Origin of the sequence: Hyunsoonleella flava (assembly GCF_004310325.1) — a bacterium.
Taxonomy (GTDB): domain Bacteria; phylum Bacteroidota; class Bacteroidia; order Flavobacteriales; family Flavobacteriaceae; genus Jejuia; species Jejuia flava.
Map to the genome: position 1 here is coordinate 57,672 of NZ_SIRT01000003.1, position 57,490 is coordinate 115,161.

Below are 57,490 nucleotides of genomic sequence, written 5' to 3' on the forward strand. Positions count from 1 at the left end.
ATCAAAGTACAGATTATTGTTTATGGTTCCTGACAACTCATTATCCTTTGCCCTTGATACGCTTTGTCCTTGCACCCAGTTTGTCACAGCAACTTTTAACTCCTCCTCTGTGATACCATCTTTAATAAAACGGTCTATTTCTTCATTAAATCCTTTTTGAACCTTGCTTGCATTTTCAGGTGCATAAATAGCATATACTAAAATTGAAGATTTAGCATCTTTAGGATCTCTATCTGAATTAACGTAACCACCAGCACCGTAGCTCACACCATCTTTTTGCCTTAATCTTGTACTAATTCTAGAGTTTAAAACACCGCCTCCAAATATTGTGCTTGCTACTTGCAATGCCGCATAATCTTCATCAACTTGACTACCTTCAAAAGACATCAAACCAATACTGATAGCATTTTTCTTGTCTGGTGTTTTTATTTTCTCATTAACCGCTTTATTCAATCTGTAAGGATCTGAAATCGGCTCATAAGGTTTATTCACTTTAAAATCAGCAAACTCTGTTTCAAAGTAAGTCTTTAACGCTTCTTCATCAATGTTACCTATAGCAACCAATGTAGCATTATCAGAAATACCGTAAAACTCTTTGTAATAATCTTTTAAGGCATCTACCGTCGCTGCATTTATATTTTCAATATCATCTTCTATGGATGGCGCATACAATGGATGACCTTTTTCATAATGCTGATTTAGACTGCTTAATTTCTTACTTGCTAAAAACTGAGGTTCTGTTTTATTGCGCTCAATATTTGCGAGGTCAGCTGTTTTTAATTTTTCTAATTCTGCTTCATTAAACGCTGGATTTTTTAACATATCCGTCATTAATGCTACAGTCTCCATTAGGTGTTCCTCGGTAGTACTAATGTTTGCACTTATTCTACCATTAGAACCTGAAAAACGGATAGAAGATTTTAGAGCACTTAACTTATCTTCAATCTCTTGCCTAGAATTATTGGTAGTACCTTTATTAAGCATTCTGGCAGTATAGCTTGCTATTCTACCTTTATTCATAAAGTCATTAACATTACCGTTTCTTATAATAAAAGATAAATTCACCGTTTTTCCACGATTATTTTTCTTTATAAAACCATACTCAATAGGTGTTTTTTGAAGTTCCCCAGAATTTAATCGGTTTTGGATATTTTTGTAAGACACATCAAAAGCTTCTCCAGCATCAAGTCCTTCTTTTCCTTTATAGTTGGTAACTAATTCCTCTAAGCCTTCGGTATGCTCAATTTCTACTCTAATTGGTTTTTCAGTTGGCTTAAACAAACCTACGGTTCTATTGGTTGGAATAAGATAACGTTGCACTGCTGCATTTACTTTATCAGCTGTAACAGCTTCCACCCTGTCTCTGTGAATAAAAGATAGTCTCCAATCGCCAGCTCCAATAAATTCGCTCATGAACGTTCCCAAATATGCTGAATTTCTACTTATTTGGTCATACTGCTTTAAAAGGTTTGCCTTGGCACGTTTTACCTCTTCGTCAGTAATTGGGTTATTTTTTAAATCATCTAAAAGATTCAGCATAGTACTTTCTGCCTCAACCAGAGATTTTTCTGAAGGCACATTCACATTAATATACAAGAACGAAGGCTCTTTTGTAAAAGGTGAATATGAATACATACTTGCAGCCTTCTTTTCATCTACTAAAGCTTTGTATAATCTTCCTGATGGATTATCAGTTAAAATCTCTTCTGCAACCGCCATAGCCGCGTAATCCTCATGAGACCCCGCTGGTAAATGATACAATGCCGATACTAATTGCAATTCTCCAACACGACTTAACTCTACCCTACGTTCGCCATCTTGAGCAGGTTCTATGGTTGGCACATCATTTAAAGGTGTGCTTGGATTTTTTAAATCGCCAAACTTATCCTCAATAAGCTCTAGGGTTTTATCTTTTTCAAATTTACCCGTTATCATTAACACCGCATTAGCTGGACGATAATACTTTTTATAAAACGCTTGCAAATTCTCAATTGGAACACGCTCAATATCTGAACGATTACCAATAGTCGGATTTCCATAATTATGCCATAAATAGGCTGTATTGATTACTTTTAATCGCAAAACATTTCCAGTGGAATTCTCTCCACTTTCAAACTCATTTCTCACAACTGAAAATTCAGATTCTAGATCTTCCTTGGCAATGTAAGAATTCAACATTCGGTCTGCTTCCAAATCCAATGCCCATTCTAGGTTGTCATCAGTGGCGTTAAATGTTTCAAAATAATTAGTTCTGTCGTAGTACGTAGTTCCATTAGGTCTCGCGCCGCGTTCGGTAAGTTCCTTAGGAATATCAGGATGGTTTGGCGTACCTTTAAAAACCATATGCTCAAGTAAGTGCGCCATACCTTTCTCACCATAACCTTCATGTTTTGAACCTACTAAATATGTAATGTTAACGGTAATGGTTTGGGCAGAATTATCTGGAAACAATAAGACTTTCAATCCGTTATCCAAAACGTATTCTGTAATACCTTCAACTTCGGCAGTCTTTTTTATTTGTGCATTAAGTTGAAATGACATGGTTGTAATAAGTAATACAATCATTGCATTTCTTAAAGAATAATAGCTTTTCATGATGTTAAATTTTTATTTTCCCAAATTTCCAATTTCAATAAGATAATTTCTCACAATAAAATGTTAAACTTTTAAGACTTCATCGCGCTAAATAAGAGGTAAAAGTTATCCAACCTATGTTAACAAGTTAGGTTTTTATTACTCACAAATAATTGTATTTTTACGCATTAAAAAACCAAATCAATCCATGGGCAAAATCATTGCAATTGCTAATCAAAAAGGAGGCGTGGGTAAAACCACAACTTCTGTGAATCTAGCGGCTTCATTAGGTGTTTTAGAGAAAAAAGTGCTGTTGATAGATGCCGATCCTCAAGCTAATGCTACTTCCGGATTGGGCATTGATGTAGAAAGTGTTGAAGTAGGTACATACCAGCTTTTAGAGCATACAAATTCTGCTAAGGAATCTATAATTGCTACGGAAACGCCAAATTTGGATATTATACCTGCGCATATTGATTTAGTAGCTATTGAAATAGAGTTGGTTGATAAAGATGAGCGTGAGTATATGCTTAAAAAAGCATTGGGTGCTATAAAAGATAATTACGATTATATTTTGATTGATTGTGCGCCATCTTTAGGTTTATTAACTTTAAATGCACTAACAGCTGCAGATTCAGTTTTAATTCCTATTCAATGCGAATATTTTGCTTTGGAAGGCTTAGGTAAATTATTGAATACCATCAAAAGTGTACAAAAAGTGCATAATCCTACGTTAAATTATGAAGGACTATTGCTTACTATGTATGATTCGCGCTTAAGATTATCAAACCAAGTGGTGGAAGAAGTACAAAAACATTTTAATGATATGGTATTTAACACCATAATTCAACGAAATGTACGTTTAAGTGAAGCACCTAGTTACGGTGAAAGCATCATTAATTATGATGCTGGTAGTAAAGGTGCTAGTAATTACTTAAGTTTAGCTGAAGAAATTATTACTAAAAACTCCTAAATTATGGCGAAGGCAACAAAGAAACAGGCTTTAGGTAGAGGCTTATCTGCGCTTCTAAAAGACCCAAGTAATGATATCCAATCTGTTCAAGATAAAGATGCTGATAAGGTTATTGGTAATATTGTTGAATTAGATATCGCATCCATTGAAGTAAATCCGTTTCAGCCTCGTACAAATTTTAGCGAAGAATCTTTACAGGAATTAGCATCGTCTATACGCGAACTGGGAATCATCCAACCTATCACAGTTAGAAAGATAGAGTTTAACAAATATCAATTAGTGTCTGGTGAGCGTCGTTATCGGGCGTCTAAATTAGTAGGTTTACAAACTATTCCTGCTTATATTAGAATCGCTAACGATCAAGAATCGTTGGAAATGGCTCTAGTTGAAAATATTCAACGCCAAGATTTAGACCCGATTGAAATCGCGCTATCCTATCAACGATTAATAGATGAAATAAATCTTACGCAAGAACAAATGAGTGAGCGTGTAGGGAAAAAGCGTTCTACCATTGCAAATTATTTGCGCTTGCTAAAACTAGATCCTATTATTCAAACGGGTATGCGAGATGGGTTCATTTCGATGGGTCACGGTCGCGCATTAATTTCTGTAGAAGACCAAAGCGAGCAACTTGATATTTATGAAAACATCTTATCAGAAAAACTTTCGGTAAGAGAGACTGAAGAATTGATAAGGCAGCATAATAATCCGGACGCCGAAAGTGTTCAATCTTCTTCAAAACTTAGCGATTCAGAAGATATTCCAAAACATGTTAAAAAAGGCATAAAAGAATTTTCGGAATACTTTGGACATAAAATTGACGTTAAAGTCTCTAAAAATGGGAAAGGTAAAATTATTATCCCTTTTCATTCCGAAGAAGATTTCAACCGAATTAAAAAATTAGTGCAGCGTGCCAAATAAACTCTTTTTAGCAGGTTTTATCACTCTGTTTTGTTGCTTTATTTCCTTTTCCCAAGAAAAAGATAAACCAACACAAGATAGCATTCCAGAAGCTGTAGTAATTAAAGACACCATAGTAAAAACCAAACCAATTGACCCTTTAAGACCTGCAAAAGCGGCATTTCTATCTGCGGTTTTACCTGGTTTAGGGCAAGCTTACAACAAAAAATATTGGAAAATCCCCATTGTTTATGGTGCATTGGGTACTGGCATGTATTTCTATTTGACCAACGACAAAGAATACAGAAGGTATCGCGATGCGTATAGACGACGATTGGCTGGTTTCCAAGATGATGAGTTTTATTTCGATTCTCAAGGCAATCAGCTATCATCTCCAAGAGTTACCGATGATGGCTTAATTAGAGCGCAGGAGTTGTTTAGGCGAAATAAAGAGGTTTCGCTTTTGGTGACTATTGGGCTATACGCCTTAAATATTATTGATGCCAACGTTGATGCGCATTTATTACAATATAATGTGGATGAAAATCTTACCTTAGCGCCACATTACGAACTGAACGACATGGATATGAGCAGTACCGTAGGACTGAGTTTAAACTGGAAATTTTAATCCATAATGAACATTAAGTAAGACATATGAATATAGCTTTACTAGGATATGGCAGAATGGGGCAAACCATTGAAAAAATTGCAATTAGCAGAGGGCACAACATTGTTTTAAAAATAGATAAGGACGATACCGATTACGACATCACAAAAGCCGATGTAGCTATTGATTTTAGTATACCATCAGTAGCATTCGGTAATATTTCAAATTGTTTAAAACATGGCGTTCCTGTGGTTTCTGGAACTACAGGATGGTTAGCAGATTACGATAACGCCGTGGCGTTATGCAAAGAGAAAAACGGTGCATTTATATATGCTTCAAATTTTAGTTTAGGTGTCAATATATTTTTTGAGTTGAACAAAAACTTAGCTAAAATGATGAGCAATCTGTCTCAATATAAAGTTACCATGGAGGAAATCCATCACACTAAAAAATTGGATGCACCAAGCGGAACTGCTATTACTTTAGCGGAAGGTGTTATTGAAAACAATGAAAATTATAAAGCTTGGAAATTGGATGATGCAGCTGGAAAAACTATTCCTATTACGGCAAAACGTATTGCTGATGTTCCTGGAACACACACCGTTAATTATGAAAGTGAAGTTGACACTATATCCATAGAACACATTGCCCATAATCGTCAAGGTTTTGCACTTGGTGCCGTTGTAGCAGCGGAATGGCTAGTTGGGAAAACAGGAATTTTCACTATGAACGATGTGTTAAATATTGGTTAACAGCATTAATTATTGTAACAAGAATTACGTTTTTCGCTCTAATGAGCGTTTTAAAAAAGATTAAAAGATGACTCTTACTCAGTGGCTTGTATTTTTATTAATCATTCAAATCATCCATGGATTAGGCACATGGAAACTTTATATTAAAGCTGGACGGCAAGCTTGGGAAGCATTTGTTCCTGTATACAATGGCGTTGTGTTAATGAAAATTATCAATCGCCCTTGGTGGTGGATTATTTTGCTCTTCTTACCTATTGTAAATCTCATTATGCTCATGGTAGTTTGGGTAGAAACCGCCAGAAGCTTTGGTAAAAACACATATCTAGATACCTTTTTAGCTATTGTTACTTTAGGGTTTTACAATTATTATTTGAATTATCTAGCTGATGTAACGTACGTTGAAGACAGAAGCTTGATGCCAAAATCCAGCTCTGGAGAGTGGACAAGCTCTATATTATTCGCAATAGTAGCTGCAACTATAGTACATACCTATTTTATGCAGCCATTCACTATTCCATCTTCATCTTTAGAAAAATCGCTATTGGTTGGAGATTTTCTGTTTGTAAGCAAGTTTCATTACGGTGCCAGAGTACCTATGACTACCGTTGCATTACCAATGGTTCATGATAGCATTCCTAAACGAATTAAAATTAAAGGTGTAAAAATCCCTATTCCCTTTGGAGGTAAGAAATCTTATTTATTTGATGATCATATAGAAAGTGGCTCATGGAAAAACAAATTACAGCTACCATACACTAGAATCCCGGGATTTCAAAAAATTAATCGCAACGATATTGTGGTGTTCAATCAACCAGCGGATACATTGCTGGATATGAATGATTTTACACCAGATAGAAACTATTATAAACCAATAGATAAAAAAACTAACTTAGTAAAGCGATGTGTTGGCCTGCCAGGAGATTCTTTAGAAGTAAGAAATGGTTTTGTCTTCATCAATGGTAAACAGAATGAATTACCTGACAGGGCTAGGCTTCAATTTAGTTACCTGGTTCAGCCAAAAACAAATCAATTTAATCCAAAATACTTAAAGGAACGGTATGATATCACAGATGGTTTTGGGATTATAAATCAGCAAAACACATATTACTTCTCGGCAATTTCGGATGAAGCCGCTGCACAATTCAAAAATCATCCAAATGTTCAAAATATTGTTATAAACAAAAAAGAAAAAGGTGTTAAGGGAGCAGATATTTTTCCTGACCACCCTGACTACAATTGGAATATAGATTTTTTCGGTCCATTATATATCCCTAAAAAAGACGCTACAATCGATATTAATTTAGAGGTTTTACCATTATACAAACGTGTTATTACTGAATATGAAGGCAACACCTTAAAAGTTCAAGGGAATCAAATTCTAATTAATGGCGAAGTAGCTAACACTTATACATTCAAGCAAGATTACTATTGGATGATGGGTGATAACCGCCATAATTCCATAGATGCCAGACGTTGGGGCTTTGTACCATTTGACCATGTGTTTGGAAAAGCTGTTTTTGTGTGGATGAGTTGGGACGGCTTCCCAAATGCAAGATGGGAACGTTTCTTTACCACAGTTCATGGAGAAGGTAAACCAATTTCATACTTAATTCCATTTTTGGTGTTGTTATTGGGTTGGATTGGGTTTAACAAGTGGCGCAAACGTAAAAAAGCGAAGTCATAAAACATAAACTGGAAAATTGAAGTTTAATGGATATACTCATTCATCCCACATATTTTCCAAATATTGCTCACTTTTCGGCTATTGCACAATCTGAACAAACCACTTTTGAACTTGCCGATAGTTTTGTAAAACAAACCTATCGCAACAGATGCTATATTTATGGCGCCAATGGTAAATTATCCTTGACTATCCCCGTAATTTATTCCCAAAAAAACAGACAACTTTACAAGGATGTAAAGATTTTTAATGCCGAAAAATGGCAATTGCAACATTGGAAATCATTAGAATCTGCCTACCGCACCTCTCCCTTTTTTGAATTTTATGAAGACGAACTAAGGCCTTTGTTTTTTGAAGCCGAAACACATTTAATGAACTTTAATTTGAAATGTTTTCAAACCATATGTGATTGCTTACAACTGGAAATAGAAACTACAAGAACTAAATCTTTTGAAAAAACATTAATCGACCAAACCGATTTTAGGTTTTTGGTTGATGCCAAAAATGAACTTGATTTTGGTTTTGAAAATTACACGCAAGTGTTCCACAATAAGCATGGTTTTATACCAAATCTTAGTATTCTAGATTTGTTGTTTAATGAAGGCCCTAATACCTTAAATTATTTAGAGTCTCAAGCCATCGCTATATAATATGATTCAGCCCATAGCACATTACGGTTGTCATCTTCTGTTACCTCTTTTGGTAGCAGTACTCTTTTTTAAAGTAAATTGGAAAATAGCATATCTCATCATGCTTGCTGGATTTTTGATTGATATAGATCATTTACTGGCTAGCCCAATTTTCGATCCCAACAGATGCAGTATAGGCTTCCATCCGTTGCACTCCTCTTTCGCTATTTTGTTTTATATTTTTTTATGCTTCCCAAAGAAATCTCGAATAGTAGGCTTAGGATTGGTAATTCACATTATTGCTGATGTGGTAGATTGCACTTTTATCTAATAAGATTTAACCCTTCAAATCTAAAGTAGTCATAATAGGATAATGGTCTGAATAATGCGCATTATATGCCTTAAACCCGTTTACATCAAAGTCTTCATCAGCTAAGATAAAATCAATTCTAATAGGAAAAAATTTAAAATCATAGGTGCGTCCAAATCCATTACCAGCCTCCTTGAAGGTGTCATTTAAATCGCCTTTAATATTCCTGTAAACATATGAAAAGGCAGTATTATTAAAATCGCCGCAAATAATCATTCTGTAAGGACATTGCTCTTTATGCAATAAGAATAGTTCCGTTTGAAATTGCTGCATCTTAAATGTGTTTCCTACACGCTTAAACAGTCGCTCCGAATTTTCCTTTTTTAGACTTTCTGCTTTTGTATCTATTCGCATAGATTCCAGGTGCACATTATATACGCGAACCGTATCTGATTGTATTTGAACATCGGCATATATGGCATTATTGGATGTTTCAGGAAACTCTACCGAACCAGAATTCACTATTGGAAAATTTGAGAAAATGGCTTGTCCGTATTTGGTCTTTTTTCCAGATAGCTTTTCATATTTATACTTGTAAAAAGACAAATCTACATTTTTATGGGGATGATATTCCTGTAAGCTTAAAATGTCTGGAGCTTCTGTTTTTATCAGGTCAACAATTTTAGTTTCAATACTATCTTTAGGAATCCATTTGTACAAATTAAACAAGCGCACGTTAAAATTCATCACTTTAAAATTCCCTTCGGTGTCCACCTGCTTTGAGGATGAAAACTTGTAAAGCGACCCAAATGAAAAGTAACCAATAGCCAAAACCACAAGGGATAACATAAACTTTTTTTTCAACTTTACCAGCCAATACAAAAAGAACAGGACATTTATTAGAATTAAAAATGCTACACCTAAACTTAAAACGGAAAGTATAGAAAATGTTTTTGGAGGCAAGAAGGGCAAAACATAAGATAGCAGGAGCACTATAGCTAATATTCTATTGATGAACCAAAGTACTTTATCAATAAAACTTGCTTTTTTCATAGTTATTCAACGCTTGATGACCGTTGCTTGGTGACCGAAGTTATTTAAGGTTATTCCTGAAAGCGACCATCATATTCATGAGATAAAACGCCTCATCATAATACTTTTCAAATTGACTTTCATTTATATAACTCCTGTATTTAGCTTTATGTAAACAAGTCACCACCTCAGCCAATGATCTGATGGCATATCCGACAAATTTATTTTGCTCCAAATTCGATTGCCCTATTGAACCTTCTGAAATATTAAGTGCAACTGAATCCATTGCTCGTAAAAGTTGCGAAGATAAATTATATTTCTCCTTAGCTGGAAATCTATCTACAAGAAGATTTACATCTTCACCCATTTCCATTGACTTCTGCCATATTTTTAGTTTTTCAAACTTAAACTTCATATTACAACATAAATTAAAGGCTTCCGTCAACGGTCAACTATCAAATACCATTTACTATTTTCCTGCTCTAAAGAGAAAATCCTTTTCTTCAGCGGTTAGACTATCATAACCACTTTTACTGATTTTATCTAAGATAACATCCACTTTCTTCTGGTTGTTAAACTCTTTAAAATCGGCTTTAGTATATCCACCAACCTTACTTTTATTTTTGTGTACGGTTTTAAGAGGACTTTTCTTTTTAAACTTAAAAAAACTGATGATAGTATCCATGAATTTTTCAAATCCTTTACCAATATCATTCCCTTTGGTAAGTTGTTTTGCATAAACAAAACCCAATAACGCACCTCCCAAATGTGCTAAATAACCACCACCATTATCTCCAAAAAGCCTTAGTGCATCAATAGTAACAAAAAAAGCACCTATATACCATAATTTAATATTGAATGTGAAAATGCGCACTTCCTGTTGCGGCATATAAGTACATAAAAAAATTAATACTGCTATTACTGAAGCTGATGCACCGACCAAAGCATCTCTTGGATTACTCTTTGGTAAAAAATCGTAAAACAATAGATATATAATTGCCCCACTAATACCTCCTAAAAAGTAAATATTCAATGCCATTTTAGACGAAAACAAGTTTAAAAACATCCGCCCAACAAAGTACAACAGCAACATATTGAAAATTATGTGCGACCAACCACTATGCACAAAAGCATAAGTAATAATACTCCATGGCTTTAAGATTAGCTTACTAAATTCAACAGGTAATTGCAACCAAGATATTAAGGGAGAAAACACTAAACTTAAAAGAAAAACAGCAACGTTAATCACGATTATTTTCTCTAATATATTTAATCGTGACAGTTTATCTTTTATGTCTTGATTTAAAGATGTCATTAATACCAACGATTTCGGTTAAACTGTGTTTTTTTCCAGTACCACATGATGATTGCTCCTGTTATAGCTCCACCTACGTGGGCAAAGTGTGCAATGTTTACACCTCCAAAAATAGATTGTCCTGAAAGACCCAGAAAAGTTTCAAGAATAAGTATACCTGGAATAAAATATTTTGCTTTTACAGGTATTGGTAAAAAAATCAACATTAATTCAGCATTGGGGTTCATAATACCGAAAGCTGCTATGATTCCCATTAAACATCCCGATGCCCCTACCATACCAGTATTAAAAATTTGAAAAATATCTTCCAACTGCTCAAATTGAACTCTAGAAACACCTGTTGGAGGAACCCCTGATGACAGTGATTTAATAAGTTCCGATTCAGTATAACCTGAAGTCACTAATTCGTTAAATGTTGGTAAAAACCTAAAATAATATTCCCCTAACTGTAAAGCTAAAGCCCCTAATCCAGCCGAAAAGTAAATGAATAAAAAACGCTTGGAACCTAAAGCTTGCTCCACAGGAGAGCCAAACATCCACAATCCAAACATATTAAGTGCTAAGTGCATTAACCCACCATGCATAAACATGTGTGTTACAATTTGCCACGGCTGAAACGCCGGGTTTTTTGGAAAATACATTGTAAACCAATTAGAAAAAAGGTCATTCCCAATTGCTATTGTCCCCACAAACATTATCACATTAATGATAATTAAATGCTTTACGGTATCTGTAATCCTCATCATAATCTAAATAAACTTTTTATCTAATTCATCTGTACCCACAGTAATAAAAGTAACTCTATTAGTAGGTGAAACATTAGGTTCTTTACAAGCAAATAACTTGTTTACAATATGTTCTTGCTCATCTTTTTGCAGTGATTGCCCTGTCTTGATGGCTAAACTTTTTGCCATGGATTTTGCTAACAAATCGGTAGCACTAAAATTAGCATCAGGCACTTCATTTTGCACATCACTAATCAACTGCTCTAAAATGATAGAAATTTCACTTTCAGGTACTGTTACAGGCACACCTTTAATTTCTATGGATTCATCCGTGACATTTGAAAACACAAAACCTGTATGTTCCAAATCCTGCTGCAAGTGCTTCACTATTTCCATTTCTTGCGATGAAAAATGTAATTCCAATGGAAACAATAATTGCTGACTTACTCCTTCCTTAACCGTTATGTCCTTTAAAAAATCCTCATACAAAATTCGCTGATGTGCCCTGTGCTGATCTATAACCAACATACCAGATTTTATGGCGCTTATAATGTATTTATTATGCAATTGAAAGGTAGAATTTGCAGTGTCAGAAGTTTCGTTTTCTTCAAATAATGCACTGGTTTTTTCTTCACTTTCAAAAGTAAGTTCACTAAAATCGGAAGGCTCACCGTTACTTTTGGACTCTAATCCCACATACAAACTATCCCAATTATCTGGAGTTTGTTTAAATGTGGTAGTTTGTCTGCCATGTTTTGGTTTAGCTTCCTGAAACGGATTAAAATTACTATCCACTTCTATTTTTGGTGGACTGGTTCCAACATTATTTTTATTGTAAGGTGTATCTAAAGTAGCATCACGTTCAAAATCTAGAACCGGCGCAATATTAAACTGGCCCAAACTATGTTTTACCGCCGAACGTAAAATGGCGTATAAGGTATGTTCATCGTCAAACTTAATTTCTGTTTTAGTTGGATGAATGTTAATATCAATAGTTTGTGGATTTACCTTTAGATTTAAAAAGTAACTTGGGTGCGTGCCCGTTTTCAAAAGCCCTTCAAAAGCAGATAAAATGGCATGATTGAGATAGGCACTTTTGATAAATCGATTGTTGACGAAAAAGTATTGCTCTCCCCTTGTTTTCTTAGCAAATTCTGGCTTTCCCACAAATCCTGAAATCTTTAAAACCTCAGTATCCTCTTCAACAGGCACTAACTTCTCATTGGTTTTATTGCCAAAAATGTTTACAATGCGCTGGCGATAATTACTAACTGGTAAATTAAAGGTTTCACTTCCATTATTGAACAATGAGAAACTAATATTAGGATGCGCAAGCGCTACCCTATGAAATTCATCAATAATATGACGTAATTCTACTGTATTGGATTTTAAAAAATTACGACGCGCTGGCATATTAAAAAACAGATTTTTTACTGAAATCGAAGTGCCTTTTGGCGTCACTACAACGTCTTGAGACGTTACTTCGCTTCCTTCAATCACAATACTAGTACCAACATCATCAACTTCCTGTTTTGTTTTCAATTCCACATGGGCAATGGCAGCTATACTCGCCAAAGCCTCTCCTCTAAATCCTTTGGTGTTTAATTGAAATAAATCATCGGCATTTCTAATTTTCGAGGTAGCATGACGCTCAAAACTTAAACGGGCATCGGTAACACTCATGCCTTTGCCATTGTCTATAACTTGAATAAGCGTCTTTCCTGCATCTTTAACAATGAGTTTAATAACATCTGCCCCAGCATCAATAGCGTTTTCCAATAATTCCTTAACCACTGAAGAAGGCCGTTGTACAACTTCTCCAGCGGCTATTTGGTTAGCAACGTGGTCTGGTAAAAGTTGAATGACATCTGACATATAAAATTATGAAAGCCCATAATGGGCATTTAAAAATTAAAAATTGTTTTGCTCTAAATTAACAACACCTTGATGATACAAACTCAGTAAAGCTTCGTTATGATGAAAAGAAAATAGATAAATCGAAATCGATAATGAATAAAAAAATTAGAACAAAAACTAAAACTAAAAATAGGATTGTTTTATTAAATCCAGAATTATCTCTGTTTCTACTCTTTTGTCTGATTTCATGCCATTGTCCCGAAAAGTCATTTTTGTTATAGTTGTCAGCGTAGGCATCGAACTTTGTTGCATACTGCAATTCATCAGTATCTTCTTTTCCTTTGTAATGGCGTGGGGTATAATTAAACCTTTTATTTCTAGGCAATCTCTTAATTAAAGTAAATTTTATAGGTCCCATAATCTTAAGTTTTTAATTAGTTGATTTTCGACTCCAACCAAATCATACAAATCAATAATAATACCAAAGCCAAAATTAAAAAGCGTATCGACATACCTCCTCTAACTTTACTGCCCTTTTCTTTTCGCCATTTTGATACGAATTCCCTTTTTTCTTCTTCTACTTCATCCTCAGCATTATCTTTTGAAAAACGGGGTTTATAATCAAAGGTTTTATGTTTTCGCTGCTTAAACACGTTATGCTCTTATCTCTCAAAAATACTTAAAAAACTACAGAAAAAATGGTGTTTACTGCTAAAAATTGTTAACAAAACCGAAGCAAAATCGTAAAAAACAAAATTTCAAAATCCAAAGACGATACTCTAGAAATCTAGTTTTTTAAGTTATTAAATTAAGGTTAGCTATTTCTACGAAGTTCCGCCATTTTAATAGCAGCAATAGCAGCCTCTGTACCTTTATTTCCATGTTTACCTCCAGAACGCTCAATAGCCTGTTGCATGGTATTATCTGTAAGAACACAAAAAATGACCGGAGTTTCACGCATTACGTTAAGGTCTTTTATACCCTGTGCTACGCCTTCGCAAACAAAATCGAAGTGTTTCGTTTCCCCTTGAATTACACTACCAATGGCGATAACAGCATTAACCATTTGTTCCTGCATTTTTTTGCAGCCATAAATCAACTCGAAACTTCCTGGAACATCCCAACGCACAATATTAGCTGGTAGCACACCATGGTCTATCAACGTGTCGTAAGCTCCCTTGTACAAACCTTCAGTAATACTACTGTTCCATTCTGAAACAACAATCCCAAACCGAAATTTATTCGCGTCTGGGACCGTATTTTTATCGTAATCTGATAAGTTTGTAGTTGCCATATGTTTATGGAATTACTTACTCGCTAAAACCTCTGCTTTTCCAATAAAAACATCTATAGTAGACGCTTCGCTAGAATCTGGGTAATCTTCTTTTATGCGTTTAAAATACTCCAATGCTTTATCCGCTTGACCTAACTTTAAAGATAAAGCTCCTGCTTTGTATAAATACATTGGTGTTGTGTAACCGTTATCTCTAAGCGCGATGGCTTTTTCATAATACCCTAAGGCATCCTCAGGTTGGTTAAGCTGTACAAAAGCATCACCAATATTCCCTTTAGCTAAAGGAGCTAAAACCTCATCATCACTTTCAAATTCGCTTAAATACGCTACCGCGTTTTTATAATCTTTTAATCTTAAATATGCAGTGCCAGCATAATAATTAGCAAGATTTGCAGCCTGCGTACCACTGTATTCATTAATTATGTCCAACATCCCATATTTACCTTCACCACCATTTAGTGCCAAATTGAACAACGAATCTTTTGCAACACCATTTACGGCATCGTTAAAAAACTTTTGTGCCTGAAACATATCGTTCATAGCATTAACTTGCTTGGGTTTAGCAACATATTCTTTGTAAGCTAGTGAGCCTAAAACAGCTGCCGCTACAACACCAACAATAATGAAAATATACTTTTGATTTTTGGCTACAAATGCTTCTGTTTTCGAAGCCGTTTCATCTAGCGTATTAAAAACCTCAGCAGTTGTTGATCCCTCTTCTATATTTTGCTCCTTCTCAGCCTTGGTTTTTGGTTTATATCCTCGTTTCTTATAAGTTGCCATATCTTGAAAATTATCGTCGCGCAAAAATATAATTTTTCTTCATAACTAAAAGGCTATTTATTTGTTATTTTTCAATAATTTGCACTTCTTTTTGCTATATTTTTCGAATTTTAACCCATTTAAGTTGGCATCTGCATGATTTTAAAATCACTTTCATTAGTAAACTATAAAAATTTTGAAAGTCAATCCTTTAATTTCAATGAAAAAATAAACTGTTTCGTTGGGAACAATGGCGTTGGAAAAACAAATATTTTAGATGCCATTTATCATCTGTCCTTCGGAAAAAGTTATTTCAACCCCATTGCACTTCAAAATATAAAGCACGCGGAAGATTTTTTTGTGATTAACGGCGATTATGAAAAGGAAGAAAAGCATGAAAAAGTAAGTGTTAGCTTAAAACGTGGACAAAAAAAAGTGATAAAGCGCAATGGTAAAGCTTATGAAAAGTTTAGCGATCATATTGGCTTTTTGCCTCTTGTAATTATTTCGCCTGCCGATAGAGACTTGATTATTGAGGGCAGTAGTACGCGCCGAAAATTTGTGGATAGTGTTATCTCGCAAAGCGATAAAAGCTATTTAGTACAACTTATTAATTACAATAAGGTTTTAGCGCAACGCAATGCGCTTTTAAAGTATTTTGCTCTAAACCATACGTTTAATGCAGACACTCTAGAAGTTTACAATGAGCAATTAACTAAATATGGTACTGTTATTTTTGAAAAAAGAGATGCGTTTTTAAAGGAATTTATTCCTATTTTTAAAATGCGTTATGAAGCCATAAGCAACGGAAACGAGCAGGTAAATTTGGTATATGAAAGTCATTTATCAAAAGATAATTTAAACATCTTGCTAAACGAAAGCCTTGCAAAAGACAAGGCATTACAATACACAAATGTGGGGATTCATAAAGATGATTTAGTGTTTCATATTGAAGGACATCCTGTTAAAAAATTTGGAAGTCAAGGACAACAAAAATCATTTTTAATTGCACTGAAATTGGCACAATTTGATTTTATTAAAACGCAAAGCGGGGTAAATCCTATTCTGCTATTGGATGATATTTTTGATAAGCTTGATGAACAACGCGTTGCACAAATTATTAAATTAGTGGATGATGAAAATTTCGGACAGTTATTTATAAGTGACACCCATGCTGAAAGAACAGAAGAGGCTGTGAAACAGGTGCATCAAAGTTATGAGATATTTAAGCTGTAGTTAGATTTCAGATTTGAGAAAAGTATTAAATTTGTAAAACACAGCAAAACTTCAGAATCCTAAATAGTTAATAGTAATTATGCCCAAACGCCACAACGAACATATCAGCATAAAAGATGCTTTAAAAGAATTTGTTGAAACCAATAAACTGGAAAAAGGTTTAGACAAAGTAAATGCTGCTGAAGCATGGGCAAAACTTATGGGAAATGGCGTTAATAATTACACTACTGCTGTAAAATTGGAACGTAATACCCTTTATATTCAGTTGAGTTCAAGCGTCCTTAGAGAAGAGTTAAGTTATGGTAAGCAAAAAATAATTGCGATGCTAAATGAAGAATTGGGTAAAGAAGTTATAAAAAAACTGGTATTGCGCTAGTACACCCTAACACTTTTAAAATAGTTTTTCAAACTTATACTACTGTTTACAAGCCTTTTAAACATTATTTACGTGCTTAAACAAAATAAAACGTAAATAATTGATTTACAATTATTTTAAACACTACCTTTGTGGCTTTAATAATTTAATTTTTTTAACATGAGTACAGGAACAGTAAAATTCTTTAATGATTCAAAAGGATATGGATTCATTACTGAAGAAGGTTCAAACAAAGAACATTTTGTTCACATTTCTGGATTAATTGACGAAGTTCGTGAAGGCGATAACGTTGAATTTGACCTTCAGGAAGGGAGAAAAGGTTTAAACGCAGTAAACGTAAAAGTTATTTAATATATATACTTTAAGATTTACAATGAAAAGTCTATTGCTTTTTGAAATAGGCTTTTTTTTGTGGCATTAATTTTGATTACACAATTACATTAATTTAATATTTAACACAATGAGTACAGGAACAGTAAAATTCTTCAACGATTCAAAAGGATTCGGATTTATAACAGAAGAAGGTTCAGAAAAGGAACATTTTGTTCACATTTCTGGTTTAATCGATGAAATTCGCGAAGGTGACAATGTAGAATTCGATTTACAGGAAGGAAGAAAAGGTTTAAACGCAGTAAACGTAAAAGTAATCTAATATATATTATTTCACTTTTTTTCTTACAAGAAAGCCCGAGACTTGGTCTCGGGCTTTTTCATTTTTTAAAATGCTTTGTATCTTAAAATTGCTCTCTCCCAGAAAAATGGAAAGCACCTTCAATGGCAGCGTTGTCATCACTATCACTTCCGTGTACCGCATTTTCGCTAATTGAATCTGCATACATTTTTCTAATTGTACCTTCAGCAGCATCAGCTGGATTTGTAGCTCCAATTAACGTTCTAAAATCTTCAACTGCGTTATCTTTCTCCAAAATTGCCGCCACAATAGGACCACGTGTCATATATTCTACTAACTCAGAAAAAAATGGACGCTCTTTATGTATCGCATAAAACTCTTGAGCGTCTGCTTTTGTCATTTGTGTTAATTTCATCGCCACAATTCTAAATCCTGAAGCTGTAATTTTTTCTAATATTGCACCAATATGCCCTTTTTCAACTGCATCTGGTTTAAGCATTGTAAATGTTCTGTTTGTTGCCATTTCATTTTTTATTTGGCGCAAAAGTAACGTATTTTCAATAAAAAGCAAGTTTAAAAAATTGTATCTTCGTTCCTTATGGATACAAACGACATTACGGCGATTAAACAGCTATTAAGTACGCCAAAAAACATAGTAATAGTGCCTCACAAGAACCCTGATGGAGACGCTATCGGTTCAACTTTAGGGCTATATCATTTTCTAAATAAATACAATCATAATACGCAAGTTATCACACCAAATGATTATCCTGGATTTCTAAAATGGGCTCCTGGAGAAAGCTTTATTCTAAAGTATGATTCTCAATCAGAAGAGTGCAATAAGGTGATCGAAAAAGCTGATATTATCTTTACTTTAGATTTTAACGCATTCCACAGAACTGGTGCAATGGCACCTATGCTTGAAACTTCAAAAGCCCTTAAAATCTTAATAGACCATCACCAAGAACCTGATGATTATGCTACTTTTATGTATAGTGATGTGAATATGAGTTCTACATGCGAGATGATATACCATTTTATTGATATGCTGGGCAGCACAGATAAGATTGATGTTGATATTGCTACTTGCTTGTATTTAGGAATAATGACAGATACAGGATCATTTAGATTTCCATCTACAACAAGTACAACACATCGCATAGTTGCAGAACTTATTGACAAAGGGGCAAAAAACGCCAACATACACAACAATGTTTACGACACCAACAGCTACAACCGCCTACAATTACTAGGGTGTGCTTTAACCAATTTGAAAGTGCTACCTGAATTAAGAACTGCATATATTACACTGTCTCAAGATGAATTACGGAAGTTTGACTATAAAAAAGGAGATACTGAAGGTGTGGTAAATTATGCGCTTTCCTTAAACAACATCATTTTTGCGGCCATCTTCATTGAAGATAAACAGGAAGGCATTATTAAAATCTCACTGCGCTCAAAAGGTGGTTTTTCAGTAAACGAATTCTCTAGAGCACATTTTAACGGTGGCGGACATAACAATGCAGCCGGTGGACGCAGCGAAACACCACTAAAATCAACGGTTGAAAAATTTCTTAGTATATTGCCTCAATATAAAAATGCCCTAAATCATGAATAAATTTTATGCCCTAATACTTTTAGCAATTTTTTGCTTTGGTTGCAAAACCCCAGAAGCTCGTAAACCTGTCTCTGTAAAATCAGGTTCTTTTATTGACGAATCTGTAGAACGTAATAAAAAACTGAATGCCAAGGAACAGGCCTTGATTCAAGATATAATGGCGGCTAACGATAGCAACGAATACATTGCTTCAGAAAACGGATTTTGGTATTACTACAATACAAAAACCATAGAAGAGACTGCATTAACACCTGGTTTTGGTGATATCGTTAACTACTCATATCATCTTAAAAACTTGAAAGGCGATTTGATTTATCCTGCGGATTATTTCAAAAACCTCAACTATACTATGGATAAACAAGAATTGTTCACAGGGCTTCGCGAAGGTTTAAAATTGATGAAACCTGGAGAAACCGTTACATTTCTTTTTCCTTCACAAAAGGCATATGGTTACTATGGGGACGAAAACAAAATTGGCACAAATGTACCTCTAATTGCTGAAGTTACTTTAAACTCTATTACCAAAGTACAAGATAACTAGTATGGTTAAGTTTAATATTGCCTGCAATTTATATATTGCAGTTTTCATTGTAAGTCTATCAAGTTGTAAATCGCAATATCCAGAATTAGAAGATGGTATTTATGCCGAATTCAATACTACAAAAGGCAAAATGGTTGCGAAATTGCATTACGAGAAGGCACCAGTAACTTCCGCAAATTTCATTTCACTTGCCGAAGGTACGAACACATTGGTAACAGATTCACTCAAAGAAAAAAAATTTTATAACGGACTCATTTTCCACAGAGTGAAAGATAAATTCATGATTCAAGGCGGAGACCCTTTGGGTACAGGTCTAGGAGGACCTGGTTACCGTTTTATGGACGAATTTCATCCTGATTTAAAACATAATAAACCTGGGATTCTTGCTATGGCAAACCCTGGACCTAACTCTAATGGCAGTCAGTTTTACATTACCGAAGTACCAAGACCAGATTTAGATAACCGCTATAGTGTTTTTGGTGAATTGGTTATGGGTTTGGATATACAAGATTCCATCTCAAATGTTGCTACTGACGCTAAAGATAAACCGCTAGACAGTGTGGTTATCAACCAACTAAATATTATACGAAAAGGCAAAGCAGCAAAACAGTTTGATGCTCCGGAAGTATTTAAAAATCATTTTGCTGAAAGAGAAAAAAGAGAAAAAGCTGAAAAAGCCCGAAAAGAAAAGATTTTAAAAGAGACTGTTGAAAAACATGCAAAACAAAAAGAAGAAGCGGTAACCTTGGAATCTGGTTTAAAATATTTTATCGCTGAAAAAGGAAATGGCGAACCTCTAAAAGTATTCTCCAAAGCAAAAACACATTATGCATTGTATTTTGAAGATGGCAGATTGCTTGACACAAGTAATTTAACCTTGGCTGAAGCGCTTGGAGCAGTCAATCAAAGAAAAAAAGCAGCGAACAGGTATGTACCCATTACTGCAGATTTGAGTCCAGACTCACCTATGATTGCTGGATTTAAAGAAGGCTTACAAAAACTTAATGTTGGAGATAAGGCTACTTTATTCATACCATACCATTTAGCTTACGGAGAAGCTGGTAACCGTGGCATCCCCCCAAAAACAAATCTTATTTTTGAAGTTGAAATTTTAAGTTTGGCAAAATAGCTAAACAAAATTTTAACAGATAAGTGTTGTTAAACCTTTATATTTACGCAGTAAAACAATTTTCATGCACGTATTAAAGTTCGACTGGAATCCTGTTACAGGAATTGATATAGTTGGTAATTTCAAGCTACATTTTTATAGCCTTATGTGGGTTATCGCTTTTATTTTAGGTTGGTACATAATGAAACGTATTTATACCAAAGAAAAAGTAAAGCTGGAATACCTAGACCCCATGTTTATTTATGTGGTATTATCCACAATGCTTGGTGCGCGTTTAGGGCATGTATTGTTTTATCAACGTGAATTAATTCAACAAGATTTTTTTAGCATATTCCTTCCGTTTAGCTTTAAAGATGGGATAGAATTTACTGGATTTCAAGGATTGGCAAGCCATGGTGCTGCAATTGGCGTAATAATTGGCATGTACCTATATAGAAGAAAATACAACTACAAATCTTTACTTTGGATCTTAGATAGATTGGTGATACCAGTAGCATCAGGTGCTGTTTTCGTTAGAATAGGTAATTTTATAAATTCTGAAATTATTGGAAAAGTATCGGGAGATTTTCCATTGGGTGTTCGTTTTGTTCAAGATCATTACAATAAATACGAAGTTACCAGAAAAACAGGCATTAAAGATGTACAAGAAGCATACAATGCCATTGCCAATAATGAAGAATGGTTAGCAGCCGTTCCTTACAGACATCCAGCACAACTCTACGAATCGTTTTTATATATTTTCGTATTTCTTGCTTTATGGTATTTTTATTCCAAGACTTCTAAAAAAGACCAAACAGGATTTCTTTTTGGATTATTTTTAGTGTGCCTTTGGTCTATCCGCTTTTTTGTGGAACGCTTCAAAGAACCCCAAGGAGATGAATACATCAACTGGTTCAATTTAAACACAGGCCAATGGTTAAGCATACCGTTTATACTAATTGGGTTGTATTTTATGTTTCTTTATAAACCTAAAAAACCAATTTCCTAAAATGAAACAGGGAAGTTTTATTTATCTTCTAATTTTCGCTTTCTTAAGCATCAGCTTTACGTCATGCAAGAAAGAAACTAAGGCTGTAAAACAAACTGAAGTAACTTTTACAAAAGAAGGCGAGCTTTCTATTTTTAAGGCTGAAAATGATTCTTTAAAAGTAACTTTAGATATTGAAATTGCTGAAACTGATTTTGATATACAAACAGGATTGATGTACCGCGATAGCATGAAAAATACACAAGGCATGTTATTTATTTTTGAAGATGAACGCGAGCGCTTTTTTTATATGAAGAATACCAGAATTCCATTAGATATAATTTACATCAATGCGAATAAAGCCATCGTAAGTTTTCAAAAAAATGCCAAACCTTTTGATGAATCTTCACTTCCGTCAGGAGGGCCTGCAAAATATGTACTTGAAGTTAATTCTGGTTTGGTAGATGAATGGCATCTTGAAGTGGCAGATTCTATCGTATTCAACCGCAAATAAAGGAAGTTATCGCCTTTTGCCTCCTGAATACTCCATAGCTTCACCTTTACCAAATCCGTAGCTAAAACCTATGGCTATAAATCTTCCTCGCCTACTCCAACTATAGGCTTCAGAGTTACCTTGCGTAATAAAGTTCTCAAAAAATCGAGATTTAAATACATCCCTGATGCTTAAATTAATTACACCTTTATCTTTTAATATTTTTTTGCGAACACCAATATCTAAAAAGGTATTTGCACTTCTTACACCTTGGACGGTCTTAACTTTAGACCTATGATTTCCTACCGCCTCTAAATCTATTTCTGCAGGAAGCTTAAATTTTGCCATAAGTTTTGAGCTCCATTGGTTGCCATTAAAATCAAAAACGGTTGACTCAAACGTTCCTTTTCTATTAAATTGATTGTAATTAAAATCAAAATTAAAGGTTAACCATTTGGCAGGACTGTACTTTGTATTAAACTCAGCTCCCAAAGTACTGTTTGTCCCAATATTCTCAGGCATACTTATGTTCACATTATTTTCAAATACGGAGATACGCTCAATAACATCTGTTGTATAGCGATGAAATACACCGAAATTTAAAGAGGTTTTCCCTATATCAAAAATACTGGTCAACTCATAAGAATCTGTGAACTCTGGCATAAGCGCTGGGTTACCTTGACGAATATTAAAATTATTTCTAATATTAAAAAACGGGTTTAACTCGCGCATTCCTGGTCTATTTATTCTTGCCGAATAACCTGCCTGTAGCGATACCGCATCTGATATTTTATAAGAGGTATGAACACTTGGAAACAAATTGGTGTAGTTTTGCTTGTTGGATTCATTGGTTGTAACGAGCACTGTGGTTAAATCTGTTTGCTCTAAGCGCAAACCTACTTTTAAACCCCAATTCTCATACTCATATCCCCCAATCAAATAAGCACCCAACACTTTTTGATCAAACTCAAAATTGTTGGTTAAACCTTGGTCAGTCTCAAATACACCATTAACTAAGTTTTGCACTTCAAAATCATTCCCAATATCATTTATCACATACTGTGCGCCAGTTTCCATAGTCCAAACCTCAGAAAATGGTTTTGTATAATCGAGCTTAAATGTATATGTGTTATCAGAGTAATCTGTTCTTGTATTTTGTGTATTATCCCTATCTGTTCCAGAAATGGTGGTATCTTGAAACAATGAGGTAAGATCCTTTCCAAAAGAATTACCTGTGGCACTTAGTAATAAGTCATGATCTTCGTGGTCTTCGAAATCTCGCTTATATACCAATTCGTATTGCCACTTAGGGTTGGTTGCTTCAGTGTTTTCAGAACGATTCCATTCTGAAGTTAAGTTATCATCAGCATCTAGTGCTCTAAAATTAATGTCAGAGGGTTGGTCCTCAATTTCATAAGCGAAATTTCCAGACAAGGTAATTACATTATTAGCGTTGATATAATAATCGGTACCTAAAGTGATATTATAAAACTTTTCAATCCTAAAATCATCACCTACACTAAGAATTGACGTACCGGTATCCAAATCCTCATTAATATTTTCAGATTCTCGAGGATACACCCTTCTTCCTAAACCGAGTTGTGTAAACAGATTAAACTTCTCTGAACGACGATTTAAACTTAGCCCAAAACTATTGTTGTCAGGAATACCAGTGTTTAAGCTAAAGGCTCCGTTAAGCCCCTTACGTTCGTCTTTTTTAATAACGATGTTTATGATGCCAGACGTACCCTCGGCATCATATTTGGCAGATGGATTGGTAATCACCTCTATTCTATCAATCATATCAGCTGTAATACTCCCTAAGGCACCGCCATCATCCGTTAATATTGAAGGTTTTCCATTTATTAAAACCTGAACTCCTGAACTACCTCGTAAACTGATAGCTCCTTCAATATCCACATTAACTGAGGGTACATTGTTCAATACTTCCAAAGCACTTGCTCCTGTACTACTTAAATCCTTTCCTATGTTAAATACGCGCTTGTCTAACTTAAACTGAGATGAAGACACCTCGGCCTCAACTAAAACAGCATCAAGCTGTTCGGTATCTTCTTTTAGAGAAATTATACCTAAATCAATTTTCCGCCTTGATCTATCAAAATTTGTTATGGTTTTTGAGACGAAGCCCATAAAGCTTATCTGCACATGAAATTGGTCGTATGTAGTTTCTATTTTAAATGTCCCATCTTCGGCAGTGATAACACCTGTAATGGTTTCTTGCGTTGTACTATCTACCAAAGCCACGGTTGCATAGGCCAATGACTGTTTAGTGGTTTCTTCAACTACCTTTCCCTTAATTTCAATATTTTGTGCAAAAACAATGTTTCCGAAGAAATAAATAGAAGCTAAAAGAAATGTGAAACATAAACGCATTAAACCCATTTACAAGAATATCCATATCGCCTTAGAACGATAATGTAATTTTTGAGCGAAGTTATAAACTATTAGCTATTGCCTCCTAGTATCTTTTCAAAGTTTTAACAAAAATTTTTGATAACAATCTTAAAGATACATTTGACTAGAAAGTAGTTTGTTTAATCTATCTGGAATAATTAGGAGATTCCTTAGTAATGGTGACATCATGCGGATGACTTTCATTAATGCCACTAGCAGTAATTTTCACAAATTGGCCAGTTTCTTTTAATGTCTCTATATCCTTTGCACCACAATACCCCATACCAGCTCGAAGTCCTCCAATAAATTGGTGAATGCTTTCATATAAATCGCCTTTATATGGCACACGACCAACAATACCCTCAGGTACTAGTTTTTTAATATCATCTTCAACATCTTGAAAGTATCTATCTTTACTACCTTCTTTCATAGCTTCCACAGAACCCATGCCTCGGTAAGATTTAAACTTTCTGCCTTCATAAATAATGGTTTCTCCTGGTGATTCTTTAGTTCCAGCTAGAAGTGACCCTAACATTACCGTATCTGCACCGGCAGCAATAGCTTTTGGAATATCACCTGTGTAACGTATACCACCATCTGCAATTACGGGAACTCCCGTACCTTTTAAAGCAGCAGCAACTTCTAAAACTGCAGAGAATTGTGGGAATCCAACTCCTGCAACCACTCGTGTAGTACAAATAGAACCTGGACCAATACCCACTTTAACTGCGTCAGCACCAGCTTCTACTAAATATTTTGCTGCAGCACCAGTTGCAATATTACCTACTATAACATCTAGCTCTGGGAACTTTTTCTTTATGTCCTTTAATACGGAAACTACACCCTTGGTATGTCCGTGGGCAGTATCTATTACAACAGCATCAACACCTGCATTTACCAAAGCTTCTGCCCTATTAACTGCATCGGCTGTAACGCCAATGGCAGCAGCAACTCGTAAGCGCCCGTATTGGTCCTTGTTAGCATTTGGTTTCTGACTTAGTTTTGTAATATCCCGAAATGTTATTAAACCAGATAGTTTATAATTATCATCAACTATCAATAACTTTTCAATTTTATTCTCTTGTAAAATTAATTCGGCATCTTTTAATGAAGTTCCTACTGAAGCAGTTACAAGGTTTTCGCTTGTCATAACCTCTGTGATGGGCTTTTCATTTTCGTGCTCGAAGCGCAAATCACGATTTGTAACAATGCCCTTAAGTGTTCCATCCTTTGTAACTATAGGTATACCACCAATACTATGTTCAGCCATTGCACGTTTTGCATCTTTCACTTTGGCATCCATGGATAGCGTTACGGGATCGATAATCATACCACTTTCTGCTCTCTTTACTCGGCGCACCTTCATCGCTTGGGCTTCTATCGTCATATTTTTATGAAGTACACCAATACCGCCTTCTTGCGCCATGGCTATTGCCATTTTGCTTTCGGTAACAGTATCCATAGCGGCCGAAACCACAGGTACATTTATAGTAATGTTTCGTGTAAATTTTGATTGAATATTAACTTCGCGAGGTAAAACTTCAGAAAAGGCTGGAACTAAAAGGACGTCGTCGTAGGTAAGACCTTCTCCTAGAATTTTATTTTGGTGTGCAGTCATGATGCAATTACAATTATAATTGCGTGCAAATTTACGCATTTTTTACAGACTTGATGTTAAATACTTAATTAATATAAAAAGCATACAAAAATTTAACATTAGTAAAATATTGTAATTCAAATTGTTATGGAATTTATTTTTATTTATTCTAAATAAGCTTTGGAGAAGTAAAATTCATTGCTATTTTTGCACTCGAAAACTAAACCTTATTTTTAATCAGTCTAAATAAAATGAAAGCCGGAACTACGCTATTAGCCCTACTATTTGTAAGTACATTATTTGCTCAAGAAAAGGAAAAAGACTCTATTCAAAAATTAGATCAAGTTCTTATTAGTACAAAGGTAATTTTCGGAAATAAGTATGAAGCTAAAAACAGAACTGGATCTTCATATTACATTGCTCCAGAAGAATTAGCCAAATTTAACTATACCGACATTAACAGGGTATTAAGAACAGTACCAGGGGTTAATATTTATGAGGAAGATGGTTTTGGACTTAGGCCAAACATCAGTTTACGAGGAACCTCTCCTGAACGCAGTGCAAAAATATCCATAATGGAAGACGGGATACTTATTGCCCCTGCACCTTATAGTGCCCCTGCAGCATATTATTTTCCTTCGGTTGCTAGAATGCAAGCTGTAGAAATTTTAAAAGGAAGTAGCCAAATACAATATGGACCATTTACCACTGGAGGTGCTATTAACTTAGTGAGCACACAAATACCAAATTCATTTCAAGGTGCTATAAGAGCTAGCTTTGGAAGTTTTAATACAGGACAAATTCATGCTAGGATTGGTGACAACAAACGAAACTTTGGTTATTCTCTTGAGTTTTTGAATTTCAATTCTGATGGTTTCAAAGACTTACCTGACGGGAGCAATACTGGGTTTGATAAAAATGATGTGGTAGCAAAATTTAGGTTAAACTCTAATCCTGAGGCATCCATAAAACAAGCTGTCAATTTTAAATTTCAATATTCTGATGAAGTTTCAAATGAAACCTATCTTGGGTTAAGTCAAAACGACTTTAATGCCAATCCGTTCAGTCGATATGCTAGTTCACAAGATGATAAAATGACTAACGACCATATTCAATTTACAGTGAGCCACGAATTGGAGTTTTCAAAAAACTTTAGAATTACAACTGACGCATACTATAATGGTTTCTCAAGAAACTGGTATAAACTAAATGATGTTGTTTTTAATGGTGATAAAATCGCAATTTCTTCAGTAGTGGAAAACCCTGAAGCCTATCCCAATCATTTTTCAATAGTGAACGGTATGTCAAATTCTGATAGTGATGCACTTTTGTTAAAGGCAAACAATAGAAGATATACCTCGCAAGGTGTTCAAACTAAATTTGATATTCATTGGTCAGGAGCAAATGTTTTTCATGATTTGGAGATAGGTTTACGCTATCATTATGATGAAGAAGATCGTTTTCAATGGAAAGATGGTTACAATATAATTAATGGAGAAATGAACGTCACTTCAAACGGTGCTCCTGGGAGTGACGCCAATAGAATAAGTAGTGCCAAAGCATTTGCCGGATCTCTACTTTATAAATTAAAGTATGACAATCTTACTCTTACTCCAGGAATACGATATGAAAACGTCTCATTAAAAAGAGAAGATTTTGGAAAGGAAGATTCAAATAGGACAGGAAGAAACCTATCTGAAAGAGAAAACAATTTAGATATATTTATTCCAGGTATTGGGTTCAGTTTTAAATTCAATCCTTACACTTCTCTATACGGTGGCGTTCACAAAGGATTTTCACCTCCTGGAAATTCGCCGGACCAAAAACCTGAAGAGAGCATCAACTATGAATTAGGTTCTAGATTTAACTTTAAGGGACTGAGAGGTGATGTTGTGGCGTTTTACAATGATTATAGCAATCTACTAGGGAGTGATTTAGCTGCCACAGGCGGCACTGGTTCACTGGATCAATTTAATGCTGGTGAAGTAGCCGTTAGAGGTTTAGAACTATTATTGAATTATGATTTATTGAAGAAAAATTCACGCTTAAATTTGCCACTTACATTTGGCTACACATATACAGATACAGAATTTTTAAACAGTTTTGGTAGTGATGAGGATTTGTGGGGAGAAGTTACCGAAGGAGATGAATTACCATATATTGCCAAACACCAATTTAACACCTCTATCTCCCTAGAACATAAGAAATTTGAACTAAATTTAAATGGACGTTTAAACGGGGCATTTAGAACTACCGCAGGGACAGAAAAAATTACTGATGAAAATGGAGTTACATCTAACTTTATCTTAGACTTTTCAGGAAAATATCATTTCAATAAAAATCTCAGCTTAACAGGAAACATTATAAACCTTTTAGATGAAACTTATGCAGTTTCTCGAGTACCAGCCGGATTGCGTCCTGGGCATCCATTTGGTGCATATGCAGGACTAGAGTTTCAATTTTAAAAATAAATGATAGACAATATATGTTAAGAAAGCTCCATGTTTATGGGCTTTCTTAATGAAAGTGATTGAAAATCTTAGAAGCTTCATTGTATGCACTTTCAAAACTTAGTGCATTAAGGTTGTTATTGCCGTTTGAAGTGAAATAGGATAATAACTTTTCAGTAGGCATATTTCCTGTTAATTCATCTTTTGCCATAGGGCAGCCACCAAAACCTTGAATAGCCCCATCAAATCTATTGCATCCAGCTTTGTATGCTGCATCCACTTTTTCAAACCAAGAGGATGGCGTGGTATGTAAATGGGCTCCAAATTCAATATTAGGATATTTTGGGATTAAATTTGAAAATAAATAATCTATGCTTTCAGGATTAGATGTTCCTACAGTATCACTAAGCGACAATATTTTTACACCCATACTAGCAAGTTTTTCAGTCCACTCTCCCACTATATCCACATTCCAAGGGTCACCATAAGGATTTCCAAATCCCATAGAAATATAGACAACAACTTGCTTATTTGACACGTCGGCGATTTCTAAAATTTCTGAAAGGATATCTACAGATTGCGCTATAGTTTTGTGGGTATTACGCATCTGAAAGTTTTCAGAAATTGAAAATGGGTAACCTAAATAGTCAATCTGCTCATGCTTGCTGGCATCATTTGCCCCTCGTACATTAGCAATAATAGCCAAAAGTTTACTAGTAGTTTTGCTTAAGTCTAATCTTGACAGCACTTCGGCTGTATCAGCCATCTGGGGAATTGCTTTAGGAGATACAAAACTCCCAAAATCTATGGTATCAAATCCAACACGTAATAGGGACTGTATATACTGCACTTTTTGCTCAGTTGGGATAAATTGTTTTATCCCCTGCATTGCATCACGTGGGCACTCAATTATTTTGATGGATTTAGCCATAACATTCGAAAATTTCGAAAGTTAAAAATACTATTATTTTTTTACGCCGTAAGGTTTTGGTTCTAGGAACGACGTAATCTAAATAGTTATTGATCTATCAAAATATTTACTATGAACAAAACTACTTCATTTATTTACCTACTTCTTTTCTTATTCAATTGTTCCCTCTTTAGTCAGAGCACAGCAAATTACACTATTACGGTTTCCACAATATGGAACGCCGGAGACCACACTTCTATTCCTAACGATCCGCATTGGTCTCCATTATCAGGGGCTACACATAAAAACATGAATGATATTTTAACCTTTGGGGCACCAGCGCCGCTTACCGATGGTATCAAGGATATAGCCGAAAGAGGTGTTACCTCAAATTTTCAATCGGAAATCAATGGAAATTCGAATGCCAACCAATATTTACAAGCTGGTTTTTCACCACGCCAAGCAGAAGATAGTGTAGCAGAACTTAGTAGTGTTACCGTAAGCGAAGATTTCCCATACATTACGCTTGTATCTATGGTTGCTCCCAGCCCTGACTGGTTTATTGCAGTAAACAGCGAAAACCTAAGATCTGGGAACCCTTCAGTAAACAATGGTTGGAAAGCTACTTTTACTATTGATATGTTTGCCTATGATGCTGGCACCGATTCTGGAACCGACTATGAATCAGGAAACTCAGTAACAAACCCTAGAGAAAATATAACTATGGTATCGGGCGCTCCTATTAATGGCAATAAAATGGGAACTATTACATTTACTTACAATTCTTCAACTTTGAGTAACAGTAATATTTCAGAGAATATAGAAAACATAAGAGTTTTTCCTAATCCGGCTTCAGATAAAATTACTATTTCCAATATTCAAAATACAAGACTAAAAAACATTGAAATCTTTTCAATTCTCGGTAAATTAAATCATCGATTTTTAGTTGAAAACAATTATAATAAAATTGATTTAAATATATCAAACTTAACTTCAGGTATTTATCTTTTAAAGCTTAATAATGAAGACGGTAACAGTAAAACTCAAAAGCTAATAGTCCGATAATCGCACATTATCGATAAAAATTTTACTGTTAACGTTTTTTTTACAAAATTCTAAAGCTGCGGGGTACATTTGATTTAAACTATGTGCCCCATGAAGTTTTGCCCAAATTTGAGTATTGTAGTACTTGCGATTTTTATGTCGTTCGTGCAATACAATTATGCTCAAAATTCTTCTAACTTTTGTGGCACTGAAATAACAGACGAATCACTATCCTATTTCCAAAGTTTTCAAGATAACATCAAACTATACGAAAAGGAGTTTGCTGCTCTTACTGCCACGGCAAGAAAGTCTGGCGCTAATAAAAATTCTACCCCTACGGTATTAAATTCCATTCCTGTTAAGGCACATATTATCCGTCCGTCCGATGGAAATGGTGGATTAAGTCTGAAAGGACTATATGATGCGATTGGGGATTTAAATGAAATTTATGCAGATGCCTACATGGAATTCTTTCTATGTGAAGAGGTGAATTACATTGACAATGATGATTTTTATTATGAGTTTAGCAGGTCTAAAGAAGCCGATTTAACTGCTGATAATTATACACATGGTGTTATAAACATTTATTTCACTCAATATGTTGAAGTAAAACCAGGTGTTAGCTTATGCGGTTATTCCAATACTTTTGGAGGTTCTGACGTTGTTGTTATGAACAATGGCTGTGGACTTAATGGTACTTCTTTGGCTCATGAAATAGGACATTTCTTTTCTTTGATGCATACCCACGGGCCTGACAATCATGCATTAACTACCGAATTAGTTGATGGCTCCAATTGTGATACCGATGGTGATATGATTTGTGATACTCCCGCTGACCCAGGACTAGGAACTGATTGTGTGAATAACGATTGCGAATACACAGGAAATTTAAAGGATGCCAATGGTGATGTTTATACGCCAGATACAAAAAACATAATGTCTTATTCTCGATCTAGTTGTAAGTCGTACTTTTCAGAACAGCAATTGGCAAGAATTTATGCATTTTACAAATCTGCCAGACAATATTTGTCCTGTCCATCCGCCAATGTGAATTTTACAGCAGATAACTACCAAGAATGTGGTGATGAACTCACAGTACAATTTACGGATTTAAGTATTGGCGCTACATCATGGCAGTGGGACGTAGATGGTGATAATGTAGTAGACTACACAGAACAGCATCCAACACACACCTACTCCGAAGGTATTTACGATGTAACATTAACGGTTTCAGTAGGAAATTTAGTTTATAAAAATGGAGATGAAAATGAGAGTGCCCCAACAGGCCTTATAAGCAAAACATTTTCACAAGTTATCAAAGTAGGAACTCATGAAGACAGTTCTATGAATATAGGTTTTGATACATTTGATTTTGCTAGTTCTAACGGTTGGTCTGCCATTGATGTTTCTGGAAATGGTTTTAATTGGTTGGTTAATTCAGGGGAAACTATATCGAGCGATACTGGCCCTATGCTTGACAAAACGAGTGGTAAAACTTCTGGAAAGTACATTTATGTAGAAGCTTCTGGATCAAAAGAAGGTGATGTTGCTGAGTTCATATCCCCCTGTATAAGTGTAAACGAAAAAAATGCGCTTTTAGAGTTTTACTATCATATGTTTGGAGATAATATTGGAGAACTTCATATCGATATCGAAACTCCAAATGGCTATTTTGATGATGTTATTGCTCCTTTAATTGGTGAACAACAAACCAATCAAACCGAGGATTTTATCGCGCAATCAATTAACTTATCTAGGTTTTACGGGCAAACTATAAACATACATTTTCGAGCTGTTCGCGGTGATGGATGGGCAGGTGATATTGCCATTGATGGCATTAGCATAAAAGGAAATGCCGTTACGCAAAAAGGTAATGATACTCCTGCTTTAAAATTGTTCCCTAATCCTGTAACAGATAATATTTTAAATATTGTATCCACTTCAAAGAAGAAAAACGCAGAGGATTACTTTACAGTATCTAATCTCGTAGGACAAGTATTTTTAAAAGGCAGCTTGCAAGATAGTCGACAAATTAATGTTTCACAGTTACCCAAAGGTTCTTATCTAGTAACCGTAGTTAACGGTAAAAATATTGAAGTAAAACAGTTTATAAAGTAATTATTGTGCTTTCAGAATCGCAGTATTTATGCCCTTTATTAAACTTGGTCCTTCATAAATAAAGCCTGTGTAAATCTGTACCAAATCTGCTCCAGCATCTAATTTCTCTAATGCGTCTTCAGCAGAATGAATACCCCCAACACCAATAATTGGAAATGCCTTATTACTCTTTTCTGAAAGGTATTTGATAACTCTAGTACTTTTTTCCTTAATAGGCTGACCACTAAGCCCACCATTACCAATGTCATCAAGTTGTGCTTTTGAAGCCTTTAAGCCAGTCCTATCTGTAGATGTATTGCTGGCGATAACACCGTCAAGATTTGTATCCTTCACAAGTTCAACTATTTCATCTAATTGCCGATCATTTAAATCGGGAGCAATCTTTAACAAAATTGGTTTTTGAGTTTCAAAAGCACTGTTCTCTTTTTTAACAGCTTTTATTAATTCTTCAAGATAATCCTTATCATTTAATTTTGCATGACTTCCCACGTTTGGGCAACTCACGTTCAGTACAAAATAATTTACATAAGGATGCAGTGCCTTAAAGCATTCTAAATAATCTCTGGTATAATCTTCAGGTTTTGTTGCTGTATTCTTACCTATATTGCCCCCAATAATCAATTTTCCCTTATTCTTCTTTAACTGCGCTATAGCAGCATCCAAACCTTCATTATTGAATCCCATTCTATTGATAATCCCTTTATCATCTTTTAAACGAAACAACCGCTTTTTCGGATTTCCGGGTTGCCCTTTTGGAGTTACGGTACCAATTTCAATAAAACCAAATCCGAAATTGGCAAGCTCATTGTACAAAACTGCATTTTTATCAAATCCTGCAGCAAGACCTACTGGATTTTTAAATTTTAATCCGAAAACTTCACGCTCCAAACGTTTGTCTTCAATAGTATAAAGGCTTCTAAACAACGATGGAAACCCAGGAATTTTTGAAGAAAATTTAATTAAACTAAACGTAAAATGATGAATCTTTTCAGGATCGAATGCAAAAAATAACGGTCGGAGAAGCGTTTTGTACATCTATAATATTTATGCAAAAATAGGTTGAAATACTGTAAATAAAAAATTGATATTATGTTGCTTTCTTTCCCTACAAATTTCAATAAAAATTGTAAATTGTTATGGAGATTATCTCTCTAAATAAGACTAAAAACTTAAACCATAGTTCTACATGATTTCAAAAGAAGATATCATAAAACGTTTTGTAAGTTATGTTACCATTGACACGGAGTCCGATCCCAATTCGGACACAACACCTAGCACAAAAAAACAATGGGACCTAGCCAATAAACTTGCCGAAGAATTAAAGCGCATAGGCATGCAAGATGTTTCTATTGATGACAATGCATATATTATGGCTACACTACCCAGCAATGTAGATCATGAAGTACCTACCATAGGTTTTATTGCTCATTTCGACACCTCTCCAGATTTTACTGGAGCCAATGTTAAACCTCAAATTGTAGAGAATTACCATGGTGGCGATCTTGTTTTAAACAAGGAAGAAAATATAATATTATCTCTTGATTATTTTGAAGATTTAAAACAATATATAGGTCAAACGTTGATTACAACAGATGGCACAACCCTTTTAGGAGCTGATGATAAAGCAGGCATTTGTGAAATTATTTCAGCGATGGAATATTTAATCCAGCACCCTGAAATTAAACATGGTACGATACGAGTAGGTTTCACCCCCGATGAGGAAATTGGTCGTGGCGCTCATAAATTTGATATTAAAAAGTTTGGTGCAGACTGGGCTTATACGATGGATGGTAGCCAAATTGGAGAACTGGAATACGAAAACTTTAATGCTGCCAGTGCTGTTGTAAAGGTAAAGGGTAAAATAGTACACCCAGGCTATGCGAAGGGGAAAATGATAAACTCCATGTACATTGCTACGGAATTCATCAACTCTTTACCACGTATAGAAACCCCAGAGCACACCGAGGAATACCAAGGTTTTTTCCATTTGCATGATATTGTGGGCGAGGTTGAAGAAACTACATTGCAATACATTATTCGCGACCATGATAAAGGCCATTTTGAAGCCCGAAAAGAAGTAATGCATAAATTGACCAATGAGCTAAACTCCCAATATGGAAGAGAAGTTATAACTACTGAAATAAAAGATCAATATTACAACATGCGGGAGAAGATTGAACCTGTAATGCATATTGTAGATATTGCCGAAGAAGCAATGAAACTCTTAGATATTGAACCTTTGATAAAAGCCATTCGCGGTGGAACGGACGGGTCGCAGTTAAGTTATATGGGATTACCCTGTCCTAATATTTTTGCTGGTGGCCACAACTTTCATGGGCGTTATGAATATGTCCCTGTAGAAAGTATGATTAAAGCCACCGAAGTGATTTGTAAGATTGCAGAATTGACAGCTGAAAAAGCTAAGGGTGATTTGATTTCATAAATACTTCAAAACATCAAATGAAAAAAGTACACTCTGTAGAAGAATATATAGAAGAAAACACGCATTATAGTGAAGCATTAGAATTGTTACGTTCCATCATCCTATCCACAGAACTGGAAGAAACTATAAAATGGAGCTTCCCAGTGTATACCCTTAAAAACAAAAATGTGGTAAGTATAGGCGCTTTTAAAAACCATTTTGGGATTTGGTTTTTTAACGGTGTCTTTCTAAAAGATAAACTACAAATTTTACAAAACTCACAAGACGGCAAAACTAAAGCGATGCGACAAATGCGCTTTGAATCTATTGATGATATTGACAAAAACGTAGTTTTAGCTTATGTAAACGAAGCTATAGAAAACCAAAAACTAGGGAAGGAAATAAGACCAGATAGAAGTAAAAAAGAAGTTGTTATCCCAAAAGAGCTTAATGATGCACTTAAAGGCAATTCAGACTTAAGATCAGCCTTCACTAGTCTATCAAATTACAAGCAGCGCGAGTATTGTGAGCACATTTCAACAGCAAAACGTGAAGCAACCAAACAAGCGCGTTTAGAAAAAATTATGCCGATGATTTTAAATGGTATAGGACTGCATGATAAATATAAAAACTGCTAAAAATCAAAAAAGCTTCCCGCAATAGGAAGCTTTTTCAAAGTCAGTTTTTAGTCTTTATTTTTTGGAGCCTGCTGGAGCATTCAATTTATTACTCATCTCCATAGAAATTGCAGAACGGTCAAACTTTAACTTGCCGGCTAAAGTTTCAATGACGCACGAGTTATCTTTATCGTTTAGTTCGGCTATTTTACCATGCAAACCACTTTTGGTTATCACTCTATCACCTTTTTTTAATTCTGCTGCAAATTTCTTTTCCTTTTTTGCACGTTTCATTTGAGGTGCTATCATAAAGAAATAGATAACCACAAACATTAATACAAATGGCAACAAACTGCCGAATCCTCCTTCTCCCATTGATTATGTAATTTAGCTTTGCGCTGGTTTAGCTTTGTTTGGATCTGGCTTTACAAATGCCGTAATTTTAACACTTTCTCTACCACTTTCCGTATTAGCAGTAATGTTAATGGTTTTTGACACTTTATTGGTACCACTACCATTAAATTTCACAGTAAATTGCCCTTCTCCCCCTGGAGCTAAAGGTTCTCTACTCCAATCTTTTGGCACTGTACAACCGCAAGTACTTTTAATATCAGTAATTACTAAAGGCGCTTCTCCTGTATTTTTGTATTTAAAAACAGTTTCCACCTGAGTTTTAGCTTCAATCTCGCCGAAATCATGCTCTTTTTTGTCAAACTCTAAAACTGGAAATTTTGATGCTACAGCATCTCTTTCAGCAGCTTTTGCCACATTGGCTTCACTTATTTTTTTTGTAGCGTCCTCTTTGCAGCTTGTAAAAGCTACTAAGCATAATACACTTAATCCTAATATTACTTTTTTCATAATTCTTGTTTTTATGATTTGGTGCGTCAAAAATAGGAATAATTTAACTGTTTAAAAACTTTTATGAGCTTCTTAACAGGGTTTAGTCTACATTAAACCACGCCCTACCTTATTTAATTTATCGGTTTTTTTGTATTCTTTTACCAGTTTGTCCAAAATACCATTAATAAAAATACTACTTTTGGGGGTCGAATATTCCTTTGCTATTTCCAGGTACTCGTTTATGGTTACCTTTACTGGTATTGATGGAAAATGTTGCAATTCACATATACCCATTTGCAATAAAACATAGTCTAAACTTGCAATTCTATCAGCATCCCAATTTTTTGTTTTTTGCGCTATTTCTTCGTTAATACCCTTAGTATTCAAAATAGTTTTTGTAAACAAATCTATCGCAAATTGTTTGTCCTCTGTGTCTTTATAAAGTTTTGGGGTAAAGTGTCCTTTAGAACTTGTCAATTTTAATTTTCTAAGTAGTTTTAAAATGGTGGTATTTACAGTTGGCAAATCATCTAACCACGTTAAATTCTTATCCTCAATATAATCGTACAGCTTATCATTTGGTGCAACAACCTCCTTAAAAATATCAATAAAAACATCTTTATCTTCCTTAAAATCAGATGTTCTGGTTTGCATATAATCGTTATATACATCACTTTTAGTAATGGCTTTAAAAATGATATCTATATACTCGTTATCCAATTCCCAATTGATGGATGAATTGTCTTTTATCTGTTCCATAAACGCTTCATTTTGTGCTATCAGCTGAAACACTTGATTGTTCACAAACTTCCTGTTGGGATTTTTATCTTCTGAAGTAGCTAGATGCTTTTTCTGTTTGTTCTCAATATCTTGTACAGCTCTTTTTTGAACCTCTAACAACAAAGACATCATTAGTAGATACAAACTGTACATATTCTCTATGCTAAACAACAGGAATTTTTCATCCTTTTTTAAATCATCACTTTCGCTGCCCCTAAAGGCATAAATGGTTTGCATCACCTTTACACGAATATGTCTTCTGTTTAGCATCATTACAAAGAACTTAAGTTAAAACGTATAGTAAGTTTTTTACCTTTTATGCTGGCAAAAATAAGACTATTTTAATAAAACAAGCTTTCATTTATGGTTTTGTTCTGGTAAATTCTTTTATTGATTATTTAACAGTTCTTAAAACCCGCACCAAGGCAATTGTATTTATAATGGCGTATATTTGCTACTTATTTTTTTAATTTAAGTGAAAGAACTCAAGCACCTAAACAAGTATTTTTTAAAGTACAAAACCCACTTGCTAGTTGGGGTTGTAATTACTATTGTTGCTCGAATATTTTTGCTCTTTACACCACGTTATATCCGGCGTATTTTCGAAATTATTGAAAATAAAGCAGGATTGAGCGATACTGAAATAAAAGGCGAATTATTAGAAGCGATACTGTATATAATAGGTGCTGCAATAATTGCAGGGTTATTTACTTTCTTGATGCGCCAAACTATTATCAATGTTTCCAGATACATTGAGTACGACCTTAAAAATGAGGTGTACGCGCAATACCAAAAACTCTCACTTAACTTTTATAAAAAAAACAGAACAGGTGATTTAATGAACCGAATAAGTGAAGATGTAGGTAGGGTTCGTATGTATGCTGGTCCAGCAATAATGTACAGTATCAATACTATTACCTTATTCGTCATTGCTTTGATTTATATGTATAATCAAGCACCAACGCTTACGTTGTACACAGTTATACCATTGCCAATTCTATCTGTAATTATCTATAAATTAAGTAAAGAAATACATAAGCGCAGTACCATTGTACAAGAATATCTGTCAAAGCTTTCAACGTTTACACAAGAATCTTTTAGTGGTATATCAGTAATTAAAGCTTATGGTATTGAGCCAAAAACCTCGGCAGATTTTGATGCACTTTCAACTACTAGTAAAGAGAAGCAACTACATCTTGTAAAAGTACAAGCTTTATTTTTCCCTATGATGATATTGCTAATTGGCACCAGTAACCTTTTAGTAATTTACATAGGTGGCATGCAATACATTAACGGCGAGATTGAAAGTCTAGGTACTATTGCGGAATTTATTATTTACGTAAATATGCTCACATGGCCAGTAGCAACTGTAGGTTGGGTGACATCCATTGTACAGCAAGCTGAGGCATCACAAAAGCGTATCAATGAATTTTTAAAAATTGAACCCGAAATTAGAAATGAGGTTGAGCACCCCACAAACATCACTGGAGATATTACTTTTAAAAATGTATCTTTCACTTACGATGATACGAATATTCAAGCCTTAAAAGGTGTTTCGTTTGAAATAAAAGCTGGAGAAACCTTAGCTATTTTGGGGAAAACAGGTTCAGGAAAATCTACAATATTAGATTTGGTAGGTAGGCTATATGATATCGATAAGGGACAAATTCTTTTAAATGATATTGAAATCAGCAAACATAATTTGTCTAGTTTGAGAGAAAACATAGGTTATGTACCACAAGATGCCTTCTTATTTTCAGACTCTATTAAGAACAATATCAAATTTGGGAAAGAAGATGCTACTGATGAAGACGTCATTACTGCAGCAAAAAACGCCTACGTCCATAAAAACATAGTTAAGTTTAGTAAAGGTTATGACACTGTTTTGGGAGAACGTGGTATTACGCTATCAGGAGGTCAAAAGCAAAGAGTTTCCATAGCTAGAGCCATTATTAAATCTCCACAAATTTTATTGTTTGACGATTGCTTATCTGCTGTTGATACAGAAACTGAGGAAAAAATATTGAAAAACCTTTTTAGAATTTCGAAAGGCAAAACCACAATCATAGTAAGCCATCGTGTGTCTTCTGCTAAAAATGCAGATAAAATTATTGTTTTAGATGATGGAAAAATTATTCAAGAGGGCACACATGAAACTCTTATAAACGTTGAAGGCTACTATAAAGATTTGTACTTAAAGCAACTTAGCGAGTCTTCTGAAAACAAAATAAGCTAACTTTCAATTTAAAATAAACCGTTGGATTTAATTCAATAAAAATCAGCATTTTAAAAAGAATATTTAAAAAATGTTGGTAAGTTTCGGTTTTTTTTAGATTTTTGAAGTAATCAATATTTAACAAAGTATAATGAACAATAACGGTATGATGGAGAAAGAGGAAATTTTTTCTAAAGTATTAAGAGCAGGAAGACGCACCTATTTTTTTGATGTTAGAGCTACAAAAGCTGAAGATTATTACTTAACAATTACTGAGAGTAAAAAATTTACGAATGATGACGGGTCGTACCATTACAAAAAGCACAAAATCTATATTTATAAGGAAGATTTCTCTGAGTTCAAGGAAATTCTAGCTGAAATGACTGATTTCATTATTAGAGAAAAAGGAAATGAAGTGATTAGTGAGCGTCATCAAAAAGACTTCAAAAAAGACTATGAAAAACCGACTGTTGAAAGTAGCGCAACAGAAGAAACAAAATCTACCGACAATTTTACTGATATAGATTTTGACGATATTTAAGCTTTAACAAAGATTTATCATAATGAAACCGCCATTACTCATGGCGGTTTTTTTATATTTATACGTCAAAAAATCTCTTATGAAGAAGCTATTACTAGTTTGTTTTGTGATGTTTGCGTTGACTCTAACATCCCAAAACACGCCCGACTTATCGTATTACTTACCACAAAACGTTGCCTATAACAAAAATATACCAACACCTGAAAGCGTTGTTGGTCACCAAGTAGGAGAATGGCATATTACGCACGACAAATTGGTGCAATATATGTATGCTTTAGCAGATGCTTCAGATAGAATCACTATAGAGAATAGAGGTAAAACTTTTGAAGCCAGACCACTATTACTACTTACTATAAGTTCGCCTAAAAATCTCGCAAACATTGAAACTATTAGAACAAAACACATTGAAGCGACTAATAGCGATACATCGGTTGATAATAGCAAAAACCCAATCGTGGTGTACCAAGGCTACTCCATACATGGAAATGAACCTAGTGGCTCCAATGCGGCTTTATTAGTGGCATACTATTTGGCTGCTGCAGAAGGAAACGAGATAGATAATCTACTGGATAATACGGTGATTCTTTTTGATCCTTCATATAATCCGGACGGATTACAACGTTTTGCATATTGGGTGAATACTAACAAGAGCATTAATCTTAATCCAGACCCAAACGACAGAGAGTATAGTGAGGTTTGGCCGGGAGGAAGAACCAACCACTATTGGTTTGACATGAACAGAGATTGGCTACCTGTACAATTACCAGAGTCTAGAGTTAGAATTAAAACCTTCCACAAGTGGCTGCCTAATATTTTAACCGACCATCATGAAATGGGTACGTATTCTACTTTCTTTTTTCAACCTGGTATCCCTTCAAGAACACACCCCTTAACCCCAAAACTGAATCAAGAATTAACTGCTAAAATTGGTAATTATCATGCAAAAGCCCTAGATAAAATAGGCTCCTTATACTTTACTGAAGAGAGCTATGATGATTTCTACTATGGTAAAGGCTCTACGTTTCCTGACATCAATGGCAGTATTGGTATTTTATTTGAGCAAGCCAGTTCCAGAGGTCATATTCAAGAAAGCGACAACGGAATTTTAACCTTTCCATTTACAATACGAAACCAGTTTACCACAAGTTTATCCACTTTAGAGGCTGCCGTTGAAATGCGAGAAGACATCTTAACATATCAACAAAACTTCTATAAAAATGCCAGAAGCGAGAGTGCCAAAGACAAAGGAAAAGCCATTGTGTTTGGAGATGAAAAAGATGCTGCTAAAACGTTTCATTTGGCTGAAATTCTTAATCGTCACAACATAAGAATTCATGAGATAGACAATGACTTTAAAGCCAATGGAAAAACCTTTAAAAGAGGGTACAGCTTTATTGTTCCCAAAAACCAAAAGAACAGCAGGTTGATTAATGCCATGTTTGAAAAACGAACGTCGTTTCGAGATAGCTTGTTCTATGACATTTCAGCATGGACGTTCCCGTTAGCTTTTAATTTAGACTACGCCAATAATGTTGCTACCTCAAACCTTGGAAATGAAGTTAAAGACTTAAAATTGAAGGACGGTGCGGTAACATCTAAAAGTAATTATGCATACCTGATGGAATGGCATGAGTACTATTCACCAAAGTTCCTTAATGAAGTTTTATCAAAAGGAACCAGGGTAAAAGTAGCTTTAAAACAATTTAGCATAAATGGCATAGACTACGATTACGGCACTATTTTGATACCTGTTCAAAATCAAAAATTAAAGGCTGATGAACTGCATAGTTTTCTCCAAAAAGTAGCAAAAGAAAGTCATGTAACTGTTAATTCAGTTAGCACAGGATTAACACAAGGTATAGATTTAGGCAGCCGAAATTTTAAAACTCTCGAAAAACCAGAAATTGCCCTTATTGTAGGTTCTGGAATTTCATCTTATGACGCTGGAGAAATTTGGCATTTGCTTGACACACGTTATGATGTAACCGTAACCAAACTAGATACAAAAAGTATTAGAAGAGCTAATTTAGATAGATACAATACGATTATCATTCCTAATTTAAGCAGATTGGGCGATGCTGAAACAAAAAAATTAAAGGAATGGACTAAAAATGGAGGTACCATTATCGGGTATAGAAATACCGTGAAATGGCTTGAAAAACAAGAGTTTATAAAAGCCAAATTTGAAAAAATTGATATCCCAGCCAAAACTATAACTTTTGAAGATGTAAGTAGTTTTAAGGGTGCACAGCGTATTGGTGGCGCCATTTTTGAAACAAAAATAGACCGTTCGCATCCCATAAATTTTGGTTACAAAAATGACAGACTTCCCATGTTTAGGAATACAACAATTTTTATGAAAGCAGATTCCCTTAGTTATAACAATCCAATTCAGTATGCTAAATCACCGCTTTTAAGTGGTTATATATCAAAACCTAATTTAGATGTATTGTCAGGAAGTGTTCCCTTAAAAATACAAAAATCTGGTAATGGGAAAGTTGTGGCATTTACTGATAATACCAACTTTAGAGCGTTTTGGTATGGTACAAATAAGCTTTTAATGAACGCTATATTTTTTAGGGATGAGCTTTAAGAAACAGTGCTACCGTTTTTTACCTTAGTTTCTGGGTTCAACAAAATAACGTCTTTACCGTTAACAGCGCCCAAAACCAAACACTCGCTCATAAATTTGGCGATTTGTTTGTTTGGGAAATTCACAACTGCAACAATTTGCCTGTTAAGTAAATCGTCTTTGGTGTACAGGGTTGTTATTTGTGCAGAAGACTTCTTGATACCCAAATCTCCAAAATCAATAGTTAATTGATATGCTGGATTTCTGGCTTCAGGAAAATCATTTACTTCAATAATAGTTCCTACTCTTAAATCAACTTTGGTAAAATCTTCAAAAGATATTGTATCGCTCATTTTTCAAAAATATAAATAATTCCGACATTTGAAGAAACAAAACGTTATGGCAAGAACTCCATCAAATATGCTTCCGTTAGGAACTAAAGCTCCAGATTTCTCACTTTTAGATACTGTTTCTAATTCCGTTTTAAGTTTAAACGCACTTAAGGGCGAAAGAGGCATGGTTATTCTATTTATTTGCAACCACTGCCCTTTTGTAATACATGTGAATTCAGAATTGGTCGCTATTGCAAATGAATACAAATCTAAAGGCATTAATGTTATTGCGATTTCTAGTAATGATGTCGAAAATTACCCTCAGGATAGTCCTGAGAAAATGAAAGTTCATGCACAAACAGAAGGTTATCCATTTCCCTATTTATACGATGAAACGCAGGATGTTGCTAAAGCTTACGATGCAGCATGCACGCCTGATTTTTATGTATTTGATGATAATTTAGAGTTAGTATATCGCGGACAATTGGATGATTCCAGACCTGGAAATGATATTCCTCTCACAGGAAAAGATTTAAGGCATGCCTTAGATTGTTTAATTGAAAACAAAGAAAACACGGCAAATCAAAAACCAAGTATCGGTTGTAATATTAAATGGAAAGTTTAAGTTGGTAGATACCTACATCGTGCCACTTGCCAAATTTTAAGCCTACTTCTTTTAAAAGTGCTACTTCTTTAAATCCAAACTTCTCATGAAGTTTAACGCTAGCATCATTTGGGATCGTTAAAACACCCAATACTGTATGTGCGTCTGTAAACTTCAATTTGTCTAGTAGCTCCTTATAAAGTTTTGTCCCTATCTGCTGTCCATGTGCATCGTGTTTTACATATACCGTAGATTCAACCGTAAAATTGTATGCTGGTTTCGGTCTAAACCTACTGGCGTATGCAAATCCTAAAATCTCATTGCCCTCTTCAAAAACCAAAAATGGATATTCAGAATCTATACGATTCACTTTTGCCTGAAATGTGTCAAATGTTAAAGGTTCAATATCAAAAGTAGAGACCGTATTGGTTACATAATAATTGTATATATCCAACAATGCTTTGATATCCTCTTTAGTAAAACGTCTTATCATTTTAAAGCCACCCTTTTTGCTTCATTACGTTTTCAATATGTGCATAATGATGGTTGCTATGCCACGCGTAATTGCCAATGTTATAATCTAGTGGCACTTCGCTATTGGTTTCGGGATGTCTAAAGCTTTTTTTCAAATCGTCTTTTGACAAACCTTTTAACAGATACACCAATTTATAGTGAATAGCTTTTAAATGCTCAAGAGACATCTGTATTGGCGCTGTTCTGCTATCGAACAATTCTGCCCAATCTGCCTCATTATAAGCTTTTATCAAAGGTTTATCCTCAGTAAGTGCCCATTTGAATCGTGTGTAACTATGATGATGACTGTCAGAAACATGATGCACTGTTTGCCTTATAGTCCAACCGTCTGGTCTGTATGGCGTATCAAGTTGTTCCTTATTTAAATGCTTTACCAAAGCCTCAAACCGAATAGGGAAGGTTTCTAAAATAGCAATCCATTCATTAATATGAGCTTGGGTAATTAGTTCAGGACATTGAAATTGCCCTATTGGATATTTTAGTTTTTCAAGTTTTTCAGCGTCCACAATAATAGATTTATATATGTGGTTCTAAAATAAGTATTAATTATGATTATGCGACCTCGTCAAGCTCTTTTTTAACCCAATTAATTGCCTCGTATAAAGACATAAAATGCTTTATTTTATTGTTGAAGAATAAATTCTCTACCATCAAATTCATCTTGTTCATCGGGTTATTGGAAACCACACAATAGGCTTTCATACTATAGTCGCTTTTGAAGAACTTTAACCAGTCAACCGCCTTTACCGAGTACGAATTTATACGGTTGGAAATGTAAACCACATCCTTTCCATCTGTACCTAGATAATATGCCACATCTTGCACAAAATGTCTTGCGTGTTCCATCCAGCTTACAACAACACCTTGTTTTATTTCTGCAACAACAAAACCTTTAAATATGAAAACATCTCCAAAAGGATAATTGAGTTCTTTGAGAACTTCGGAGTAAAAATGAGTTTGTTTTACGCTTTCCACGGTGCAAAATTACATAGACAAAATAAGTTGCTTAAAAAAACTCGATAAATCTATTAATTTAACGTCAGACTGCTATTATTCGCAAAAAAGGCGCTCATTTAAAGCGCCCTTTTGATAATTTATAAATAATCCGTTGGCTTTTTTACAAAAGCTTTGATTTTGAAGATAACAAGCAATGCACAAACTTGTATAAAAGCTGTGCCTCGCTTATTTCACATTCATCAATTCTACATCAAAAATTAAATTTGCATCTGGAGGAATTACGCCACCAGCGCCGCGACTTCCGTAGGCTAAATGACTTGGAATTACCAAACGTGCTTTATCACCAACATTCAGTAAGCCAATACCTTCATCCCAACCCGGAATTACTTGACCAACACCTAATGGAAAATCTATTGGTTGGTTTCTCTTATATGAAGAATCGAAAACCGTACCGTCCATTAACTGGCCCTTATAATGTACAGAAACTGTTTTACCCTTTTCTGCCTTTACACCATCACCTTTTTGAATAATTTGGTAGCGCAAACCACTATCTGTTTTTTCAAATCCCGCAGCCACTTTTTCTAGCTCTGCTTCTTGTTTTGCTTTTTCTTCGGCTAATCTTTTTTCTCTTGAGCCTTCAAAAGTTCTAAACGCTTCAATCGCATTAAATGCCTCTGCGTCTGCCCCTTCCCTTATAATTTCTACGCTCTCAATTTCGTCACCCTGTGCAATAGCATCCACAACCTCTTGCCCATGTTCTACTTTACCAAAAACTGTATGATTATTATCCAACCATGGTGTTTCTACATGAGTAATAAAAAACTGACTCCCGTTAGTACCAGGGCCAGCATTTGCCATAGATAAAACACCTGGACCGTCATGTTTTAAATCTGGGTGAAATTCATCATCAAACTGATAACCAGGGTTTCCAGCACCTGTTCCGTTTGGACAGCCACCTTGAATCATAAAATCAGGAATTACCCTATGAAATTTTAAGCCATCATAATATGGTGTACCTTGAGGTTTTACCGAATTTTCTAGATTACCCTCTGCCAAAGCCACGAAGTTACCCACGGTTCCTGGCGTCTTTTTATATTCTAAAGCTACTAATATTTCGCCTTTTGAAGTATTGAATTTTGCGTATAATCCGTCTTGCATTGTTCTGTTTTTTAATGAGGTGCAAATATAGGACGAATTTTAAACTTAAACCGAAGGATTTTGCGTTTTTGTAATGTGTATCATAGTAAAAACAAGAGTGTTTATATGAGCGATGACACTTTACTTTAAACTGCAAGAAAATTTAACTAACTTCGTTTGTTATGAGATATAAGTCACTAAAAAGACGTATCTACACTAAATTTCGATGCATTATCGAAAATATTAATATGAATTGTCAATGGGCGAAATATTTGGAGAAATATTTGCGAGATGGATTCTTGCTGGAATTTGGTTGGTATTAAATGCGATTTATGATTGGATTAAAGCATTGATTTTCGGAATTCCCAAAAAAGAGGTTGAACGGAAACGACTTGAGAAAAAATGGCTTTATAAAAAAGTTAGTCTTAAAGAAAAACTTAAAAACGGAATAGAAATTGGGACGATTGGAACTGTTATGGAGATTATTGATAGAAAAACTGCATTTGTAGAGTTTTATGATCAAAATGGAAAATTCATTGAAATTGATGGTGAATTAGCATTTAAAGTGGGGTTGAAAAATATTAAACTGAAAAGATAGCGTATTACAACAATTTATAATCGCAATTACTACCTGTTCGAATCCGCTCGGAATTGCTAACCTCTGTGACAAACCTAAAATTAATTTATATTAAATCACTACTGAAGGTTATACTAGACCATTGTATGGTATTTAAGAAAACGAAAACAGATTATGATTAAAGGACTTTATGAAACTCACCTCTATGTTGAAAACTTAGAGAAATCAATTGAATTTTACTCTAAAGTTCTTGGTTTAAAACAGTGTCGATTTGAATCAGAAAGGAGAGCTGCCTTTTTCTGGATTGGAAGTGACAAACAAGCAATGCTTGGCTTATGGGAAAAACCTAAAAAAGAAATTGATTTAAGGCATTTTGCTTTTGAATGTGATCCCGAATGGGTAATAAATGAATCTATTGATTTTTTAAAATCTCATAACTTAAATTATTGGAATTTTCTGCAAGACGACAATGAAGAACCAATGGTTTTTTGTTGGGTGCCAGCAGTCTCAATATATTTTAGCGATCCAGATGGACATTATCTCGAATTCATAGGGATTTTACCAGGAAAGACCAAAGGAGATAACGAAAAACGAGTTATAACCTATGAACAATGGCTCGAAATAAAGGATGAATAAAGATGCCATACCATAAAGAACTGAGGTAAAAACCAAGTTTTTCTAGGTTAATTTATCTGTAACTGACTGTTATAAGAGACCGATAAACAAACCTTTCCAAAAAGAAAATGTATTTCAACTTAAAAATAAAGCTAACAAACGAGCGCGTGTTAGGGATTGAATACTTTGGCTCCACTCAACACAGGCTCTATGTTTGCCCTCTTTCCCGATAGCTACTGGGAAAGGAACATGTCTACCAGTAGGCGGGTACCCAAACTAAAAAACTACCTAATTAAACTAAAGTGTCCTTTGAAAATCCTAGTAGCACCTGTATCGTCTACTAAATTTACCACGTACCAATAATCGTTTGAAGCAAGCAACTGCCCATTAAACGTACCGTTCCAACCTTCGGCTGAAGGCTTTAATTGTTTGATAAGCTTACCATACCTATCATAAATAAAAACAGTGGTATTTTGCAAATACGCATTGCTTAGGCCTTTAACATTCCAAGTGTCGTTGGCACCATCTCCATTGGGCGTAAAAAACTTTGGAAATCCCATAACGAACACCTGAAGGCTAATCACCCCACAACCGTTTTTATCTCTCACATCTACAGTATGCTCACCCGCAAATACATTTTGAAATAAAGGACTATCTTGAAATGGTCCAAACTCATTATCCAAAGCAAACTCATAGTCTCCAATACCAATATTGGAGTCGTCAATGGTGATGGTATTGTTGTTTGATAAATCTTTAACAGTAATATCTGTTTCTGTAATTGTAGAAATTCCCGATGCTTTCACTTGAAACGACACAGGAAATGACTCACAGCCTTCTACTGATGTTGCCACTACGGTATAGATATCTTCGGTCGCTACTGTGGCAGTTTCAGAAGTACTGACGATATTGTTGTTTGAATCTCGCCATTCATATGAATAAACCCCGTTAGGATTAAAGGTATTTAAAATAACAGATCCTCCATTTAAACAAAAGGTTTCTGATTGGTCCACCTCAAATTCTGGACGCGGAAAAACTGTCAACACTAAATTTGGCCCTATACCAAAACAATCACCATTATCTTCACTTTCAACCCTAACATACAAAGTTTCGGAAAACGGAGTACCATTGGTGTAATTTGTTGGATTCAGAATTTCATTTTCTTCTAATTGAGCATCAGACAAACTCTTAAAATAGTGTACTGTTAAATTTTGACCTGTTGGAAATTGGTTTATGAAATCTGCAGAAACTGTGGTTAAATCGAACACATAAAAACCATCAGGAATATCGTCATCGTCGCATGTATCTAACTCTCTAATAAAATTTGGTGAAAGCGCTGTTGTGGAAACATCAAGGGTTATCATCGTAACATCATAACAGCCAGTTGCGTTATTCTCCACACGACCATAAATGGTATTTGAGGTTTGATTATTATAGGGTAACGGATTTAACGGGTTATTGGCCATATTAGCATCATTTAGAGACGCATGGTACGTAATATTGAAATTAGCAGGAGATTCGGTAGTGATGATATCATCCAATTCATTTAAATTAAAATTTGTAAACCCATCAGGGTTACCATCCTCATCACAATTTTGAAACGTTACTGCGGGTTGAACACTTGGCAGCGGATTTACCCGCACATTAAATGACACATCGGTGTAGCAGTTGACATTTAAATTATTCTCTATTCTAACATATATGGTTTGTTCATTTGTTACAGTATTTTCGAAAGATTCAGGAGCTGTAACAATAGGTGTAAGTCTTGACGCATCAGTAAAGTACTGAAAGCTAAATTCAGAAGCATTGCTTCCATTCAATAATGTTGGTTCATATGTGGTTAAATCAAATAGAGCCAGTCCGTTATTGTCATCTCCATCTAGGTCAGAATCGCAGGTTTCCATCACATCTATTTCTGAGGGCTGTAATGGTACTACTGTTTCATAAACAAACACCAAAACCTGTAATCTATCTGCACTTTCACATCCTGAAATTGTCTGAGATGCATAATATGTAGTATTATTTTGCGCCACCGCAGATGAACTTATTTGAGTACCTCCTGTTGGAGTTTCGTACCATTTTATGTCAGTTCCTATTACATCCAAACCAGCTAGAGTTGTGCTTTCAATATCACAAAACTCCTGAACACCATTTCCTGTGGGCGCCATTGTTTGCTGTACCGTTACAGTAACTGGTGTTCGTGCTGCTGTTGTACAACCATTTGCAGTGGCTTCTACATAATAAGTGGTGGTATTTGTAAGCATAGGAGTATTAAACAAACTACCACTTGTGATAGCAGTTCCACCAGTGGGTACGGAATACCAATTGACAATACCTATGGAAGCATTGGCACCTAAAGTTCCTGTTTCCCCAAAACAAATAGTAGTTTCGTTTACACTCACTATATCTGGAATAGGATTCACTTGCGCAATTACCGCTGTCCTTTCTCCTATGTAGCAACCATTAACTGATGCCATAGCGTAATAGCTAGAAGTTGTATTTATTACAGGAGTAGTAAATATTGATCCAGTAAAAACTGGTGTTGTAGCTATTGGGCTATCAAACCAAGCTACATCGCCATCTGAAGCTGTTGCTTCCAAAGTAAAGCTTCCAGAGCCACATATAGCAGGTGGTGTGACAACATTTGTGATTTCAGGAATATTTATTCTTGTACTGGCAGAAATATCGACAATCGGATCTCCAGGTGTGCCACCATATTCTACTATGTAGCCTTGAGGATGGTATGGACTGGATGGATTTGCATCTCCAGTATTTGGCAAATCGTTCCATGACCCTAGATTACCAACATTTGGACTGGTTACATGTGCATAATTCTCTTCTCTAGGCACATTGGAGCAACAATCATTGGGTTCGTTTGCATTCCAGTTGGCATAATTAGGTGTAGCACCATTAACACCGCCATTCCAAAATATGGTTCCAGCTTCAGGTCCAGTCATCCATCTCCAAACCCCTTCTGTTTGCTCGTCACTTCCACCTATCCAACCGGCACCTGCAGCTTGTTCTCCAGACAGTTGTGCCTCCTCAGGTGTAGTGATAGTAGCTAAATAGCCTTTTAAGCCAAAGTAAGTTCTTGCATCAGCGGCAGCACGGGCGGCAGTCCAAGTAATCCCTAAATCAGGAACATATTCATAGTAGTGGTCTGTAGATGGCAAATAATTTGCGCTTCCAATGGTGAATGAAAACAGCTTGTCACCTCCTTCTGTATTTGTTGTACCTTCAAAGACAACATTATTAACTGCAGCTATTAGATCTGTATAATTCATTGGTAAATTGGAAACACCAGCTAATGAAAGTTTTCCTTGGTTAGCGTCCCAACCCCAGAGAATATTTGGGTGGCTCCCTGTTAATATGAGCCGATCTTCTCCTAAAGTGTATCCTTCAGAAATTTGAATGAAAAACGCATCAATTTGTGTATCATCAGGATCAATAATATCAAAACTTGTAGTGATGTTTATTTGAGTACCTGGGCAATAACTTTGATCGCCAGTTGCCATTAGATTAGGCGGCACATTTTGACACGTTGCCCTAAATACACAGAACACAATGATGAACGCTAAAAAACCTTTACAATGAAAATTCAATACAATTTTTTTTATAAAGTTAACTATTATCAATGATTTTACAGAAAGATCTAGATATGATACCAAAATAGCTGATGAGCTTTTATAATGAACACTAATTTAAAGTACTGAATTACAACTTCTAAATGAAAATTTATTTATTCTTCTCCTCGATCCATTTACTCAAATACTTTGTGCTTTGTAAGGTGTGATGCACTAGCATTTGTCCAATGAAATTATTTTGACGCTTTTTTTCAAGATTGTCTAAAGTCTCACTTAATACATCCAGGAAAGTATTCTTGTGATGGTTTTTATTGAAATATGTATTGAAAATTTGAGGAATCACCTTGTGTTTTTCGCTCCATAGTTGATTATCCTGATAGAGCTTAACTGCTTTTTCAGCAATATCTTCAGGAGTATCACCAATAGATCCGCAAGCCATTATTTGAGCAACCATTCCTTCTGCCCCAACTTTAGTTGTAACTATCGGTGTACCATTTTTCATAGCATCAATAAATTTACCTTTTAGTCCAGCTCCAAATCTGATAGGTGCCAGACATACCTTAGCGTTTTGCATCACTTCATTTACATCCTGAGCAAATCCCTTTATTAAAAATCCTTGCTTCTCATTCTGCAACTGAGTTACTTTTTCAGTACCATACGCTCCGTAAACGTGCAACTCAGCTTTTGGTAATTGGTTTCTAATTAAAGGCCAGACAGCTTCCTTTAAATACAAGACAACATCATAATTTGGAGGATGCAAAAAATTCCCGATAGTAATAAAATGTTCTCGCTCTTCAAATCTTGGGAGTTCAGAAAAATGGTGTTCTAAAATTTCATCTTCCAGAAAAGGTAAATACAGCAATAATGATTCATCAACTTTAAAATCATTTTTTAGTATTTCCATTTCAGACTTAGAAATAATTAAACTTAAATCACAGCGGTAAATACTTGCAATTTCACGTTTTGCAACATCATTGAACAAATACTTTTTATCAAATGCCCGCTTGTCCTTTAAAGCTTGCTGTCTCCCTTTGCGCAAAAAATGTAAATCCTCGGTATCTAAAATTCTAATGGCATTGGGGCATTGTTCTGCAACCCGCCATCCAAATTGTTCTTCCATCATAAACCTATCGAACATAACGATTTGAGGATGCAATGTTTTTACGAAATCATCAAAACTTGGGTCATTCAACGCAATAGTTTTTGAGGTAACGCCAATAGTATCTAAATCAAAAGCATTTTGAGTTTTAGCACAGGGACTAGCAAATGTTATATTGTAGTTTTCAGAAAGAAATACATCAATTAACTGCAACATTCGGCTTCCAGCCGCAGAACTATTGGGCTCTGGCCATACGTAGCCTATAATCAATAATTTTTTCTCCATAAATACACACGAAACTCAAATATCAAACTTCAAATAAATTTCATAATACTAAAGTTTGTTCTATTGGATTTTGGAATCTTATTCAGGCTTTGGTTGTAATCCGTACATAACACGTACTTGTTTTGCCCAATCTATTACGGTTTTAACCTGCGCTTCGGTTAATTTCGCATCGCCATGCGTCCAAGTATAAGAATTTAATGGCATCTCTCCTTCTTCAACTTCCTCAATCAATTCCTCAAATTTATGGTCTTTTCGTTTAACGGAATTACCTTCCCACTTAGATACATTAAAATGTTTTTTTCCGTCTTTAACATGTCCAGCCAACCAATAATTTACTGGAGTAATACTATTATACCATGGATAACGGGTAGCATCGCTATGGCAATCATAACAAGCATTTCTTAAAATGAGTTTTACATCTTCTGGTGGGTTTGTTTCAGCTTCAAAAGCAGATACGGAGGCGATATCGCCATCATTTTTTTCTGGTCCGAAAAATTGAGCAATTATAAAGACCATGAGAAGCACTAAACCTATTTTTTTTACTATTTTCATACAGGTAAAATTTAGATTTTAAAAATAAGAAAACCTTTTGACTACGGCTGAACTTTATAAAGAATTAAATTATGTAAATCACTCTCGTGAGAAACGTCTCTATTATGCGAATTTAGTGATTGAACATCCTGAACTGGTTCCGAAACTTCTAGATATTCTTTTTATGGTAGATGACAAAACGTCTACCAGAGCAGCATGGGTTTTGGAGTTTATGTGCAGTAACAAACTAGAAGCTATTATTCCGTATTTGGATACATTTACTTCCAATATAAAAAAAGTACACTTAGATTCAGCTGTACGACCTGTTGCAAAAATTTGCGAACTGCTGGCAAAAGCATATGCATCAAAAGAAGATAATGTAATAAAACACCACTTAACAGAAGTTCATAAAGAACACATCATCGAAACCTGTTTCGACTATATGATTAATGATGAAAAAGTAGCCCCAAAAGCCTATTCCATGAATACCTTATTTTTATTTGGAAAGGGTTACGATTGGGTATATCCAGAATTAGTTCTAATCTTAGAGCGCGATTTCCATTCTCAAAGTGCAGCCTTTAAAGCGCGTGCAAGACATATTTTGAAAAAGATAAAGAAATCATCCAAAGAAAAACCATCTAAAAAATAATACATCTTATATCACAAATCGTAAATCAAAACGTATCTTTGTGGCTTTCCAAAAAATCGAACAAAAATGTCTTTATCATCACTAAACGCCATTTCTCCAATTGATGGTCGTTACAGAAACAAAATTGACGCATTAGGTGCATATTTTTCAGAAGAAGCTTTAATTAAATATCGTGTTTTAGTTGAAATAGAATATTTCATCGCCCTTTGCGAAATTCCTTTACCTCAGTTAGAAAAGGTAAATCACAGCATTTTTGAAGATTTAAGAGCCATTTACAAAGATTTCTCTTCTGAAAATGCAGAGGCTATAAAAAAGATAGAGAGCATAACCAATCACGACGTTAAAGCTGTTGAGTATTTTATAAAAGAAAAGTTTGATGCTTTAGGGCTTTCAGAATATAAAGAGTTTATCCATTTTGGATTAACATCGCAGGACATTAACAATACGGCAATTCCATTAAGTATTAAAGAAGCCATGAATGATGTTTATGTTCCAGAATATTTTAATGTTTTAAATAGATTAAAGGAACTAGTAAAAGATTGGGCTAAAGTTTCAATGCTAGCACGAACCCATGGACAACCTGCCTCTCCTACCCGTTTAGGCAAGGAAATTGAGGTATTTGTTGTGCGTCTTGAAGAACAATTTAATTTACTAAATGATGTTCCAAGTGCCGCTAAATTTGGAGGCGCAACAGGTAATTTTAATGCACACCACGTAGCCTATCCCAATATTGACTGGAAGGCCTTTGGAAATACATTTGTTCAAGAAAAGTTAGGATTGCAGCACTCTTTCCCAACTACACAGATTGAACATTACGATCATATGGCTGCCTTGTTCGACACTTTAAAACGCATCAATACTATTTTAATTGATTTGGATAGGGATGTTTGGACCTATGTATCCATGGACTACTTTAAGCAAAAAATTAAAAAAGGAGAAGTTGGTAGTTCTGCTATGCCACATAAAGTAAACCCTATAGATTTTGAGAATTCTGAAGGAAACTTAGGTATTGCCAATGCTATTTTTGAGCACCTCTCAGCTAAATTACCAATATCAAGATTACAGCGCGACTTAACGGATAGTACGGTTTTAAGAAACGTTGGTGTCCCTTTTGGCCATACGATCATAGGTTTTAAATCCACCTTAAAAGGCTTAAACAAATTATTACTGAATGAAAGTAAGTTTGCTGAAGATTTAGAAAACAATTGGGCAGTGGTAGCTGAAGCTATTCAAACCATCCTAAGAAGAGAAGGGTACCCAAACCCATATGAGGCTTTAAAAGGACTTACCAGAACCAATGAAAAAATAAATCAAACTTCAATTTCAAATTTTATCGATACCTTAGAGGTTTCTGATGAAATTAAAACAGAATTAAAACAAATTACTCCAGGTAATTATACCGGAATTTAATTGATAATTATGTTAAGCGACAAACAATCATTAGTGCTTACCGGTTTAATGGCAGTTGGTATCTTTGTGTTCGGTGTGCTGGATATTCTGGATAATTTTTTAGTGCTTACCATTTTAACGCTGGTGTTTTTTGCAATACTTATAAATTTGCTTTATTCCAATTATCGGCACAAACAAGACTAGCTCATTTCTATAGTCTATAAAAGAATAAATAAAAAAGGGTTCCAATTTCGGAAACCTTTTTTCTATTAACATTATAATCTATTACTAAATTATCTACTTAAAAAAATCGAGCATTTCTTGCATTTGTGTCTCATCAAGATTTGATGTTTTTAATGCTTCACTAAGGGTTACCATTTTTTCAGGACTCATGTCACTACCTAAAATTCTCACTACTGCAAAACCCATATCTTCTGCACTTCCAAAAAGCACCACTTCATCCGCTTCATCATCATCACCAATATATTTTACCAAAATCTTTCTGCCTTTGTCACTAAATTCCATTAAGTCCTGATATTTGTCCTGCTTTAAAATGGATTTCACCTTACCTAGCTCTGTTGCATATACATCCTTGTTAGTATCGTTTATATTAAAACCTAAGAAATTCAACCTGCGTACTGAATTAAAAGCTTCATTCTGCTCTTCAGTGAAATTAGTTTTATCTAATTTTACCATAGATACCGGTAAATCCTGAGATATAAAATTTGGCTGTTCTTGATGATCTACAAAGTATCGTTGTAAGCTTGGTTCACTATTACAGCTTACCAAAACAACACTTAATAAAGCTGTTATAAAAAAGGTTTTAACTGTTCGTTTCATTTGTTTGATGATTAACTAAGCCTTTTAATGCTTAAATATTAATAAGTTACACAAATTTTCTTCATTCTAAATTTAAAAGATAGAATGAAGAAAATATATGTTCATTTTATGATTGAAATTTGATGATATCTTATTTATCTTTCTCTAAATGCTGCCCTCCAGGGATATTCATTTTTTGAGTTAACTTAGAGATTTCATTCAAATCGATATCTCCTGTCATAGATACTACTACAGTTTCTATTTTACGCTCTTTTCCATTAATCTCAACTTTCTCATCCATTTTTTTATCAATACCTGTTACAAATATTAACAACTCTTCTACGTGGTCTGCATCCTTTCCTTCTTTTACGTAAAACATCACTTCGGTACCATCGTCCTTCACTTCCATAAGCTCTTCTAACTTACTAGAACGAGATTTTACCCATTTTGTGATATCTGCTGAAATTGCTGAATTGTCAGTAACTATAGTTTTAAAACTGGTAATGCTTTTTACCATATCCATATAAGCTTGCGCCTCAGGATCATCAACATCAATATTTATTTTTGCCAACATCTGGAACATCTTTGGTTTAATGTTCACAAAGGTTACATTAGGGTCGTCACTGTACTTCTCAAAAACATTTTTTTGAGCCATTCCTGTTAACGGCAACAACATAATTGCCATAATTACTACTATTAATCGTGTTTTCATCTTATTTGTGTTAAGTGTATTTAAAGTTTTCATTTTTGTTTTTTTACTGATCTTTCTTAAAAATTATACTTGTTGAATTTTCAATTTCATTCAAATAATTTAAGGTTGATGCGCCTTTGTTTACCTCGTCTAGGTAGCCCACAGTAGCCGTACCTTTGTTAAAATGATTTGAAATCATTGCTAGCTGTTTTGATACTTCGTTAAACGCTAGTTCTGGGTCTTCAATCGTACCTAAATCATCAGGCTGATTAAAATAAACCCCCAACATTATAACCGCCACTGCTGCAACCGATAACCACCTGTAATTAAATCTCTTTTTAGTTTTTAATGGAAGGGTTTTAGTAAACTGTTCTTGTTGGTTTCCCAAAAAATACATAAACATGGGTTTATAGTGCTCTAAGTGTGGCGCAACGTTGTCTCCAGAAAAATAGTTTTTTAACACTTGCTCTTCCTTAAGGCTCGTTTCCCCGTTCTCGTACTTTTCAAGTAATTTTTCTATACTATTTAATACCATAATTATGTGTATTAGTTAATCGTTCTCTTATTGTTTTTCTCGCTCTCGATAAGGCTACTCTCACTGCAGTATTGTTCATATCCAACATTTTTGCTATCTCATCAAAATCGTATTCTTCTATATCTCTTAGCTGTATTATCATGCGTTGTTGTTCGGGCAACTCCTCAATTATACGCTCTACCCAACTTACGCTATCATTCAGTTCCACTTGTTTTTGCAGTGGTGTGTT

60 protein-coding genes (2 of these 60 only partly in view) are annotated in these 57,490 nt (G+C 34.8%); 30 read left to right on the forward strand and 30 right to left on the reverse strand.

The features are described 5' to 3' along the window. Positions 1-2,595: the 5' portion of a M16 family metallopeptidase gene (locus EYD45_RS05415; RefSeq protein ID WP_130963363.1), read on the reverse strand. Its footprint begins 171 nt before the window's first position; the window shows 2,595 of its 2,766 coding nt (coding positions 1-2,595); it begins with the start codon at positions 2,593-2,595; its stop codon lies off the left edge, out of view. A gap of 187 nt (positions 2,596-2,782) precedes the next feature. Between EYD45_RS05415 and EYD45_RS05420 the strand changes: the two genes are divergently transcribed. The 7 genes from EYD45_RS05420 to EYD45_RS05450 all read left to right on the forward strand — a co-directional run bounded on the left by EYD45_RS05420 (position 2,783) and on the right by EYD45_RS05450 (position 8,447). Next, positions 2,783-3,547, forward strand: coding sequence for a ParA family protein (locus EYD45_RS05420; protein ID WP_130963365.1), 765 nt, complete (start codon positions 2,783-2,785; stop codon positions 3,545-3,547). 3 nt (positions 3,548-3,550) lie between these two features. Then, positions 3,551-4,468 carry a ParB/RepB/Spo0J family partition protein gene (locus EYD45_RS05425; RefSeq protein ID WP_130963366.1) on the forward strand — a complete coding sequence of 306 codons (918 nt, stop codon included), beginning with the start codon at positions 3,551-3,553 and terminating at the stop codon, positions 4,466-4,468. After that, positions 4,458-5,075: a DUF5683 domain-containing protein gene (locus EYD45_RS05430; protein ID WP_130963368.1), complete on the forward strand. Its 618-nt coding sequence runs from the start codon at positions 4,458-4,460 to the stop codon at positions 5,073-5,075. Before EYD45_RS05425 ends, EYD45_RS05430 begins: the two co-directional genes overlap by 11 nt. Before the next feature lie 26 nt (positions 5,076-5,101). Further along, positions 5,102-5,806, forward strand: a complete 705-nt coding sequence (gene dapB / locus EYD45_RS05435) for a 4-hydroxy-tetrahydrodipicolinate reductase (protein ID WP_130963370.1) — start codon at positions 5,102-5,104, stop codon at positions 5,804-5,806. A gap of 67 nt (positions 5,807-5,873) precedes the next feature. After that, the gene (gene lepB / locus EYD45_RS05440) at positions 5,874-7,490 is read left to right on the forward strand and encodes a signal peptidase I (protein ID WP_130963371.1); all 1,617 of its coding nucleotides are present in this window, start codon (positions 5,874-5,876) and stop codon (positions 7,488-7,490) included. Between the two features lie 26 nt (positions 7,491-7,516). Continuing rightward, positions 7,517-8,137, forward strand: coding sequence for a WbqC family protein (locus tag EYD45_RS05445; RefSeq protein ID WP_130963373.1), 621 nt, complete (start codon positions 7,517-7,519; stop codon positions 8,135-8,137). A gap of 1 nt (position 8,138) precedes the next feature. Continuing rightward, the gene (locus EYD45_RS05450) at positions 8,139-8,447 is read left to right on the forward strand and encodes a DUF6122 family protein (RefSeq protein WP_130963374.1); all 309 of its coding nucleotides are present in this window, start codon (positions 8,139-8,141) and stop codon (positions 8,445-8,447) included. Between the two features lie 6 nt (positions 8,448-8,453). On the opposite strand, the gene EYD45_RS05455 is transcribed toward EYD45_RS05450, so the two are convergent. The 9 genes from EYD45_RS05455 to EYD45_RS05495 form a co-directional block, all read right to left on the reverse strand. After that, entirely contained in the window at positions 8,454-9,479 is a 1,026-nt protein-coding gene (locus EYD45_RS05455) for an endonuclease/exonuclease/phosphatase family protein (protein ID WP_130963376.1), read from the reverse strand. 40 nt (positions 9,480-9,519) lie between these two features. Further along, positions 9,520-9,873 carry a four helix bundle protein gene (locus EYD45_RS05460; RefSeq protein ID WP_130963377.1) on the reverse strand — a complete coding sequence of 118 codons (354 nt, stop codon included), beginning with the start codon at positions 9,871-9,873 and terminating at the stop codon, positions 9,520-9,522. Between the two features lie 54 nt (positions 9,874-9,927). Further along, a complete protein-coding gene (locus EYD45_RS05465; RefSeq protein ID WP_130963379.1) occupies positions 9,928-10,773 on the reverse strand; it encodes a rhomboid family protein in 846 nt (281 codons plus the stop codon). Next, a complete protein-coding gene (locus EYD45_RS05470; protein ID WP_130963381.1) occupies positions 10,773-11,519 on the reverse strand; it encodes a rhomboid family intramembrane serine protease in 747 nt (248 codons plus the stop codon). Before EYD45_RS05470 ends, EYD45_RS05465 begins: the two co-directional genes overlap by 1 nt. 3 nt (positions 11,520-11,522) lie before the next feature. Next, the gene (gene mutL / locus EYD45_RS05475) at positions 11,523-13,373 is read right to left on the reverse strand and encodes a DNA mismatch repair endonuclease MutL (RefSeq protein ID WP_130963383.1); all 1,851 of its coding nucleotides are present in this window, start codon (positions 13,371-13,373) and stop codon (positions 11,523-11,525) included. A gap of 97 nt (positions 13,374-13,470) precedes the next feature. Then, complete coding sequence (locus tag EYD45_RS05480; RefSeq protein ID WP_130963384.1) at positions 13,471-13,773, reverse strand: hypothetical protein; 303 nt, start codon at positions 13,771-13,773, stop codon at positions 13,471-13,473. A gap of 16 nt (positions 13,774-13,789) precedes the next feature. After that, entirely contained in the window at positions 13,790-14,008 is a 219-nt protein-coding gene (locus EYD45_RS05485; RefSeq protein WP_130963386.1) for a hypothetical protein, read from the reverse strand. A gap of 161 nt (positions 14,009-14,169) precedes the next feature. After that, the gene (gene ribH, locus EYD45_RS05490) at positions 14,170-14,649 is read right to left on the reverse strand and encodes a 6,7-dimethyl-8-ribityllumazine synthase (RefSeq protein WP_130963387.1); all 480 of its coding nucleotides are present in this window, start codon (positions 14,647-14,649) and stop codon (positions 14,170-14,172) included. A 12-nt stretch (positions 14,650-14,661) separates the two neighbouring features. Continuing rightward, entirely contained in the window at positions 14,662-15,432 is a 771-nt protein-coding gene (locus EYD45_RS05495; protein WP_130963727.1) for a tetratricopeptide repeat protein, read from the reverse strand. 135 nt (positions 15,433-15,567) lie between these two features. Between EYD45_RS05495 and recF the strand changes: the two genes are divergently transcribed. The 4 genes from recF to EYD45_RS05515 all read left to right on the forward strand — a co-directional run bounded on the left by recF (position 15,568) and on the right by EYD45_RS05515 (position 17,675). Next, a complete protein-coding gene (recF, locus tag EYD45_RS05500; RefSeq protein WP_130963389.1) occupies positions 15,568-16,647 on the forward strand; it encodes a DNA replication/repair protein RecF in 1,080 nt (359 codons plus the stop codon). A gap of 79 nt (positions 16,648-16,726) precedes the next feature. Then, positions 16,727-17,023, forward strand: a complete 297-nt coding sequence (locus EYD45_RS05505) for a DUF721 domain-containing protein (protein ID WP_130963391.1) — start codon at positions 16,727-16,729, stop codon at positions 17,021-17,023. Positions 17,024-17,182: 159 nt separating this feature from the next. Then, a complete protein-coding gene (locus EYD45_RS05510) occupies positions 17,183-17,374 on the forward strand; it encodes a cold-shock protein (protein ID WP_130963393.1) in 192 nt (63 codons plus the stop codon). Positions 17,375-17,483: 109 nt separating this feature from the next. Next, positions 17,484-17,675 (forward strand): cold-shock protein, encoded by a 192-nt coding sequence (locus EYD45_RS05515; protein WP_130963395.1) that lies wholly within the window; start codon positions 17,484-17,486, stop codon positions 17,673-17,675. An 82-nt stretch (positions 17,676-17,757) separates the two neighbouring features. Here EYD45_RS05515 and EYD45_RS05520 read toward each other — a convergent pair whose 3' ends face one another. Continuing rightward, on the reverse strand, positions 17,758-18,177 hold the full coding sequence (locus tag EYD45_RS05520) for a nucleoside-diphosphate kinase (protein ID WP_130963397.1): 420 nt from the start codon (positions 18,175-18,177) through the stop codon (positions 17,758-17,760). Positions 18,178-18,252: 75 nt separating this feature from the next. Between EYD45_RS05520 and EYD45_RS05525 the strand changes: the two genes are divergently transcribed. The 5 genes from EYD45_RS05525 to EYD45_RS05545 all read left to right on the forward strand — a co-directional run bounded on the left by EYD45_RS05525 (position 18,253) and on the right by EYD45_RS05545 (position 22,423). Next, the gene (locus EYD45_RS05525) at positions 18,253-19,272 is read left to right on the forward strand and encodes a DHH family phosphoesterase (protein ID WP_130963399.1); all 1,020 of its coding nucleotides are present in this window, start codon (positions 18,253-18,255) and stop codon (positions 19,270-19,272) included. Beyond that, positions 19,265-19,813 carry a gliding motility-associated peptidyl-prolyl isomerase GldI gene (gene gldI, locus EYD45_RS05530; RefSeq protein WP_130963401.1) on the forward strand — a complete coding sequence of 183 codons (549 nt, stop codon included), beginning with the start codon at positions 19,265-19,267 and terminating at the stop codon, positions 19,811-19,813. The genes EYD45_RS05525 and gldI overlap by 8 nt, the downstream gene beginning before the upstream one ends. A gap of 1 nt (position 19,814) precedes the next feature. After that, positions 19,815-20,942 (forward strand): peptidylprolyl isomerase, encoded by a 1,128-nt coding sequence (locus EYD45_RS05535; RefSeq protein ID WP_130963403.1) that lies wholly within the window; start codon positions 19,815-19,817, stop codon positions 20,940-20,942. Positions 20,943-21,006: 64 nt separating this feature from the next. Beyond that, a complete protein-coding gene (lgt, locus tag EYD45_RS05540) occupies positions 21,007-21,930 on the forward strand; it encodes a prolipoprotein diacylglyceryl transferase (protein ID WP_130963405.1) in 924 nt (307 codons plus the stop codon). Position 21,931: 1 nt separating this feature from the next. Further along, on the forward strand, positions 21,932-22,423 hold the full coding sequence (locus EYD45_RS05545) for a DUF192 domain-containing protein (protein WP_130963407.1): 492 nt from the start codon (positions 21,932-21,934) through the stop codon (positions 22,421-22,423). Between the two features lie 6 nt (positions 22,424-22,429). Here the strand turns inward: EYD45_RS05545 and EYD45_RS05550 are convergent, their stop codons facing one another. Then, a complete protein-coding gene (locus EYD45_RS05550) occupies positions 22,430-24,796 on the reverse strand; it encodes a TonB-dependent receptor domain-containing protein (RefSeq protein ID WP_233702535.1) in 2,367 nt (788 codons plus the stop codon). A gap of 166 nt (positions 24,797-24,962) precedes the next feature. Further along, the gene (gene guaB, locus EYD45_RS05555) at positions 24,963-26,435 is read right to left on the reverse strand and encodes an IMP dehydrogenase (protein ID WP_130963411.1); all 1,473 of its coding nucleotides are present in this window, start codon (positions 26,433-26,435) and stop codon (positions 24,963-24,965) included. Positions 26,436-26,665: 230 nt separating this feature from the next. Between guaB and EYD45_RS05560 the strand changes: the two genes are divergently transcribed. After that, positions 26,666-28,879, forward strand: a complete 2,214-nt coding sequence (locus tag EYD45_RS05560) for a TonB-dependent receptor family protein (RefSeq protein ID WP_130963413.1) — start codon at positions 26,666-26,668, stop codon at positions 28,877-28,879. A 52-nt stretch (positions 28,880-28,931) separates the two neighbouring features. On the opposite strand, the gene EYD45_RS05565 is transcribed toward EYD45_RS05560, so the two are convergent. Beyond that, on the reverse strand, positions 28,932-29,795 hold the full coding sequence (locus EYD45_RS05565) for a hydroxymethylglutaryl-CoA lyase (protein ID WP_130963415.1): 864 nt from the start codon (positions 29,793-29,795) through the stop codon (positions 28,932-28,934). Between the two features lie 111 nt (positions 29,796-29,906). Here EYD45_RS05565 and EYD45_RS05570 point away from each other — a divergent pair, with 111 nt between their 5' ends. Together EYD45_RS05570 and EYD45_RS05575 are read left to right on the forward strand one after the other, a co-directional pair. Next, complete coding sequence (locus tag EYD45_RS05570) at positions 29,907-30,839, forward strand: T9SS type A sorting domain-containing protein (RefSeq protein WP_130963417.1); 933 nt, start codon at positions 29,907-29,909, stop codon at positions 30,837-30,839. A gap of 90 nt (positions 30,840-30,929) precedes the next feature. Then, a complete protein-coding gene (locus EYD45_RS05575; protein WP_165453891.1) occupies positions 30,930-32,936 on the forward strand; it encodes a T9SS type A sorting domain-containing protein in 2,007 nt (668 codons plus the stop codon). On the opposite strand, the gene EYD45_RS05580 is transcribed toward EYD45_RS05575, so the two are convergent. After that, entirely contained in the window at positions 32,937-33,971 is a 1,035-nt protein-coding gene (locus EYD45_RS05580) for a quinone-dependent dihydroorotate dehydrogenase (protein ID WP_130963421.1), read from the reverse strand. A gap of 151 nt (positions 33,972-34,122) precedes the next feature. On the opposite strand from EYD45_RS05580, the gene pepT reads away from it, so the two are divergent. Then, the gene (gene pepT, locus EYD45_RS05585; protein WP_130963422.1) at positions 34,123-35,379 is read left to right on the forward strand and encodes a peptidase T; all 1,257 of its coding nucleotides are present in this window, start codon (positions 34,123-34,125) and stop codon (positions 35,377-35,379) included. A 17-nt stretch (positions 35,380-35,396) separates the two neighbouring features. Next, positions 35,397-35,996 (forward strand): YdeI/OmpD-associated family protein, encoded by a 600-nt coding sequence (locus tag EYD45_RS05590; protein ID WP_130963424.1) that lies wholly within the window; start codon positions 35,397-35,399, stop codon positions 35,994-35,996. A 54-nt stretch (positions 35,997-36,050) separates the two neighbouring features. Here EYD45_RS05590 and yajC read toward each other — a convergent pair whose 3' ends face one another. From yajC to nusB, 3 genes are all read right to left on the reverse strand, one after another. Continuing rightward, positions 36,051-36,350 (reverse strand): preprotein translocase subunit YajC, encoded by a 300-nt coding sequence (gene yajC / locus EYD45_RS05595; RefSeq protein WP_130963426.1) that lies wholly within the window; start codon positions 36,348-36,350, stop codon positions 36,051-36,053. A gap of 12 nt (positions 36,351-36,362) precedes the next feature. Next, the gene (locus tag EYD45_RS05600; protein WP_130963428.1) at positions 36,363-36,836 is read right to left on the reverse strand and encodes a DUF1573 domain-containing protein; all 474 of its coding nucleotides are present in this window, start codon (positions 36,834-36,836) and stop codon (positions 36,363-36,365) included. Between the two features lie 87 nt (positions 36,837-36,923). After that, complete coding sequence (nusB, locus tag EYD45_RS05605) at positions 36,924-37,871, reverse strand: transcription antitermination factor NusB (protein WP_233702537.1); 948 nt, start codon at positions 37,869-37,871, stop codon at positions 36,924-36,926. Between the two features lie 202 nt (positions 37,872-38,073). On the opposite strand from nusB, the gene EYD45_RS05610 reads away from it, so the two are divergent. The 3 genes from EYD45_RS05610 to EYD45_RS05620 all read left to right on the forward strand — a co-directional run bounded on the left by EYD45_RS05610 (position 38,074) and on the right by EYD45_RS05620 (position 42,947). Continuing rightward, positions 38,074-39,834 (forward strand): ABC transporter ATP-binding protein, encoded by a 1,761-nt coding sequence (locus EYD45_RS05610; protein ID WP_130963430.1) that lies wholly within the window; start codon positions 38,074-38,076, stop codon positions 39,832-39,834. A 130-nt stretch (positions 39,835-39,964) separates the two neighbouring features. After that, positions 39,965-40,354 carry a PUR family DNA/RNA-binding protein gene (locus EYD45_RS05615; protein ID WP_130963431.1) on the forward strand — a complete coding sequence of 130 codons (390 nt, stop codon included), beginning with the start codon at positions 39,965-39,967 and terminating at the stop codon, positions 40,352-40,354. A gap of 79 nt (positions 40,355-40,433) precedes the next feature. Beyond that, complete coding sequence (locus tag EYD45_RS05620; protein WP_130963433.1) at positions 40,434-42,947, forward strand: M14 family metallopeptidase; 2,514 nt, start codon at positions 40,434-40,436, stop codon at positions 42,945-42,947. Here the strand turns inward: EYD45_RS05620 and EYD45_RS05625 are convergent. Then, the gene (locus EYD45_RS05625; protein ID WP_130963435.1) at positions 42,944-43,279 is read right to left on the reverse strand and encodes a tRNA-binding protein; all 336 of its coding nucleotides are present in this window, start codon (positions 43,277-43,279) and stop codon (positions 42,944-42,946) included. The genes EYD45_RS05620 and EYD45_RS05625 overlap by 4 nt on opposite strands. A gap of 46 nt (positions 43,280-43,325) precedes the next feature. Between EYD45_RS05625 and EYD45_RS05630 the strand changes: the two genes are divergently transcribed. Then, on the forward strand, positions 43,326-43,883 hold the full coding sequence (locus tag EYD45_RS05630; RefSeq protein ID WP_130963729.1) for a thioredoxin family protein: 558 nt from the start codon (positions 43,326-43,328) through the stop codon (positions 43,881-43,883). On the opposite strand, the gene EYD45_RS05635 is transcribed toward EYD45_RS05630, so the two are convergent. The 4 genes from EYD45_RS05635 to EYD45_RS05650 all read right to left on the reverse strand — a co-directional run bounded on the left by EYD45_RS05635 (position 43,867) and on the right by EYD45_RS05650 (position 46,511). Continuing rightward, entirely contained in the window at positions 43,867-44,355 is a 489-nt protein-coding gene (locus tag EYD45_RS05635) for a GNAT family N-acetyltransferase (RefSeq protein WP_130963437.1), read from the reverse strand. The genes EYD45_RS05630 and EYD45_RS05635 overlap by 17 nt on opposite strands. Position 44,356: 1 nt before the next feature. Further along, positions 44,357-44,902: a YfiT family bacillithiol transferase gene (locus EYD45_RS05640; RefSeq protein ID WP_130963439.1), complete on the reverse strand. Its 546-nt coding sequence runs from the start codon at positions 44,900-44,902 to the stop codon at positions 44,357-44,359. Positions 44,903-44,948: 46 nt separating this feature from the next. Continuing rightward, positions 44,949-45,371, reverse strand: coding sequence for a hypothetical protein (locus EYD45_RS05645; protein WP_130963441.1), 423 nt, complete (start codon positions 45,369-45,371; stop codon positions 44,949-44,951). Between the two features lie 207 nt (positions 45,372-45,578). Next, complete coding sequence (locus EYD45_RS05650) at positions 45,579-46,511, reverse strand: peptidylprolyl isomerase (RefSeq protein WP_130963443.1); 933 nt, start codon at positions 46,509-46,511, stop codon at positions 45,579-45,581. Positions 46,512-46,749: 238 nt separating this feature from the next. On the opposite strand from EYD45_RS05650, the gene EYD45_RS05655 reads away from it, so the two are divergent. Both EYD45_RS05655 and EYD45_RS05660 read left to right on the forward strand, forming a co-directional pair. Further along, a complete protein-coding gene (locus tag EYD45_RS05655) occupies positions 46,750-47,088 on the forward strand; it encodes a hypothetical protein (protein WP_130963445.1) in 339 nt (112 codons plus the stop codon). A gap of 153 nt (positions 47,089-47,241) precedes the next feature. After that, on the forward strand, positions 47,242-47,703 hold the full coding sequence (locus EYD45_RS05660; RefSeq protein ID WP_130963446.1) for a VOC family protein: 462 nt from the start codon (positions 47,242-47,244) through the stop codon (positions 47,701-47,703). A gap of 263 nt (positions 47,704-47,966) precedes the next feature. On the opposite strand, the gene EYD45_RS05665 is transcribed toward EYD45_RS05660, so the two are convergent. From EYD45_RS05665 to EYD45_RS05675, 3 genes are all read right to left on the reverse strand, one after another. After that, the gene (locus tag EYD45_RS05665) at positions 47,967-51,194 is read right to left on the reverse strand and encodes an Ig-like domain-containing protein (RefSeq protein WP_130963448.1); all 3,228 of its coding nucleotides are present in this window, start codon (positions 51,192-51,194) and stop codon (positions 47,967-47,969) included. Between the two features lie 220 nt (positions 51,195-51,414). After that, positions 51,415-52,647 (reverse strand): glycosyltransferase, encoded by a 1,233-nt coding sequence (locus EYD45_RS05670; RefSeq protein ID WP_130963449.1) that lies wholly within the window; start codon positions 52,645-52,647, stop codon positions 51,415-51,417. Between the two features lie 78 nt (positions 52,648-52,725). Beyond that, positions 52,726-53,199, reverse strand: coding sequence for a heme-binding domain-containing protein (locus EYD45_RS05675; RefSeq protein ID WP_130963451.1), 474 nt, complete (start codon positions 53,197-53,199; stop codon positions 52,726-52,728). A 37-nt stretch (positions 53,200-53,236) separates the two neighbouring features. Here EYD45_RS05675 and EYD45_RS05680 point away from each other — a divergent pair, with 37 nt between their 5' ends. The 3 genes from EYD45_RS05680 (at position 53,237) to EYD45_RS16720 (ending at position 55,420) form a co-directional block, all read left to right on the forward strand. Then, positions 53,237-53,827, forward strand: coding sequence for an adenylosuccinate lyase (locus EYD45_RS05680; RefSeq protein WP_130963453.1), 591 nt, complete (start codon positions 53,237-53,239; stop codon positions 53,825-53,827). A 66-nt stretch (positions 53,828-53,893) separates the two neighbouring features. Next, positions 53,894-55,237 carry an adenylosuccinate lyase gene (gene purB, locus EYD45_RS05685; protein WP_130963454.1) on the forward strand — a complete coding sequence of 448 codons (1,344 nt, stop codon included), beginning with the start codon at positions 53,894-53,896 and terminating at the stop codon, positions 55,235-55,237. 9 nt (positions 55,238-55,246) lie between these two features. Continuing rightward, on the forward strand, positions 55,247-55,420 hold the full coding sequence (locus EYD45_RS16720; protein ID WP_165453892.1) for a hypothetical protein: 174 nt from the start codon (positions 55,247-55,249) through the stop codon (positions 55,418-55,420). Positions 55,421-55,513: 93 nt separating this feature from the next. Here the strand turns inward: EYD45_RS16720 and EYD45_RS05690 are convergent, their stop codons facing one another. From EYD45_RS05690 to EYD45_RS05705, 4 genes are all read right to left on the reverse strand, one after another. Then, complete coding sequence (locus EYD45_RS05690) at positions 55,514-56,056, reverse strand: DUF4252 domain-containing protein (RefSeq protein WP_130963456.1); 543 nt, start codon at positions 56,054-56,056, stop codon at positions 55,514-55,516. A 130-nt stretch (positions 56,057-56,186) separates the two neighbouring features. Continuing rightward, a complete protein-coding gene (locus tag EYD45_RS05695) occupies positions 56,187-56,780 on the reverse strand; it encodes a DUF4252 domain-containing protein (RefSeq protein WP_233702539.1) in 594 nt (197 codons plus the stop codon). A gap of 10 nt (positions 56,781-56,790) precedes the next feature. Further along, on the reverse strand, positions 56,791-57,261 hold the full coding sequence (locus EYD45_RS05700; protein ID WP_130963458.1) for a hypothetical protein: 471 nt from the start codon (positions 57,259-57,261) through the stop codon (positions 56,791-56,793). Then, positions 57,248-57,490, reverse strand: partial view of an RNA polymerase sigma factor gene (locus tag EYD45_RS05705; RefSeq protein ID WP_130963460.1) — the final stretch only. The gene runs 267 nt beyond the window's last position; only the last 243 of its 510 coding nucleotides appear in the window; its start codon lies beyond the right edge, outside the window; its stop codon occupies positions 57,248-57,250. The genes EYD45_RS05700 and EYD45_RS05705 overlap by 14 nt, the downstream gene beginning before the upstream one ends.

What these genes read in the sequence shown, in the direction of transcription:
- EYD45_RS05535 (WP_130963403.1), top strand. Translation starts at nt 19,815, where the DNA reads ATGGTTAAGTTTAATATTGCCTGCAATTTATATATTGCAGTTTTCATT.
- EYD45_RS05445 (WP_130963373.1), top strand. Translation starts at nt 7,517, where the DNA reads ATGGATATACTCATTCATCCCACATATTTTCCAAATATTGCTCACTTT.
- lgt (WP_130963405.1), top strand. Translation starts at nt 21,007, where the DNA reads ATGCACGTATTAAAGTTCGACTGGAATCCTGTTACAGGAATTGATATA.
- EYD45_RS05425 (WP_130963366.1), top strand. Translation starts at nt 3,551, where the DNA reads ATGGCGAAGGCAACAAAGAAACAGGCTTTAGGTAGAGGCTTATCTGCG.
- EYD45_RS05650 (WP_130963443.1), bottom strand. Translation starts at nt 46,511, where the DNA reads ATGCAAGACGGATTATACGCAAAATTCAATACTTCAAAAGGCGAAATA.
- EYD45_RS05600 (WP_130963428.1), bottom strand. Translation starts at nt 36,836, where the DNA reads ATGAAAAAAGTAATATTAGGATTAAGTGTATTATGCTTAGTAGCTTTT.
- EYD45_RS05675 (WP_130963451.1), bottom strand. Translation starts at nt 53,199, where the DNA reads ATGAAAATAGTAAAAAAAATAGGTTTAGTGCTTCTCATGGTCTTTATA.
- EYD45_RS05520 (WP_130963397.1), bottom strand. Translation starts at nt 18,177, where the DNA reads ATGGCAACAAACAGAACATTTACAATGCTTAAACCAGATGCAGTTGAA.
- EYD45_RS05620 (WP_130963433.1), top strand. Translation starts at nt 40,434, where the DNA reads ATGAAGAAGCTATTACTAGTTTGTTTTGTGATGTTTGCGTTGACTCTA.
- EYD45_RS05575 (WP_165453891.1), top strand. Translation starts at nt 30,930, where the DNA reads ATGAAGTTTTGCCCAAATTTGAGTATTGTAGTACTTGCGATTTTTATG.
- EYD45_RS05615 (WP_130963431.1), top strand. Translation starts at nt 39,965, where the DNA reads ATGAACAATAACGGTATGATGGAGAAAGAGGAAATTTTTTCTAAAGTA.
- mutL (WP_130963383.1), bottom strand. Translation starts at nt 13,373, where the DNA reads ATGTCAGATGTCATTCAACTTTTACCAGACCACGTTGCTAACCAAATA.
- guaB (WP_130963411.1), bottom strand. Translation starts at nt 26,435, where the DNA reads ATGACTGCACACCAAAATAAAATTCTAGGAGAAGGTCTTACCTACGAC.
- EYD45_RS05450 (WP_130963374.1), top strand. Translation starts at nt 8,139, where the DNA reads ATGATTCAGCCCATAGCACATTACGGTTGTCATCTTCTGTTACCTCTT.
- recF (WP_130963389.1), top strand. Translation starts at nt 15,568, where the DNA reads ATGATTTTAAAATCACTTTCATTAGTAAACTATAAAAATTTTGAAAGT.
- EYD45_RS05455 (WP_130963376.1), bottom strand. Translation starts at nt 9,479, where the DNA reads ATGAAAAAAGCAAGTTTTATTGATAAAGTACTTTGGTTCATCAATAGA.
- gldI (WP_130963401.1), top strand. Translation starts at nt 19,265, where the DNA reads ATGAATAAATTTTATGCCCTAATACTTTTAGCAATTTTTTGCTTTGGT.
- EYD45_RS05690 (WP_130963456.1), bottom strand. Translation starts at nt 56,056, where the DNA reads ATGAAACGAACAGTTAAAACCTTTTTTATAACAGCTTTATTAAGTGTT.
- pepT (WP_130963422.1), top strand. Translation starts at nt 34,123, where the DNA reads ATGATTTCAAAAGAAGATATCATAAAACGTTTTGTAAGTTATGTTACC.
- EYD45_RS16720 (WP_165453892.1), top strand. Translation starts at nt 55,247, where the DNA reads ATGTTAAGCGACAAACAATCATTAGTGCTTACCGGTTTAATGGCAGTT.
- purB (WP_130963454.1), top strand. Translation starts at nt 53,894, where the DNA reads ATGTCTTTATCATCACTAAACGCCATTTCTCCAATTGATGGTCGTTAC.
- lepB (WP_130963371.1), top strand. Translation starts at nt 5,874, where the DNA reads ATGACTCTTACTCAGTGGCTTGTATTTTTATTAATCATTCAAATCATC.
- EYD45_RS05570 (WP_130963417.1), top strand. Translation starts at nt 29,907, where the DNA reads ATGAACAAAACTACTTCATTTATTTACCTACTTCTTTTCTTATTCAAT.
- EYD45_RS05590 (WP_130963424.1), top strand. Translation starts at nt 35,397, where the DNA reads ATGAAAAAAGTACACTCTGTAGAAGAATATATAGAAGAAAACACGCAT.
- EYD45_RS05420 (WP_130963365.1), top strand. Translation starts at nt 2,783, where the DNA reads ATGGGCAAAATCATTGCAATTGCTAATCAAAAAGGAGGCGTGGGTAAA.
- EYD45_RS05480 (WP_130963384.1), bottom strand. Translation starts at nt 13,773, where the DNA reads ATGGGACCTATAAAATTTACTTTAATTAAGAGATTGCCTAGAAATAAA.
- nusB (WP_233702537.1), bottom strand. Translation starts at nt 37,871, where the DNA reads ATGATGCTAAACAGAAGACATATTCGTGTAAAGGTGATGCAAACCATT.
- EYD45_RS05470 (WP_130963381.1), bottom strand. Translation starts at nt 11,519, where the DNA reads ATGATGAGGATTACAGATACCGTAAAGCATTTAATTATCATTAATGTG.
- EYD45_RS05465 (WP_130963379.1), bottom strand. Translation starts at nt 10,773, where the DNA reads ATGACATCTTTAAATCAAGACATAAAAGATAAACTGTCACGATTAAAT.
- EYD45_RS05635 (WP_130963437.1), bottom strand. Translation starts at nt 44,355, where the DNA reads ATGATAAGACGTTTTACTAAAGAGGATATCAAAGCATTGTTGGATATA.
- EYD45_RS05495 (WP_130963727.1), bottom strand. Translation starts at nt 15,432, where the DNA reads ATGGCAACTTATAAGAAACGAGGATATAAACCAAAAACCAAGGCTGAG.
- EYD45_RS05655 (WP_130963445.1), top strand. Translation starts at nt 46,750, where the DNA reads ATGGGCGAAATATTTGGAGAAATATTTGCGAGATGGATTCTTGCTGGA.
- EYD45_RS05550 (WP_233702535.1), bottom strand. Translation starts at nt 24,796, where the DNA reads ATGCGTTTATGTTTCACATTTCTTTTAGCTTCTATTTATTTCTTCGGA.
- yajC (WP_130963426.1), bottom strand. Translation starts at nt 36,350, where the DNA reads ATGGGAGAAGGAGGATTCGGCAGTTTGTTGCCATTTGTATTAATGTTT.
- EYD45_RS05545 (WP_130963407.1), top strand. Translation starts at nt 21,932, where the DNA reads ATGAAACAGGGAAGTTTTATTTATCTTCTAATTTTCGCTTTCTTAAGC.
- EYD45_RS05515 (WP_130963395.1), top strand. Translation starts at nt 17,484, where the DNA reads ATGAGTACAGGAACAGTAAAATTCTTCAACGATTCAAAAGGATTCGGA.
- dapB (WP_130963370.1), top strand. Translation starts at nt 5,102, where the DNA reads ATGAATATAGCTTTACTAGGATATGGCAGAATGGGGCAAACCATTGAA.
- EYD45_RS05580 (WP_130963421.1), bottom strand. Translation starts at nt 33,971, where the DNA reads ATGTACAAAACGCTTCTCCGACCGTTATTTTTTGCATTCGATCCTGAA.
- EYD45_RS05565 (WP_130963415.1), bottom strand. Translation starts at nt 29,795, where the DNA reads ATGGCTAAATCCATCAAAATAATTGAGTGCCCACGTGATGCAATGCAG.
- EYD45_RS05625 (WP_130963435.1), bottom strand. Translation starts at nt 43,279, where the DNA reads ATGAGCGATACAATATCTTTTGAAGATTTTACCAAAGTTGATTTAAGA.
- EYD45_RS05460 (WP_130963377.1), bottom strand. Translation starts at nt 9,873, where the DNA reads ATGAAGTTTAAGTTTGAAAAACTAAAAATATGGCAGAAGTCAATGGAA.
- EYD45_RS05665 (WP_130963448.1), bottom strand. Translation starts at nt 51,194, where the DNA reads ATGGCAACTGGCGATCAAAGTTATTGCCCAGGTACTCAAATAAACATC.
- EYD45_RS05525 (WP_130963399.1), top strand. Translation starts at nt 18,253, where the DNA reads ATGGATACAAACGACATTACGGCGATTAAACAGCTATTAAGTACGCCA.
- EYD45_RS05700 (WP_130963458.1), bottom strand. Translation starts at nt 57,261, where the DNA reads ATGGTATTAAATAGTATAGAAAAATTACTTGAAAAGTACGAGAACGGG.
- EYD45_RS05660 (WP_130963446.1), top strand. Translation starts at nt 47,242, where the DNA reads ATGATTAAAGGACTTTATGAAACTCACCTCTATGTTGAAAACTTAGAG.
- EYD45_RS05630 (WP_130963729.1), top strand. Translation starts at nt 43,326, where the DNA reads ATGGCAAGAACTCCATCAAATATGCTTCCGTTAGGAACTAAAGCTCCA.
- EYD45_RS05510 (WP_130963393.1), top strand. Translation starts at nt 17,183, where the DNA reads ATGAGTACAGGAACAGTAAAATTCTTTAATGATTCAAAAGGATATGGA.
- EYD45_RS05670 (WP_130963449.1), bottom strand. Translation starts at nt 52,647, where the DNA reads ATGGAGAAAAAATTATTGATTATAGGCTACGTATGGCCAGAGCCCAAT.
- EYD45_RS05560 (WP_130963413.1), top strand. Translation starts at nt 26,666, where the DNA reads ATGAAAGCCGGAACTACGCTATTAGCCCTACTATTTGTAAGTACATTA.
- ribH (WP_130963387.1), bottom strand. Translation starts at nt 14,649, where the DNA reads ATGGCAACTACAAACTTATCAGATTACGATAAAAATACGGTCCCAGAC.
- EYD45_RS05505 (WP_130963391.1), top strand. Translation starts at nt 16,727, where the DNA reads ATGCCCAAACGCCACAACGAACATATCAGCATAAAAGATGCTTTAAAA.
- EYD45_RS05695 (WP_233702539.1), bottom strand. Translation starts at nt 56,780, where the DNA reads ATGAAAACTTTAAATACACTTAACACAAATAAGATGAAAACACGATTA.